The sequence below is a fragment of the Mycobacterium sp. genome, assembly GCF_025965855.1.
In the GTDB taxonomy this organism is placed as follows: Bacteria; Actinomycetota; Actinomycetes; order Mycobacteriales; family Mycobacteriaceae; genus Mycobacterium.
In genome coordinates, this window is sequence record NZ_JAOPWB010000318.1 from 1 (window position 1) to 55304 (window position 55304).

Consider the following 55304-nt stretch of genomic DNA (forward strand, 5'->3'; position numbering starts at 1 on the left):
GCCGATGCTGGCGCCGGAGCCGGCCACCACGTCGGCCATCGTGGCCGCGGTGAATCCCCTGGTCGCGAAGACCTCGGTCGCAGCGTCGAGGATCCGCTGCTGGGTGGCGCCGGTCTTCGCCCAGCGAGGGCCTGCGCTGAGGTCGCCATCCTCTCGACGCTATCAGTAGTCCACGGTCGGATCGAAAGACCTTGCCGCGGTGCAGATCTGGCGAATCTCGGTGGGGGTCGGTGCGTCTCGGGCGCGCAGGCGATAGGTTGGTCGTGCGGACGCGCCGAACGGGGAGTGAAGATGGCTGACGATGCTGAGCGAGCCCGCGATGGGTGAACCGGGCTGGATCGACGTGCCCGGCCCGGCCGGGGGCCTGAAGGCCCTTACCTGGGGGCCACCGGATGCGCCGATCGCGTTGTGCCTGCACGGCTTCCCCGACACCGCCTACGGGTGGCGCAAGCTCGCTCCGCGACTTGTCGAGTCGGGGTGGCGGGTCGTCGCGCCGTTCATGCGCGGGTACGCGCCGTCGTCGATCCCAACCGATGGCGATTTCCACATCGGCGCGCTGATGGACGACGCCCTACGGGTGCGATCGGCCGCGGGCGGCACCGAGCGTGATGTCGTGATCGGCCACGACTGGGGTGCGGCCGCGGCGACCGGTCTGGCCGCAATGCCGAATAGCCCGTTCGCCAAGGCGGTGATCATGTCGCTGCCGGTCTCGGCGGGGTTCCGTCGGCGAGGCGGCGTGGCCGACCGGGCGCGGCTACTCGGCCACCTGCCGGCCCAGCTGGTGCGCAGCTGGTACATCCTCTACTTCCAATTGCCTTGGCTGCCCGAGCGTTCCGCGTCCTGGGTGCTGCCGCTGCTGTGGCGGCGGTGGTCGCCGGGCTATCGCGCCGAGGAGGATCTGCGTCACGTCGACGCCGCGATCGGCACGCCCGAGAGCTGGCGCGCGGCACTGGGACCCTACCGGGCCACCATCCGCGCCCCGCGGCCGCCGGCGCGGTATGCCGAATTGAACCGGCTGTGGACCGAGGCGCCCCTGCTGCCATGTTTGTACTTGCATGGCCGCGACGACGGTTGCATGACAGCGGCTTTCACCAGCTGGACGGAAAAGGCGCTGCCCGCGGGCAGCGAGGCCGCCATCGTCGACCACGCGGGCCATTTCCTACAGCTCGAACAGCCGGACAAGGTCGCCAACCTGGTGCTCACGTTCATCGGCTCGCCCGGCTGAGGCCATGGCGGCGCGGCGGATGGCGGCCGTCGATGCGCAGTTCTACTGGATGTCGGCCAAAATGCCCAACGACGAGTTTCTGCTGTACGCATTCGACGGCGAACCGGAGGATCTCGGGCGTGCGGTCGAGCAGGTATGCCAACGGGCGCGCGAGTGCCCCGACTTGACGGTACGGGTCCGGGAGCGAAGCCGGCTGGTCTATCCGCAGTGGGTGCCCGCGGCCGTCGGGCCCGAATGGGTCGTCCGCCACGACCGGGCGGACCGCGGCTGGCGCGAGTGCCTGGCGGCCGTCGTCGACCTCGTCGAGGACCAGCTGGACGTGCGCCGGATGCCGTGGCGGCTGCACCTCTTTACCCCGGTGCTCGGCATTCCGGGTATAGCCGGCCCGGGCAGCGTCGCGGTTCTCCAGGTCGCGCACGCGCTGGCCGACGGTGCGCGCGGCTCGGCGATGGCGGCCTGGTTGTTCGGCCGGGGCGCGCCGGTGCCGGAGGTGGTGCGGCCGTCGGCGGGGTTCTTCCCCTGGCTGGCCATCGATGCGGCGCGCGCCCATCGCCGGCTGGTTCGCGACACCCGCGCCGGATTGCTGGTGCCGGGCGTCGGGTCACGGCCACTGCAGGCCACCAACGCTCGCCCGGGTGGCGCCCGCTCGGTGCGCACGCTGGTGCGGCGCCGCTCGCAACTGCGTGGCCCCACGGTCACCGTCGGGGCGCTGGCCGCGGTTTGCACGGCGCTGTCCACACTGCTCGGCGAGGGGGCCGACTCGCTGGGCGCAGAAGTGCCGATGGCCAAACCGGGTGTGCCGCAAGCGCACAACCACTTCGGAAACGTCGTCGTGGGGCTCTACCCGAAACTGGGCCTCGATGCCCGGGTGGAGCGGATCGCGACCGATCTGGCCAATGGCCGGCGCCGCTTCGAACATCCCGCCACGCGCTCGGCCGACCGGGCGTTCGCCGCGGTGCCCGCGGCGCTACTGCGTTGGGGCGTCGCGCAGTTCGACGCCGACATCCGTCCGACGCAGGTGGCCGGCAACACCGTGGTGTCCAGCGTCAACCGCGGGGCCGCCGATCTGAGCTTCGGGGGCGCCCGGGTGGCGCTGACGGCCGGATACCCGGCGTTGTCGCCGGTGATGGGGCTGACTCACGGGGTGCACGGCATCGGCGACACCGTCGCGATCAGCGTGCACGCCGCGGAGTCAGCCGTCTCGGACATCGACGAGTACGTCCGGCTACTGGACGCGGCCCTGTGAGCGCTACTGTGCGTCACCGGATCTCGCCGCTTCTTCGCGGGTCATCCCGATGGCACCGATCAGCTCCTCGTGCAGCTCGAACCACACGGTGTGGTAGGAGTCGGTGAGCGGTCTGGTCAGCCAGGCGGTATCGCCGGACTTGACCTTGCCCAGTGCCGCGAGCAATTTCGTCGAGTAGGCGTTCAATCGTGGCAACTGGGCCGCGGCCGCCTCGATGATCGGCAGCACCCGCGCGTGCACCTCGTCGAGGCGGGCCAACACCGCGGCGTCGTATTCGGCGTCATCGTGGGCGTTGGGCTCGCCTTCGGCGCCGCCTTTCAGCTGCCAGTCCGTCACCAGTGCCTTGAAATCGGTGTTCACCGCGCGAAAGTCGTTGTAGGCGGCGGCCATCGCGGCCGGGTCGACGCCGTCGCGCTCCTGACCGAGCAACGTCTCCAGCCGGGCGCGGCCACTGGGAGTGAGCCGCAACGCCAAGCCGTCGAGCAGTAGGCCCGACGCCGTCAGCCGCTCGACGATGGCGGCGATGTCGCCAGGATCCCGGCCCAGGGTCGCGGCCAGGTCGGCGGGACGCACCCGGCCCTTCAGCCGGACCGCTTGCAGCACCGCCAATTCGGTCACCCGGCAACCCCCGCTGTCAGGCGCAGCGCGGTCAGCATGGTGACCAGCGGGGTGGTCGAAACGACGTCGGTACGCCCTTCGTCGATGGCCGCGCGCACCGCGGCATCGGAGGCGTCATCGAGCCTCGGGTGGTCGCCGGCGGCGTGTGCGCGCAACGGGCTGACTCGCCGCGCGATGTCGGCCAGCTCGCGCAGTTCCGGCGTATCGTTCTCCGACCACGCCGACAGGCTCAGGTTGCCCTCGCGCACTTCACCTTCGGAGCCGTCGACGGTGATCTGCTTGCCGGCCAGCGCCGCCGCGGCGCCACGGCCGCAGCCCACCACGGCGACCCGGCCGAGTTCGCGGCTGACCACCGCGGCGTGGCTGGCGGCGCCGCCGACCTCGGTCACGATGCCTTGGGCGGCCAGCATGCCCAGGACGTCTTCGGGCCTGGTGTGATCGCGCACCAGGATGACCCGCTCGCCGCGGTCGGCCGCGTCAAGCGCCTCATCGACATCGGTGTACGCCTTGCCGGATGCCACGCCCGGGCAGGCCGGCAGGCCCTTGGCCAAAAGCGGGGCGGTCAAACGCGTTTCGGGCTGCAATGTGGGCAGCAACAGAGCCGCTACGTGCGCCGGGGCCACGCGGCGGAGCGCCTCGGCGTCGTCGATGATCCCCTCATGGCGTAGTTGGATGGCCAGTCGAACCGCCGCCTGTGCCGAGCGCTCGGCCGCCCGCGTCTGCAGCAGCCACAACTTGCCGTCGTCGACGGTGAACTCGATCTCCTGGACGTCGGACCCGAGCCGCTCCAGGCGGCGGGCTGCGTCCGTCAGCTCGTGGTAGACGGCCGGTTGCTCGTCGCGCAGGGCCGCGATCGATTCCACGTCGACCAGTCCCGAGACCACGTCGTCGCCCTGGCCGCCGGGAAGCCACTCGCCGAAGGGCTCGTTCGCGCCGGTTATCGGATTGCGCGAAAAGAACGCTCCGGCACCGGAATTGGGGCCGCGATTGCCGAACACCATCGCCTGCACGACGACGGCGGTGCCGCCCCGATCGTCGAGGCCGTAGTGGGCGCGGTAGGCGACCGCGCGGCGCGAATCCCAGGAGGCGAACACCGCCTCGATTCCGGCGCGCAACTGCTCGTACGGGTCGGCGGGCACGGATTCTTCTCCACTGGCGCCCACGATTCGCTGATACATCCCCGTGAAGCGCCGGCGGGTGTCGCGGGCGAACTCCGGGACGCCTTCCGCCGCGAGTGCTTGTTCGACGGCGTCGTTCATTCCCAGGTCCAGGATGGTGTCCATCATGCCGGGCATGGAGTGCGTGGCTCCCGAGCGCACGCTGACCAACAGCGGCCGCGGGCCCCGCCCGAAGGTGCGTGAGGTTTCCGCTTCCAGCCAGCGCATCCCGTCGAGGACGTCGCCCCAGATCGCGTCGATCGTCGCCGCGGGGTCCGCGAGGTAGCTGAGGCCCACCTCGGTGGTGATGCAGAACGCGGGCGGTACCGGCAGATTCTGCCGGCGCATCGCGTCGATGCCGTGGCCCTTGTTGCCGAGAAGCTGCCGCGGGTGACGCGCGTCGCCGTTCAGCAAGACCACGGCGGTGATGCGGGTCGTGATACACCCCCTCGTCGTGCGGCACGCCCTGCTGGGACCGTCCCGGCAGGCCTCGACGAGTATGTCAGGACCGTCCGCGCAGCAGCCCGAAGCCGAAGTTCGTGCCCAATCCGCGGCGTAGCGCCAGGTGGATCCACAGCAGCCCGTAGGGCTCGAGCAGCCGTGCCAGCGTGAGGTCGCCGATGTCGACGGTCTCGAAACCAAGTTCCGTGACCAGCCCGGCAGTCACCGCCTTGGCATCGTCGTCGTCGCCGCAGATGAACATGACCGGTTCGCCCGGCAGTTGCGGTCCGTCCATCATCGGGGCGCCGATCTGGTTCATCGCCTTACAGACGCGGGCGCCGGGCGCCCACTTCGCGATTTCTTCGGCGCCGGAGCTGGCATGCCCGACCTCGAGCGTGGCGAAGTCGGGTGTCAGCGGATTGGTGCAATCGATGAGGACTTTGCCTGACAGATCGCCACAGCCCTGCACCGCCGCCTGCGTGCCCTGCCACGGCGTGCACAGCACCACGACATCGGCTGCGGCCGTGGCGAATTCGTTGGTCTCGACCGAACCGAGCGACGAATATTTCGGATCGTCGGGGTTTCGGACACCGAACATGATCTGGTGGCCGCGGTTGGCCCACGCGCTGCCCAGTACCTTCCCGACGTTGCCGGCTCCGATGATCGCGATCTTGATGTCGCTCTCCTTTCCGGTTCTCATACGCTACCCGCTAGGTTTGCACCTATGAATGTGTATGACGTCGGGTTACTGATCCTGCGGCTCGGGCTGGGACTGACGCTCGCCGCGCACGGCCTCAACAAGTTCTTCGGCGGCGGGCGGATACCGGGAACGGCTCGGTGGTTCGAGAGCATCGGCATGAAGCCCGGTAAGTTCCACGCCGTCGTGGCCGCCACCACCGAGGTGTGCGCCGGGCTGGGCCTCGCGGCCGGGTTGCTCACGCCGATCCCGGCGGCGGGCTTCGTCTCGCTGATGCTGGTCGCTGCCTGGACCGTGCACCGCGCCAACGGCTTTTTCATCGTCAAGGAGGGCTGGGAGTACAACCTGGTGCTGGCGGTCAGCGCCGTCGCGGTGGCCACGCTGGGCGCCGGGCGGCTCAGCCTGGATTGGCTGATCTTCGGCAAGAACTGGTTCGACGGCTGGCCCGGTCTGGCGATCTCGGCAGGGCTCGGTCTCGCCGGTGCCATCGGGCAGTTGGTGATCTTCTACCGACCGCCGGTCAAGCAGGCGGGATAGCGCCTCCGCCTCGTCACAGGGCCGGCGAGCGTAACGCACTGCGAAAATCAGCCCAACTTTTCGCCGTGTCGTTACGCTCGCGCGGCACCTAAGCGTTTTTCACGGGCGCGAATGACACAATGGCGTGTCGGCCCGCGCCCGTGGCATGTCCAGTTGCCCTAACCGACTGCGGCCGCGGCGGTTTCGGCCGACATCACCTCGGCCGCGGCGCGCTCGCCTGAGCGAATCGCACCATCGACCCACCCGCACATGATCGTCGAGGTCTCCGTGCCGGCCCAATGGATGCGGTCACAGGGCTGACGCAACGTGTAACCGAATTCGGTCAGCACTCCCGTCGGCGCGTGGCTGATCATCCCACCACCGGAATAGCGTTCGGTGGTCCAGTTCTGTTCGTGGTATTCGAGGGGGACACGCGCCTTCTCGCCGAACCGATCGACGAGTTCGCCGATGATCGCCGCTTTGCGCTCGGCCGCGTTGAGCGTGCACATGCGGCGTGCGGCGGGTCCCTCGGTGATGGCACACATGATGCCCGGCGTCCCGGTGTCCGTGCACGCGTCGATGGTCAGGGTCGCGAGAGATCCCGGCGACGTCGACTGGCCGGACAAGCCGTCGGCGCGCCAGAACGGCTCGTCGTAGAACGCGGAGGTCTTGAAGATCGCGCCCCCGGGCATGCGCTGGTGCAGAAACGTCCGGTCCACCGGCAGCATCGGCTCATAGTCGATCGAGCTGGCGATCGCCAGCGGAATGCCCACGACCACCCGCCGCGCACGCACCGTCAGGCCGTCCGCGCGGACCGTCACACCGTCTCCATCCTGGGCGATCTGCCGGACCGGTTCGGACAGGTGCAAAGCATCGCCGAGTTCGGCCGCCATCGGTCCGTACACGGCGCCCATCCCGCCGACCGGGCGGGCATCCTGCGAGCCGCCCTTCCCGGAGATGACGAAGTTAGGGCCACCGGCCGACCCCATCTGCGTCAGCACCCACAGCATTGAAACCTCCGACGCCGCCGAGGTGTACGCCCCGGCGATCGCCATGTCGAGCATCTCGCGGGCCTGCTTGGACATGGTGTTCTTGTCGAGCCATTCCCCGAGGCTGATGCGGTCCCACTCGGCTGCCTCCTTGGCCTCCCAGGGGGTTTCGCGCGGAATCGATTTGCACATTTTCTCTATCGAGAGCAGACCGATACCGAGGTTGGTGACCGCCCACGGGCTCACCGTCCAGGGGATGGTGCCACCGTAACGGTGCTTCTTGCCGTCGACGATCATCATGGCGTCGCCGTCGTTGTGCTGCTTGTACTCCGGGACACCGAACTCGTCCATCAGCGCATAAATGCGGTCCTGACCCGGGCCGATCCACGCGCCGCCGCGATCGACCCATGTTCCGTCGGGGCGGTACTCGGTGAACGTGCGACCGCCGACCCGGTCGCGCGCCTCCAGCAAGGCCACCGAGCGGCCCGCTTGCTTTAACCGCAGGGCGGCGGTCAAACCCGCGAAGCCAGCCCCGACCACGCAGTAATCGACATCCGTCACGACTGGCTCCTCACCTGGCCCCGCCCCAGCAGCAAACTACACCGAACGTGGCACCGGTAGTAGCGTGTTCACGCGAATTTCTCGGGCGATTCAAATCCGTTGACGCGAAGGTAGACCACGCTTCTCGGCGACGGCTGTCCGGCCGAAGTCGAGGTCCGACCGGTCAAAGATGATGGGCCTGATTGCCACCGCGGCGTTTGGCGGTGTACATCGCGCTGTCCGCGACGTCGATAAGTTTTTCGATGAGTCCGGGGACCTCGGATGTGCCAATCGGGGGCAGTTCGGCGGTGGCAGTGCCGATGCTGGCTGTCAGTCCCTGAGGAAGTGCGGCAATGGCAGCGCCCAATCGCGCCGAGATTGTCTCGGCATTCGGCGATGGGCTAGTGGCGGCGATGAGGAATTCTTCGCCGCCCGCGCGGCAGAGCACGGCCGTCGATGCCATGTGCTTCCTCAGCACGTCGGCGACGGCGATCAGGGCGCGGTCACCCGCGGCGTGACCGAAGGTGTCGTTGATGCGTTTGAAGGCGTCGAGGTCGATCATGACCATGGTCAGGTGGGTATCGTCAGCGTGCGGATCGCCGAGTCTGCGGGTAAGAGCGGCGATGAACCCTCGGCGGTTGAACAGGCCCGTCAGCGAGTCCTCGTCGGCGCGCACCGCGTAGGTCCCCATGGCCCGCGCCATCCCTCGCATCGCCGCGGGGAACGACAGGTTGAGCATTGAGATCACCCAAAACGCGGCGAGCCCAGTTCCAATGTCGGCCTCACGAGCCAGGTGCACCGCGGTGGCGATGGAAACGGTGGCCGCCACGGCGCCGCTGAACACCAGAAACTTATTGCTATGGAAAAGGGCGACATACCCGCCGTTAGTAGCCATAGCGCAGCAGCCGACGGCCGCCAGAGCGGCGGTCGGCTGGGTCAGACCCGCCGCTACCACTCGACCCACCCGGCCGAGCAGGCGTTCGGGGCGCGCGCGGAGGTCACGCTCAAGAGCGGCGAGGTGATCTCCGACGAGCTCGCCGTCGCCGACGCCCATCAGTTGGGCGCCCGGCCGTTTCGGCGCCCGCAGCACGTGCGGAAGTTAACCGAGCTCACCGATGGTGTCGTGGAGGCAGCCGAGCAGCGCAGATTTCTGTCCGCCGTGGAGTCCCTGGCCGAGCTGGAGGCCGTGGATGCGCTGAACGTGGTGATCGATCCGCGGGTGCTGAACAGGGCGCCGGTCATCCCGCCGGGCATCTTTCGCTGAATTTGGTTGTGCAATTACGGCTTTGCGTGTGCATACAGGGCGGAAACTTCGCGGATTTACCGCCGCTGGCTCACACTCAAATCCCTGAGCGCACACTCGAGCGACGCGGCCGAGGAATGAATGGCCCGCCGACCTACATGCGATCGAGGTTTCGGAAGTCGTCGGTCCCGAACCAATGGTCGTCGAGATCTTTCTTGGCCTGATTAACGTCGCCCGGGCCGCCCCGGTCCGCGATCGCCCACAGCCCGTAATAAGCCCAGCCGTTTCCGGGGAAAGTCCCTGTTGGGATTTCGTTGGGGTTGCCGCGCGGGGCTTGGTTCAGGCTCTTCAACAGCAGCCGCTGGGCCCCTGCCAGATTCGCTCGGCCCTGAACCGTCGCGGGGTCGACAGCGATCGCCCTCTGGATCAGGATCGAGGCCAGCGTCTGGCGCGCAGGGTAGGGCCACAAGGGAGGCTCGGTGTATTTCAGGGCGTCCTGGATATCGACGGCGCGTGTCGCAGCCGAAACCGCATCGACCCAGTTACCTTTCAGGGCCTCCACCCGTGCATGTCCCAGGCTTTCAAGGACCGCTGTCAGACACAGTTCGGGTTTCGCGCGGCCGGGCGGCGTATCGCAGCTTAGGTTCTCTCTGCCCTTCTCGGGTTGGTACTTGCGATATCTGGCGACGTCGTCATCGAATATGCGGAGCCGCTCGTTAGACTTCTCTTTATCTTTATCCCAGATATCCGCCATAAGCTGCGTAAAGTCGTAGGCGATGTTTGCCACCGGCTGCCGCTCAAAAGCATCCGGTCGCGCGAATTTTCGAATATCTGCCGTGTTCGAAAAATTTACCTTTGCGAGGTAATAGACTGCCCTATATATGTCCGCGCGCATTCCGTTCGCTTTGTCCGGCAACGATTTGAGCAGCTTCTCTGCATAACGGTTGATGTCCTGTTCCTTGTTGTCGCCGCTCAACGCCGCGGCGGCGATCACGAAATGAATATTGTGAGGGTAATAACTGTATCTATAACGGTCCCCGTCCGGACGATATAAATCCGGTTCCGTCGCGAAATACCGTTCGTCCGCGTCGATCGCTGCTTTGTTGGCCCTAATCGCGTTCTGCATGTCTCCCATGCGGAAATAGATGTGCGACGGCATGTGGACCAGATGACCTGCATTCGGCGCCAACGGTGCAGGCGGCGCCAACCAGTCCGCGTATTGCTTAGCGTCGCCCGGGTTGGGCGACTGCTCCATCAGGTGGATATACCAGTGGATGGGTCCTTCGTTGGGGAGGGGTTCGGGGAATTTCAGAGCCCTCTCGAGTTGATTCAGTGCCTCCCTGATCGGCTCGCTCGCCTTGGGGTTCGGATCTCCATTTTCGTCCCAATAAGTCCATGGTGCTAGGTTCATGGCCGAGTCGGCAAAGAGCGCGATGACGTTGGGGTCATTGGCGCCGAACGTGTCCAGCACTCTCTTCATCCCGTAAAAATAGGCTTGGTTGCGAACCCACTGACATTCTTTCTTGGCCTTCCTGTCCTTCGCGTCCTTAATATTGCAATCTTGATAGCGTCCGAACAAAGCCCGGATCATCTCCCAATCTTGGGGACTTGGATTGGCTTCGATGGAGCGGTGGAGCAAAAATTTCGCCTCGAGCCGGTCGGGCTCCGATTGTTCCGACATATTGAGGTCTACTCCGAGCACGAGCGCTTGGGCCCAATAGCACGCCGAGCAAGGAATGCCGTTACCTTCGGCCTCATAAGCCGCTTGGCGAAATGCGCGATAGGATTCACGGTTGTTGAAAGCGAAGTAGAATCGCAGGCCCTGATCAAAATAGGCCTGCGCCCACGGCGGTACATCCAAATGCGCGCTTCCGATGCCGGAATACAACGGTGGCTTAGGATCATTCGCGGTCAGGTCAACCAAGGCACAGGCCTTGGTCGGCATTCCCATGTCGTCCATTTCCATGTCGGCACTTGGCTCTTCGGACGGACCCGGGCAGGTCTCGGTCGGCTCGCAACGCGGGCAGCAGCCGGCAACGGTTAAAACGAGAATCATTGACGCTGCCGACAATCCGCTCCGAAATAAGTTGAACATGATTTCCCTCATGTCATGTCGGCGAACTCATTGGGACGACGGCATTCTATTCTGCAACGAGTCACGGCGTGACGGTATGGCCGAACCACTTCGCGAAAATCCGCCCACCGCAGTTTCGAGCGAGTCGCGTTTCTGCTCTGGCGCGGTGAGCTACCTACCGCGCTCCCGCCGTTGAGCGCTCAGGCAAGCCGGCTAGGGCGTGGAGGGCCCGCCGTACTGCCACACCAGGCTGTGGTTGCCGGTCATCGTCGGGTTGCACCACATCGTCCGGCCGTTGGCGTCGCGGGTGGTCGCGTGCAGCACTGTGCAGGGGTCGCCGGGCGCGGGTGGGTCGGCCCGGGCGACGGCGGCGCCGGCGACAACGGCGATGGGCGCGACGGCGGCAAAAGTTGCCAACACGACGACTCGAAGTTTGCTCATGATGTCTCCCAGGCCGGCGCCCGACCGAACCCCACGCTATCCGGCGGCGAACCCGCGGGCAAAGAAACTTCGCCCACCCCGGCCCAGGGGCCTAGAACACGTTCTAATCTGTGAAACCATGGGATTTCTCAAGCCCGAGCTGCCCCAGCTCGACATGGCTGAATGGAACAAGGGCACCCGCAGCGAGAAGATCCGTCCGATGGCCCGGCATTGGGCGGAGGTGGGCTTCGGTACGCCGGTCGCGCTGCATCTGTTCTACGCGGTCAAGATCCTGCTCTACATCCTCGGCGGGTGGCTGTTCGCCTCGGCCACCAAAGGGCTCGGCGGGTTCACGCACGTCGCGTCGTGGTGGTCCGAGCCGATCGTCTTCGAGAAGGTCGTGCTCTACACGATGTTGTTCGAGGTGATCGGGCTGGGTTGCGGCTTCGGGCCGCTGAACAACCGGTTCTTCCCGCCGCTGGGCTCGATCCTGTACTGGATGCGGTTCGGCACCATCCGGCTGCCACCGTGGCCGGATCGCGTCCCACTGACCAGGGGCACCGCCCGCAAGCCGGTGGATGTCTTCATCTACGCGGCGCTGCTGCTGATGACGCTGTGGGCGTTGCTCTGCGACGGGACCGGCCCGGTGCCGGAACTGGGCACCACCGTCGGGCTGCTGCCGACGTGGCGCGTCGTGGTGATCCTGCTGCTCCTCGGCGCGGCGGGGCTGCGCGACAAGGTGATTTTCCTGGCCGCACGCGGCGAGGTCTACGCGACCCTGGCGGTGACCTTCCTCTTCGGCGGCGTCGACATGATCGTCGCGTCGAAGATCGTCTTCCTGGTGATCTGGATGGGCGCGGCGACATCCAAGCTCAACAAGCACTTCCCGTTCGTGATCTCCACGATGATGTCCAACAACCCGCTCATGCGGCCGAAGTGGCTGAAGCGGCGCTTCTTCGAGAAGTTCCCCGAGGATCTGCGGCCCGGGCGGCTGTCCCGATTCCTGGCACACGTGAGCACCGCCATCGAGATGTTGGTGCCGCTGGCGCTTTTCTTCTGTCACGGCGGGTGGCCGACGGCGGTGGCCGCGTTCGTCATGGTCTGCTTCCACCTGGGGATCCTTCTGTCCATCCCGATGGGGGTGCCGCTGGAGTGGAACGTTTTCATGATCTTCGGTGTGCTGTCGTTGTTCGTCGCGCACGCCCGCCTGGGGCTGACGGACCTGAAACATCCGGTGGTGGTCGCAATCCTGTTCGTCGTCATCGCGGGAATCGTGGTGCTGGGCAATATGTTTCCGCGCAAGATCTCGTTCCTGCCCGGCATGCGCTACTACGCCGGCAACTGGGACACCACGCTGTGGTGCATCAAGGCATCGGCCAACGAGAAGATCGGCCGGGGAATCGTGGCGATCGCGAGCATGCCGCAGGCCCAGCTGGAGCGGTTCTACGGCAGCCCGGAAGCGGCACAGATACCGATCTACATGGGCTATGCGTTCCGCGGGTTCAACACCCACGGCCGGGCCCTGTTCACACTGGCGCACCGCGCCATGGCGGGCCAGAACGAGGACGACTACGTCATCACCGACGGCGAGCGCATCTGCAGTACCGCCATCGGCTGGAACTTCGGCGACGGCCACATGCACAATGAGCAACTCATCACCGCCATGCAGCAGCGCTGCCACTTCGAGCCGGGGGAGGTGCGGGTCGTCTTGCTCGACGCGCAGCCCATCCACAAGCAGACCCAGGCCTACCGGCTGGTGGACGCGGCGACCGGTGAGTTCGAGCACGGCACCGTGCGAGTCGCCGACATGGTCACCCGACAGCCCTGGGCCGACGACGTTCCGGTCGAGGTGCTGTCCGACTAGTCCGGCGAGCAGACGCAAAAGCCCCCGCACGCCCGGCGTGTCGGGGGCTTTTGCGTCTGCTCGCGGCGGCCCAAGCCCGCGGCAGCTAGGCCACCGGCGGCTAAGCCCGCAGGCGGCTAAGCCCCCGGCGGCTACGCCCGAGCGAAAAGCTAAGCCCGCAGGCGGCTAAGCTCGCCAGGCGTAACGCCAGGGCGAAATTTCGGCCTGAAAGTCGCCGTGGCGTTACGCCCGCGCGAAAAGCTAAGCCCCCGACCGCACCTGCTGCGCCGCGGCGACCATGTTCCGCAGGGACGCAGTCACCTCGTCGACGTTGCGGGTCTTCAGCCCGCAGTCGGGGTTGACCCAAAGCCGTTGCGGCGGTACGGCCCTCAACGCGGCGCGCAGCGACTCGGCCATCTCTCCTGCGCTCGGCACCCGCGGCGAATGGATGTCATAGACGCCCGGGCCGACGCTGTTGGCGAAGCCGACCGAGTTCAGGTCGTCCAGCACCTCCATGTGTGAGCGCGCCGCCTCGAGCGAGGTGACGTCGGCATCCAGGTCGGCGATCGCCCCGATCACCTCACCGAACTCCGAGTAGCACAGATGCGTGTGGATCTGCGTCGAGTCCGCGACGCCGGAGGTGGCCAGGCGGAAAGCCGCCACGGCCCAACGCAAGTAGTCCTCCTGCTGGGCGCGACGCAGCGGAAGCAGCTCGCGCAGCGCGGGCTCGTCGACCTGGATGACCGCGATGCCCGCGGCCTGCAAATCCACGGTTTCGTCGCGAATGGCCAGCGCCACCTGATTCGCGGTGTCGGCCAGCGGCTGGTCGTCGCGGACGAACGACCACGCCAGGATCGTGACCGGCCCGGTCAACATGCCCTTCACCGGTTTGTCGGTCAGGGACTGGGCGTAGGTGATCCACTCGACGGTCATCGGGTGGGTCCGCGCGAGGTCGCCGTACAGGATCGGCGGGCGCACGCAGCGGCTGCCGTAGGACTGCACCCAGCCGTTCTGCGTCGCGAAGAAGCCCTCCAGCTGCTCCGCGAAGTACTGGACCATGTCGTTGCGCTCGGGCTCACCGTGCACCAGCACGTCAAGGCCGAGTTGCTCCTGCAGCGCGATGACGTCGGCGATCTCCTTTTGCATCTTGCCGACGTATTCGGCCTCGTCGATCTCGCCGGCCCGAAAAGCGGCGCGCGCCTTGCGGATCGTCGACGTCTGCGGGTAGGAACCGATCGTCGTGGTCGGCAGCGGGGGCAGCTGCAGCCGCGCCTCCTGGCTGGCGCGGCGTCCGGCCGCATCGCCGCGGTGCGCACCCGACGCGATGATGGAGTCGATGCGGGCGCGGACGGCCGAGTTGTGCAGCCGCGGGTCGCGGCGACGGGAGGCCAGGGCGGCGTTGGACGCCGCGATCTCGTCGGCGACCGCGTCGCGTCCGTCGCGAAGCGCGCGCGCAAGAACGACGACTTCGCCCACCTTTTCGGCCCCGAACGCCAACCAGCTGCGCAGGTTGTCGTCCAGCCCCGTCTCGGGCTCCAACGAATAAGGCACGTGCATCGTGGAACACGACGTCGAAACCGCCACTGTGCCAGCGGAACCCAGCAGAGTCGCCAGCTTGGCCAGCGCCGATTCCAGGTCGGTGCGCCAGACGTTGCGCCCGTCGACGACGCCGGCCACCAGGATCTTGGTGGACAGTTCCGGGATGCCCGCAACCGCGGTGTCGGCACCGGCCACCAGGTCGAGGCCGATCGCTTCGACGGGCGTGCGGGCCAGCCCCGCCAGCGCAGCGCCGGGGTCGCCGAAGTAGGTGGCGACGTGGATGGCGGGCCGGTTGCTCACCGAGCCCAGCGCGGTGTAGACGGCCTCGGCGAGCGCGGGCGCGTCGGGCGAGATGTCGGTGACTAGCGCCGGCTCGTCGAACTGCACCCACTGGGCGCCGTTGTCGGCAAGCAGGGAGAGCAGCTCGGAGTAGATCGGCACGAGCTCGCCGAGCCGCGCGATCGGTGCGCCGCCGCCGTTGATGCCCTTGCTCAGAAGCAGGAAGGTGATCGGACCGATGACGACCGGCCGCGCGGGAATCCCTTGCGCAAAAGCCTCTTTCAGCTCAGAGAGCACCTTGTCGGGGTTCAGCGCGAAACGGGTCGCGGGCTCGATCTCGGGGACCAGGTAGTGGTAGTTGGTGTCGAACCACTTCGTCATCTCCAGCGGGGAGATGTCGTCGCTGCCGCGGGCGAGGGCGAAGTACCGGTCCAGCTCGTCGGGAACTTCTGTGGCCCGCACCGGCAGCGCGCCGAGCATCACCGCCGTGTCGAGCATCTGGTCGTAGTACGAAAAGGTGTTCACCGGGACAGAGTCCAGTCCGGCGGCGGCCAGGCCCGTCCACATGTCGCGGCGCAGGGCGGCGGCGACGGATTCCAGCTCGGCCCGGTCGGTGCGTCCGGCCCAGTAGCCCTCGGTGGCGCGCTTGAGTTCACGCTTCGGGCCGATGCGGGGGGAGCCGGTAACCGTGGCGGTGAATGGTTGAGAGGTGGTCACGTTGTCGTCCTAACACTCGACGGGTGGATCACCGCCGGCGGACGCAACAGCCGAATCCGTCGCGGTGCGCACCTTCGGCACACAACCCGCAACGGCGACGACCAAACGCCCATTCCACGAGGCGATGAGCCGGCCGGACGCGGCGCGCCCGGCGCAGCCGGCAGGTCTTCGGACTCGCGGGCGCGCACCGGCGTGGTGCTCCTAATGGCCGTCGCTTCCCGATCTCGGTCTTTCCAAGACCAGTGCTTGTGACGGCGGTCGTTCCTGCTTACCGCTGCGGGACAGTCCCGGACTCTCACCGGGTTCCCTCTCGCGACGCGTGTCTAACATGCCTCGCTCGATGCCGCGCCACGGTTGCGGCGACGGCAGACCAGCTGCGTTGTGCAGCCTAACCGGTCAGCCGGCCAGCGCCTCGGCGATGGGGACGTCGCCGTTGTTGAAGTCGATGGTGCGCCCGATGGTGGAGTCGTCGGCCAGCGCGGCGGCCACGACCAGCGCGACGTCGGCGCGCGAGACTTCCCCTTTGCCGGCGCCCAGTGCGATGCGGCCGGTCGGCGGCTCCAGGGTCAGCCGGCCTGGCCCCAGCACCGTCCAGTCCAGGCCGCTGGCGCGCAGATGCGCGTCCGCGGCCGCCTTGGCCTCCGCGTAGGGGAAGAACGAATCGCCCTGCGGCACACCGTGGTCCGGACCCGCGCCGAAGTAGGACACCATCACGAACCGCTTGACGCCCGCCCGCGCCGCGGCATCGATCACCCGGATCGCCGCGTCGCGGTCGACGGCGTAGGTCCGCGCCGGGTTTCCGCCGCCCGCTCCGGCGGAGAAGACGATCGCGTCCTGCCCGGCCAGCAGCTCGGCCAGCGCGTCGGTGTCGAGCCGCTCGATGTCGGCGACGACGGGGTCCGCGCCGGTGGCGGCGACGTCGCCGGAGTGGTCGGGATTGCGGAAGACGGACGTCACCGCGTCGCCGCGGTCGGTCAGGATGCGGGCCAGCTGCTGTGCCACTTTGCCGTGGCCGCCGATGACGATGACTCGTGCCATGATCCCGACAGTAGCGCCCTTTAGAGCTTCACCCGGCCCATGATGATGTCGATGATGGGCTTGCCGGGCGGGTAGGCACCGGTCAGCGATGCCATTGTGTGCCCGTAGTCCACCAGCAGCGTGATCCCGCTGATGCCGAACGCGGCAGCGCTGTTGAGGAACGCCATCACGTCACCCATCTGTTCCGGGGTGTGCACCTTCGAACCGGTCTCGTCGCGGTAGTCCTGCGCGAACGTCAGCCAGAGGTCGGCGTTGGCCTGAGCCAGCGGGGTGTCGGTGGGACCCGGGCAGATCGCGTTGATCCGGATGCCCTTCTTCAGCAGGGAGTAACCCTGGGTCGCGACGTAGGCGTTGACGACCTTTTTGGAAAAGCCGTAGTGGATGATGCCTTCGGCTTCGTGCGCTTTGACCCAGTCCTGCGCCGCCGCGAAGTCCGGCGTGGCGAGGAACTCCGTCAGCAGCTCAAGATCGTTCTCCCAGCCCATGCCGGCGACCGAGGAGATGAAGCAGATCGCTGAGCCCGAGGGAAGCTGGTTCTTCTCGAGTAGGCGGTCGATGAGATACCGGTGGCCGATGAAGTTGATCGCCATCAGGTCGGTTGTCCCGTCGGCAATGCCGGCGGCCGAGAAGAGCGCGTGGATCGGACCGTCCACCTGCTCGAGGGCGGCGTCGATCGAGGCGGGGTCGCGCAGGTCGACCTGCACCGACTGGGCGACGTCGTAGTTGACGGGCGCGTAGTCCAGCACTATGACCTCGGCGCCGAGTTCGGCCGCCGACTTGGCCGCCGCGGCGCCCATGCCGGTCGCGCCGCCAACAACGAGTGCGCGCTTGCCGTCATAGCGCAACCGGTCGATAACAGACATTGGTAATCCCCTTCTCGTTCACCGCTAACCCGGTTCTAACCGCCCTACTGTATGTAGAACAGTTATTTGGTTCAACACCCGGCCCCCGCGTTCAAAGGTCGTTGACTGCGCGGGAGCACAACGGCCTGCGCGGCGGAGACCCGGATAGAGCGTTTTGTCAGCGGACATGCGGTGCCCGTAACGACTTGCGTTCGATCCGGGTTCATGGCCGAAGTCGTTGGTCCCGAAGGGATGTCGTCAGGCAAGTGCGGACAGCGCCGTCTCCGCGTTGTATCCGTTGAACCCGTCCAGCTCGCCGTCGCGCAGGCGATTCACCCATGCCGGGTCGGCGAGCAGTGCGCGCCCGATGGCCACGACGTCGAACTCACCGGCGTCGAACTGCTCGACCAGGTGGTCGACGGGTGCGGGCCGGATCACCTCGCCTTTCTTCTCGCTGCGGAACTGGGTTTCGAGCCCGACGGAACCGACCGCAATAACCGGCAGCGCGGTTACCTTTTTCGTCCACCCGGCCAGGCTCAGTTCGCGGTCGTAGCTGGGGAACGCGGGCGCGTAGTGCCTGCGCGTCGAGGGATGGAAGACGTCGACTCCGGCCTCGGCCAAAGGGTTGAGCAGTTCCTGCAGCTGTGTCGGGTCCGCGGCGATCGACGCCCCGTAGTCGACGCCCTTCCACTGGGAGAAGCGGAACAGTATCGGGTAATCCGGACCGACCGCGGCGCGCACCGCCGCGATCACTTCGGCCGGGAAGCGAGTCCGCGCGGCCAGCGATCCGCCGTAGCCGTCGGTACGCAGATTCGTTCGCTCCCAGAGGAATTGGTCCAGCAGATAGCCGTGGGCGCCGTGTAGTTCGACGGCGTCGAAGCCGACGTCTCGCGCGGTGGCGGCACTTTGTGCGAACAGCTCCGCGATCCGGTGGAGTTCATCGGTTTCCAGCGCTCGGCCCCTCGGCTTGCCGAGCCCGTCGACGCCCGACGGGCTGACCGGCACCACGCCGTCGGCGTCGTCGCGCTGCGCGCCCTGGTGCCACAGCTGTGCGGCGATCGTGGCGCCCTCCCCGTGGACCGCGTCGACGATGCGCGTCCACCCCGCGAGCACCTCCTCGCCGGCGAGCGTCGGGACGGCGAAGGGGTGGCCCGCGGCCGGGTCGGGGAGGCGGACTCCTTCGGTGATGATCAGCCCGACGCCGCCCGCGGCCCGTCGTCGGTAGTACTCGGCGACGTCGGCGCCCGGGATTCCGCCGGGTGACGCCTGACGGGTCATCGGCGCCATCGCGAACCGGTTCGGCACGGTCAGGGAGCGGACGGTCAGCGGTCGGAACAGGTCAGCGATTGCCATGAGCCCACCCAACGCGCGGCCCTTCGCGCCTATTCCATTCGGCTCACCGCAGCCCGCGGACGCCAGGAATACCGACGCGGCCCCGGGGCGTTCCGATGCTTCGGTATGGCTTGGCACGCACCTCAACCGAGGCGATGGACTGATGAAGGCTGTAGGTTTCACCGAATTCGGCGGACCAGAAGTATTGAAGATACTCGAGGTCGATGAGCCCCACGCGGGTGCGGGGCAGGCGCGGGTGAAGGTCGAAGCGTTCGACGTCACCCCCGCCAACACTTACCTTCGCTCGGGCGTGTGGGACGACTGGAACCAGGCGACAAAGGATTGGGGCGGGGCGACAAAGTTCGCCCCCGACCTTCCATTACATTCCCGGCTGGGATTTCAGCGGCACCCTTGACGAAGTCGGCGCGGGCGTCAACGCGCGAGTGGGCGATCGGGTTGTCGGCTTGCCGGTCGATCCGTACCTCAACGGGCCCTACGCGCAGTACGTCGTGACGTCCGCAGACTCTGTGGTGCGCGCACCGGCTAATACCGACAACGCCGCCGCCGCCACCTTCCTGATGAACGCGCTGACTGCGTACATCGCGTTCGAGGCGTTAGCGCTGACTCCGGGATCAACGGTGGCGGTGACCGGTGCCGCGGGAGCCCTGGGCAATATGTCATCGAACTGGGTAAGCATTACGGATTCGAGGTGATCGCCGACGCAAAACCCGCGGACGAAGCATTGCCAGAAGCTCGAGGCAGGCGGGGTCCGCGGACGGCCAGTACTCACCTGGTGAGTGGGATTCGGATAATCGATCCAACCTCGGCGGGCAGCATCAGTTGCCGCGAGCGGCGACGCCGCGCAACACCGTGTCACGCGCATGCACGAGCGCCGCGCGTTTCCCGACGGCGCGAAGGATGTTCTCCGGTATCCACTGCAGGCCGATGAGGCATCGTGCCAGCATCGCCGTGGACGGGGCGTCGACAGTGATTTCGCCCGACCGGATGCCTTCTGAGAGCAGCGATTTCATCTGCCGAAGCCGCGTGGCATATAACCAACCCGGGTTGGGCGTGTTCGGCGGCGATTGGCGCATCCACGCAAGCTGAATCCTGAACTCGTCGGAAAACCGATCGAGCGCGTTGACGTTGACCCAGCTGAGCGCGTCCAGCTTCTCGACTGCCGTGGCATTCGAGCCTAGGACGCTCACCCAACCGGCCTCCACCTTCCTGCCGAAGGACTCCATGATCGAGGCAAGGAGTTCGTCCTTGGACCCGATCACCCGATAGACGGTCCCGGTGCCGAGCCCCGCCGCGGATGCGATGTCCCTGATGGTGGTGACCTCATACCCTTTGCGGCCGAACTCCGTTCGCGCCACCGCAAGGACGTGGGCCGCCTTGTCGTCGGAATCCGCGTCGCCGTCGTCCGCCCATGTGTCGATGACGGCGTTTGCGGCCGCAAAGGCGGCGGACCGATTCAACGCCGCATCGGTGGGCCCCGATTTCGTCGGGGCCACCAACCCCTCCAAGATGATTCGGCACAGCAGCCCGGCGACCTGGTCGGCCGGAGCGTTGTGGCGCATGACGGCGAGCCCGACCTGCAGCATCGTCTGGCAGATGCGGTCGGCCAACGTAGGCAGGTCGATGTCGGGCTTGATGTAGCCGCTCCACCTGCCGGCGCGCAGCGTTTGCAGCATCGCCTCCTGAACCGCGGTGGGCGCCTGCTGCGTCAGCTTCATCAGCTCCGGATCATCGCTCGGCCCCTCGTAGAACGACATCTGCAGGGCGGCCCCGTGTCGCACGGCGCAGTCGGCGATCGCCGATCCCAGCTCGACGATCTTCTCCGAAGCCGGTCGCGAATCGGGCTGGTTCAGCCGGGCCTGGGCGGATTCCCCGATCCGGGTCAGGTCCTCCTGATAGCGGCGGATCAGCTCGATGAGGATCGCCTCTTTGGACTCGAAATGGTGATACAGGCTGCCGGGGAGAATGCCTGCCGCGTCCGCGATCTCCTGCAGCGACGTCCGCAATCCGGAGGACGCGATCAACGACGCCGCCGTCTGTAGGATCTCGGTTCGGCGGGTCCCGGAGTCGTCCGCGTGCTTCGCCCGGACGGCGGTCGGCGGCCGGGCCTTGGACAGCGAGGCTTTGGCCATGACTAGCTGTGCTCACGTCCGGACGATTGCGGATTCGCGACCCAGCGCATTCGTCCTCCCGACCGAACCAAATCTTTGTTAGAGGCTATCAGACCGCTCAAAATGAATGCGCTGCAGAAAGCGCTGACAATGCCCATTCTAGAGCGCGCGGCCATCGCACCCCGGGGTCGGTCACCACCAGCCACCGCCAGGATTGCTGATTCGAGCCATTGGCGGCCCGCAAACCCATGCGCGGGCGCTTCCGGATGTCTTCGATGCCGACGGGCGCATGGAGGTCGAGCGACTTGCGCGCCGAGCGGGTCGCGGTCAGCAGGTATTCGATGTCAATCAACGACCCCTGTTGGCCAGCCGCGCACCGAGTTCGGTGAGGTAGCGGTCCGGCCCGCCGAGAAGTTCGCTCCAGCTCAGCAGGCGCTTGAGGTAAAGGTGAGCGTCGTGTTCCCAGGTGTAGCCGATGCCGCCGAACACCTGGATGGCGGTGTCGCCGACGGTGGCCAGCCGCCCGGCGAACGCCTTCGCCCGCAGCGCGGCAAGATGGCGTTCGTCGGGACCGGCATTATCGGCCGCCCACAGCGCGTGGATCACGCCGCTGCGGGCCAGCTCGACGGTCTCGTACATGTCGACGCACAGATGCTGGACGGCCTGAAACGAGCCGATGACCTGACCGAATTGCTTTCTGACTTTTGCGTATTCGACGGCGAGGTGCATGACCGCCCGCGCGGCGCCCAGCGCGTCGGCAGCAGTGGCGATGAGGACGTCATCGATCACTGCGGCAACGTCGTCCGACGAAGCCGTAGCCAGCCGCTGCGCGGACGCACCGCCGAGCTCGACGCGAAAACGTTTGCGGGTCTGGTCGATACCGCGCTCGGGCGTCACGGAAATCCCGGCGGAGTCGGTTTTCAGCGCGAAAAGCCCGACGCCGGCCCGGTCCTCGGCGAGCACCAGCAAGGTGTCGGCGGCCGCGGCGTCGGGCACGCGGTCGATCTCGCCCCGCAGAACGATGTCGTCACCCTGTCCGGCCACTTCGACGGAGGCATTGTCGAAATCCAAGAAGCCGACGGTGGCGATGGTGGTCCCGTCGACGATGCCGGCCAAAAGCGTGGCGGCACTGCCGTTCCCGGCGAGACGGGTTAGCGCGCGCGCCGCGGCGACCGCGCTCGACAACCACGGCCCCGGGTGCAGGGCGGCGCCGAGCTCTTCGGCGACCACGCCGGCCTCGACCATCGTCATCCCGGCGCCGCCGCATTCCTCCGGCACCAGCAGCCCTGTTGCGCCGAGGTCGGCCAGGCCGCCCCAGACCGCTTCGTCGACGCCGGTCGGATCGTCGAGCAGCTCGCGCACGTGGCCCGAAATCGGTGCCTTCTCAGCAAGAAATCGCCGCGTCGTGTCGCGCAGCGCGACCTGCTCGTCGGTGAGTTCGAGATTCACTTGCGCGGCAATCCGAGTACGCGCTGCGCGGTGACGTTCTTGTTGATCTGGGTGGTTCCCCCCGCGATGGTCAGCGAGCGTGACGTGAGGCGGTAGTTTGCCCACGGGGCGTCGGTGCCGCCGGTACCGAGCACGTCGAATGCCAGGGCGGCCATGTCCTGTCCGATCTCACCCCACACGGTCTTGGCGAGGCTGGCCGACGCGAACGGGTCGCCGCCGTGCAGCGTGGCCGAGATCGACCGCTGGCAGAGCACCTCGAGATACTTGATGCGGACGGCGATTTCGCCGAGGCGTCGCAGTATCACCGGGTCTTCGAGCGCACCGCTCTGCGTGGCGATGTCGTCCACCAGTTCTTCCAGCCGGACCTGCATCTCGGCGTACAGCCGGGCCGCCCCGGCGCGCTCGTGGCTGAGCGTGGTGGTGGCTACCTGCCAGCCGGCGTTCAGCGGTCCGAGCAGCGCATCAGCCGGCACCCGGACGTCGCGAAAGAACACCTCGGCGAAATCGGCGTCGCCGTTGAGCGTGACGAGCGGGCGGACCTCGATGCCGGGCAACGCCATGTCGACGATGAGGCAGGAGATCCCCTTGTGCTTCGGCGCGTCGGGATCGGTGCGCACGTACAGCTGGCACCAGTCCGCACGATGCCCCAGCGACGTCCAGATCTTCTGGCCGTTGACGACGAAGTCGTCACCATCCCGCACCGCCCGGGTGCGCAGCGCGGCGAGATCGGATCCCGCTTCGGGCTCCGACATTCCCTGGCACCAGATGTCATCGGCGCGCATCATGCGGGGGAGCAGCGTTTTCTTCTGGTCTTCGGTGCCGTACTGCATGATCGCGGGAGCGATGTTGTTCATCCCAATGACGTTGAGCGGCATCGGGGCCCGAGCGCGTGTGGTTTCCTCGGTGTAGACCAGCTGCTCGAGCACGGTCGCCCCGCGGCCGCCGTATTCGCGGGGCCAGGAGACGGCGGCCCACCCCGCGTCGGCCATCGTCCGGCTCCACGCCCGCAGCAGCTCGATTCCCGCGTCGTTGCGCCCAGCGGGCCGACGCGCGGCCACCAGCTCATCGGTAAGGTTCGCGGACAGCCAGTCGCGCAGCTCGGTGCGGAACTGTTCCACTTCCGCCGGGTACGAGAAGTCCATTTTTGCGGACTTTACGTTGGAGCAGATATTAGGTCAACTACGCACCGGGTCAACCCCTATTGCGTTGGTGTTCGCCGGAATGCGGCCTTGGCTGTATCCACGGCCTCGTCGGGCATCGCGTTGACGCCGCGTCGCTCACAGACCTCCAGCACCTCGTCGACGATCGACGTGGGCACGAGGAACCGGTCCGTCGATGACATCTGCTCGAGATGTGCCTCGATGTCTTCCGCCGCCGGCTGGCTCGCGGCGTCCGCCAGCCAGCCTTCGCTGAGGCCGACGAACACCCGCGCGTAGCGTCCGGCGGCGGCCGAATAGTTGCGGTGGGTGAACGTGCAGGCGGTGCTGGCGAGGAAGGCCACCAGCGGCACGACGAGTTCTGGCCGGATGGCCCGCAGGAAGCCGGATTCGGCGAGGAACTTCTCGTCGCCGACGGTCTCGGTGACCATGCGCGAGAAGCCGGTGGGCATAACCGAATTGGCGAGGATTCCGTGCGCTTCGCCTTCGATCGCGATCACGTTGGTTAACCCGACCAGGCCGGCTTTGGCCGCGGCGTAGTGGGCCTCCATCGGCTGACCGAAGATTCCGGCGGAGGACGAGATGAACACGAATCTTCCGCCGCCGTTGTTCTTCATCACGCGATACGCGGGCTGAGATAGATAAAAGCCGCCGTCAAGATGCACGCGCAGCATTCGCGTCCACTCTTCGGGCGAGAGGTCTTCGAACGGCGCACTGCCGAAGATTCCCGCGTTGCTGACGACCGCGTCGAGCCGCCCGAACGCCGCCACGGCCGCGTCGATGATCGCTTGCCCGCCCGCCGGACTGTCGACCGAGTCATAGGAGGCGATTGCCGAGCCGCCCGCCTTCGTGATCTCGTCGACCACTTCGTCGGCGACGCGAGAGTCGGCGCCGTCACCACGCATCGAGCCGCCGAGGTCGTTGACCACCACCGCGGCGCCTCGGCGCGCCAGGTCCAGCGCGTACAGCCGGCCGAGTCCGCGGCCGGCGCCGGTGACCACCGCCACCCGGTCGGTGAAGTCAATCATGGTGTGCTCCTTAGCAAGTGCGGCTAACCCGCTGGGACGATTGACCGCAGGTGGAACCGGACCCTACGCTGGAACAGATATTTGGTCAACAAGCTCCTGTGGTTCGGAGGTCGATGGCAAACGACGCGCGTGGCGACCGGTTGCAGGCCCTCGGCATGTTCGCGTCCGCGCTCGCGGGCCGGCCTCTCGCGGTCGCCGACCTGCAACCGGGTGAACCGCCGTGGACAGACGGCCAGACGATCTACGTCGACGCCGCCGCCCGCGCGGACATCGAGGCGATCGCCGTGCAGGCCTCGATGATCGCGGCGGGCAGCCTGGACCCCGGCGTCGTGCGTGCGCTGGTCCGGCATCCTCGGCTGGCCAGGCGCTACCTGGCGGTCGAGGGTCACCGCGCGCTGGTCGCCAACGGCGACCTGCTGCCGGGCATCGTGGCGTCGGCGGGCAACCGCGGCATCGCGAGCCGCAGTGACTCGCCGGCCGCGTCGCTGACGATTGCCGAGGGGCGGTCCGCGATCGACGACCCCGCGCCGCAGTTCGGCGTGATCCGCGCGGCCAAGGTGCTGGCGGTGTGTTCCCGAACGGCCACACAAGAGCGGGCGAATTCGCGACATGTCCCGCGCGGCCAGGGACGGGAACTGGAGGAGCTGGACGACGGGGAGATCGACGATTCCGACGACCCGGATGTGTTCACCAGCCCCGTCGGCGGGGGCGGCTTCATCGGCAAGTGGTTGAAGAAGATGCTGTCTTCAACACGGAAGTCGCGTAGTAGTGGCGGCGGACCGCCCGGCGCGGATACCCCGACGCACCGGACGAACTCGGCGAACCGCGGCTTGCACGCCGTGTCGTCGCTCGCGTCGACCTCGAGCGAGGAAATCACCGACGACAAAGCCAAAGCCGTCGCGGACGGCGTGAGATATCCCGAATGGGACGTCACGCGCAAAAGCTACCGGCCCGCGTGGTGCACGGTGCGCGAGGTCGAGCCGACGATCAAGGTCTCGGCGACCCAGGCTATCGACGACGCCATCGGCGTGCGGCGCCCACTGTCACGGCTCGGGATGGGTCTGCACCGCCGCCACCGCCAGTCGCAGGGCGACGACATCGACATCGACGCGGCGGTAGAAGCCCGCGTGGCGGTGCTGGCCGGGTCGGTGCCCGACGAGGCGGTCTACCTCGACAGCCCGCGCCGGCGGCGCGACCTGTCGGTGCTCCTCCTCCTTGACGTGTCGGGGTCCGCGGCGGAGCCCGGAACGGTCGGGCGGACGGTGCACGAGCAACAGCGCGCGGCCGTCGCCAACCTCGCCGTTGCGCTGCACGACCTGGGCGACCGGGTTGCGCTGTACGCCTACTACTCGCAGGGCCGGCGAGCGGTGAGCATGGTGCCCGTCAAACGATTCGACGACCACCTCGACTCGCTCGTCATGAGGCGGCTGAACAGCCTGGAACCCGGCGCGTACTCGCGGCTTGGTGCGGCCATCCGCCACGGCTCGGCGGTCCTGGAGGCGCGCGGAGGTACGCCCCGGCGGCTTTTGGTGGTGCTGTCTGACGGGCTCGCGTACGACCACGGATACGAACGCCCCTACGGCGCCGCCGACGCGCGCCGCGCCTTGACCGAAGCCCGCCGCCGCGGCACCGGCTGCGTGTGCCTGACGATCGGCGCGGGAACCGACGTGCGATCGCTGCGCAGGGTCTTCGGCAGCACCGCGCACGCGACGATCGCGCGCCCGGATCAACTCGCCGGCGTCATCGGACCGCTGTTCCGGTCCGCGCTGCGCTCGGTCGAGGTCCGCCGTCGAACTGCCGCGAACGTGCGTGTCAGTACGACGACACGCCGCCAGCCGCGTACATCTGCGCACGCTCGCGGTCGTTGAAACAAACATCTGTTCCGGTTAGGCTCCAATCAGCGTGGGCGGCAGAAGGGAAGTTATGGCCAACGAGACCGGACTTGCTTACCGGGACGGCGCGATCCCCGAGGCGGAGATGGTACGGCCCTATTACCAGGCGATCGGCGGCGAAGAGGCCATCTTCAAGGCGGCGTATCGGCAGGGCCTGGCGCTCGTCCTGAAGGGTCCGACGGGTTGCGGCAAGACGCGATTCGTCGAGGCGATGGCCTACGATCTCGGCCGGTCGCTCATCACCGTCGCCTGCCATGACGACCTCACCACCGCGGACCTTGTCGGTCGGTATCTGTTGCAGGGTGACGAGACGGTATGGGTGGACGGACCGCTGACCCGGGCGGTGCGCGAGGGGGCGATCTGCTATCTCGACGAGGTGGTGGAAGCCCGGCAGGACACCACCGTGGTGCTGCATCCGCTCGCGGATCACCGGCGCCAACTGCCCATCGAGCGCCTCGGTATCACGCTGGACGCGGCGCCCGGATTCGGCCTGGTGGTGTCCTACAACCCGGGCTATCAAAGCGTGCTCAAGGACCTGAAGGATTCGACACGGCAGCGGATGGTCGCCATCGAATTCGGCTTTCCCGCAGCCGATGTCGAAGAGGCAATTGTTGCGCACGAGGCGGGCGTGGACGGCGCCATCGCGGCCGAGCTTGTGCGTTTCGGGCAGGCCATCCGCCGGCTGGAAACCGGTGGGCTGCGTGAGGTCGCGTCGACGCGCGTGCTGATCGCGGCGGGCAGGCTTGTTGCGGAGGGCCTGACGATGCGGGAGGCGGCTTCCGCCGCGATCGCGGGGCCGCTCACCGACGACGCGGCCGTGGGCAGGGGCCTGGGCGAGATGATCGACATCTATCTGGGCGGGCCCGATGGGTCCGATGATTGACGCTGCACACCCCCGCCGCTAGGGTCAGAACAAATATTAGGTTTAGGGTCGCGCCCGTGAGTTGGTCGCCCGGGAGGTCAGATGTCCTACGAAAGCAGCGCAGAACCGATCAAGGTCGGCTACCTCATGGACTTCACGCTGCCACCGGGATTTCCCGAAGAGATGCTGGCCGACTTCACGCGGTGCTTCGACCTCATATTCGAGGAGGCCGTCGAGCTCGGGTTGATGGACCGGCCTGTCCAGATGATCTACCGCGAAGTGGAGGGGTTGCCCAAGGGATCGGTCAAGGCCGTGATCGATGCATTTGGTGAGCTCGTCGACGAAGGCGCTCTGGTGGTGTTCGGACCACACATCACCGACAACTGCGTGCCCACCCGCGAAGCGATCGAAGAGCGGTTCAGGGTTCCCGCGATCAGCGTCACCGGCACCGACGACTGGTTGGGCGAATGGACGTTCTCCTTCCCCCAGGGTTCGATGACCGACGAGCCGATCTTCATCGCGGACCTCCTCGCCAAACGCGGGCTCTCCGAGGTCGGGGTCCTCGTCGAGCAGAATCTGATCGGCGAGAGCTACCTGAAAAATCTGCGAAGCGCGTGCCGGCGCAAGGGCATTCGCATCGTTGCGGAGGCGGCGATCGCCCAGACCGCTCAGGACATCAATGAAGCCGTGCGCACCCTTCACGACGCGAAGGCGGAAGCGATCGTGCATCTGGGCTTCGGCTTCGGGATCGTGTTCATCAACCCCGCCTTGCAGGCCGTCGATTGGGACCCGCCGCGGTTCACGACCACGGCGTTCCAGAACGCCTGGGTGAACCCGATCATGTGGAACGCGTTCATGGGCTGGATCGGGGTCGACCAGTACGACGAGGAGAACCGGCTCGGCCAGGACTTCCTCGACCGGTACGCCACGAAATACGATGGCAGACGCCCCGAGTATTGCGTGCCCGTGGTCAACCGCGACGTCGCCGCCACACTCGTGCGCGCCTTCACCGACGCGCATCCCCTCAGCCCGCGTGGGGTCAAAGAGGCGCTGGAGCGGGTGAAGATGATGCCCGCCGCCGCGGGCGCGCCCGGCACCCGGGTGTCGTTCGGCAAGTGGACGCGGCGGGCCTGGATGGGCGCCGGCTATCTGGTGGCGCGGACCCTCGACGCCGACGGCACCAACTCGCACTTGGTCGATCGCTTCGGAGAGGAAGGCTGACTCCATGACGGACTCGGTCTCCAAGGAACTGTCCACATCGCTTGCCGCGGACGAGAAGCCGGCAGCCCCGCGGCGACGCGAAAGGCGCGGCTGGGGGGGTTGGGTCGCCGGCGCCGCCCTGACGGCGTTCGCGCTCTTCTTCATCGCGAACTGCCGCGTCGCCCTCGACCCGCGCGTCGCCAACCCGAACGTGCAAGGCCGGCCACGGCCCGTCGGGTTCGCCTTCGGGCTGGACTACATCGGGTTCCTGGATGGTGCCACTGTGGTGGCGCTCATCGTGTTGTTGCTGGTCTTTATCAGAGGCTGGCGACGGAATCCGGGCAGCCCGGTGATGTTGATGTTCCTGTGCACCTCGTTGATCGTGTGGCAGGACCCGATCATGAACTGGTCGCCGTTCGCGGTCTACAACCCCGATCTCGTCCACTGGCCGGAGTCTTGGCCGTTGGTGTCGTTGTCACCGACCGTGGAACCGTTCGTGGTGTTCGGCTACGTGATGTTCTATTTCGGCCCCTACTTCCCGGCGGTTTGGATCCTGCGCAAACTGCAGGCCAAATATGGACCCGAGGCTTTCGTGTCGCGGCACCCGTTGGTCTGCCTGGGCCTGGTGACGATGGCGATCGGCTTCGTCATGGATGCGTTTCTGGAGAACACCCTCATCCACTGGGGCATGTACATCTACTCCCAGGTGATTCCGTGGGGCTCGGTATTCACCGGCACGCCATTCCAATTCCCGCTGATCTGGGAGTCGTTCTCGGTGACGTTCGTGATGGTGCCCGCGGCTATCCTCTGCTATCGCGACGACACCGGAAAGTCGGTGGCCGAGAAGCTGGCCGCGAAAGCGAAGATCTTCCCCACCCGCCCGGTGCTCGGCACCTTCCTCGTGATGTTTGTCATCATCAACGTGTCGTACTTTGCTTACGGAGCATGGTTCTGGGCCATCAAAGCCAGTCATGCGGCGACCTCCGTCGCCTGCCCATGGCCTTACCCTGAGGCCAAAGTCTATGATCCACAAGGGTTTTACGAGAAAGCGGGCGCCCAGGGCCCGTACTCGGTCGGCATCTGGTCGACATGGGCGAGCGGCGAGCCAAACGGGCGGCCCCATGTCGACCCGCCGCCGGGTCAAGGCGCATGCGCGACTTCATCTTCACCGAGCAAGAATGGTTGAGCCACGCACAGTCGTCATCACCGGTGCGTCTCGCGGGCTGGGGTTCGCATCGACCGTGCGCCTGTACCGCGAGGGGTGGCGCGTGGTCGCGGCCATGCGGACACCCGACCGAGGGATGGCCCTGCTGCGCAAGGCAACAGGAGCTCGGGAGGACGACGACCGGCTGATCGGTGTGCAGCTCGATCTAACGGATACCGCGTCGATCGCAGCGGCGGCCAAAGCCATCGAGGAAGCCGTCGGCGCACCCTACGCGCTGGTGCACAACGCCGGGATCTCCGCCGCCGGAATGGTGGAGGAGGGTGATATGACGCTGTGGCAGAGGATGTTCGCCACCAGCGTGCTGGGCCCCGTCGCGCTCACCCAGGCTCTGCTGCCGTCGATGCGGGCGGCCGGCGCGGGGCGCATCGTGCTGGTATCCAGCGCGGCCGGGGTCCGCGGTCAGCCGGGCACCGCACCCTACGCCGCGGCCAAGGGGGCGTTGGAGCGCTGGGGTGAGTCGATGGCTTGCGAGATCGCGCCCTTCGGTCTCGGGGTCACCGTCGTGGTGGCCGGCATGTACGACACCGAGATCATCACCGACGCGGGCACCACCGATGAGCGCAATTTCGACGGCCCCTACGCCCGGTTGCACAACACCATGAACACCCGCGGTCGGTTCGCGATCAGGTTCGCCAGGCCACCCGAGCGGTTCACCGACGGCCTACTCAAGGCACTCGGTGACCGGAGACCGTTCCGCCGCCGCGCGGTCGGCCCGGATGCCTCGATGCTGCTGGCTGCCAACAGGATCCTTCCGGCTTCCGCCATGCACCACGTGTCCCGGATCGTGCTGGGCATACCCAGACAGGGTTCGATGCGCGGCGGGGCGTGGCCATTGACGGCGGCCCAACGAGCGGTGCTTGCCGCGCGCATACTTCCGCAGCCGGTGCTACAGCGCTTAGCCGCAAGACGTCAAGGATCTTAAGGAGCATTGATGGAACAGCTTTTTGACGACCTGGAAGACTTCGGCGCCTTCGACGACGCGGTCTCCGGCGACGTTCGCGACCCCTACACGGAATTGGCGCGCCTGCGACGCGAGGAGCCCATTCAGCGCCTGGACACCTCCGGGATGCCCCATGAGGAATCCAAGCCGGTCTTCATCGTTTACCGCCACGAGGAAGCCCAGCAGATGCTGCGCGACAACGAGACGTTCTCGTCAGCGGCCGTCATCGCGGCGTTCGGCCCGGTGCTGGGGGAAGGTGTGATGCTCGGCATGGACGAACCGGTGCACGGCCGGCTGCGCTCACTGGTGTCAAAGGCGTTCTCGCAGAAGGCGTTGGCGCGTTGGGAAGACGAGCTGGTGGGGCGGGTGGCCAATGGTTTGATCGACAAGTTCGCGACCAACGGCAAGGCCGACCTGGTCAAGGAGTTCACCTTCGACTACCCCAGTCAGATCATCGCCGGCCTGCTGGGGCTGCCGGAGAGGGACTACCCACAGTTCCAGCGCTGGTCCATATCGTTGCTGAGCTGGATCCTGAACCCAGAACGCGGCCTCGCGGCGTCGGCCGCGTTGTGTGACTACTTCGCGCCGATCCTGCGGGCCCGCCGCGCCGAACCGAGGGACGACCTGATCAGCGCGCTGGCCCAGGCCGAAATCGACGGCGAGAAGCTCGAGGACGAGGAGATCTACTCGTTCTTGCGGCTGCTGCTGCCCGCCGGAGTGGAGACGACGTACCGGGCGCTGGGCAGCCTGCTCTTCGCGCTTGTGTCGGATCCCGAGCAGCTCGATGCCATCCGCGCGGACCGGTCGCTGCTGCCGCAGGCCATCGAGGAGAGTGTGCGGTGGGAACCACCCCTGCTGACCATCACCCGGATGGCCACCCGTGACACCGAACTCGGCGGGGTGCCGATACCGGCCGGCTCGACGGTGATGCCGATGCTGGGAGCCGCCAACCGGCAGGAAGACCGCTACCCCGATCCGGATACATTCGACATCTTCCGCTCACCCAGGGCACACCTCGGCTGGGGCCACGGCGTGCACGTCTGCCTCGGCATGCACCTGGCGCGGCTGGAGATGCGCACCGCCGTCAACCTTCTTCTCGACCGGCTGCCGAACCTTCGGCTGGACCCCGAGGGGGACGACCCGCACATCCGTGGGCAGGTATTCCGGTCACCGACCTCACTACCGGTGCTGTTCGATCCGCGATAGCCAGCCCTCCCAAAGGTTGGATATTGCCAATCGGCTACTTTCCAGTAAGGCTCTCTGTAGCCCCTCAACGACTCAGAAGAGAGTGACAAACATGACTGAGGCTGTAAAGGTCCGCTTCGAGCCCAAGATGATGATCGACGGCAAGCTCGTCGAGGGCCGGGCCGGCACCTTCACCAACATCAATCCCGCGACCGAGGAGCCGCTCGGTGAGGTCGCGGACGCGTCGAAGGAAGACATGCAGCGGGCCATCGACGCCGCGCGCCGTGCCTTCGACGAGACCGATTGGTCGACCAACCACAAGTTGCGCCAGCGCTGCCTGTTGCAGCTGCACGAGGCGATCGAATCGGAGAAGGAAGAGCTGCGCGAGGAGCTCATCCTCGAGGTCGGCTCACCACGGGCCATCACCTTCGGCCCCCAGTTGGACGCCCCACTCGAAGACGGGTTGAAGTATCCCGCCCGGTTGATCGACGAGTACGCCTGGGAAACCGACCTCGGTGACAAGGTGATCAGCCTGACCGGAACGCTGACCACCCGCAAGGTCTGGCGGGAACCGGTGGGCGTGGTCGGCGCGATCGTGCCGTGGAATTTCCCGTTCGAGGTCACCCTCAACAAGCTGGGCCAGGCGCTGGGCACCGGCAACACCGTGGTGCTGAAGCCGGCGCCCAACACGCCGTTCAATGCGACCCGACTCGGCAGGCTGATCGCCGAGAAGACGGACATTCCCGCGGGCGTCGTCAACGTCGTGACGGCGTCGGATCACTTCGTCGGCGAGGAACTCACGCTGTCGGCGAAGGTCGACCTCATCTCGTTCACCGGTTCGACCGTGGTCGGCCAGCGGATCATGGAAAAAGGTGCCGCGACCATGAAGCGGCTGTTCCTGGAGCTCGGCGGTAAGTCGGCCACCATCGTCTTGGAGGATGCCGACTTCGGGATGGCCTGCGCGATCGGCATCGCGCCGTGCATGCACGCCGGGCAGGGCTGCGCCAACCCCACCCGCATGCTGTTGCCGCGGTCCCGCTATGACGAGGGAGTGGCGATCCTCAAGAGCATCTACGAGAACGTCACGTGCGGTGACCCGCAGGATCCCGGAACCCTGTGCGGGCCGGTGATCTCGGAGCTGCAGCGCGACCGCGTGATGGGCTACATCAGGAAGGGCGTCGAGGAGGGCGCCACGGCGCTGGTCGGCGGCCCGGATGCGCCCACCGGATTCGACAAGGGATTCTTCGTTCGGCCAACGCTTTTCACCGATGTCGACAACTCCATGACGATCGCGCAGGAGGAGATCTTCGGCCCGGTGCTGTCCGTCATCCCGTTCGACGACGAAGAGGACGCGATCCGGATCGCCAACGACAGCAGGTACGGATTGGCGGGCAACGTCATGTCGGGCTCCCTGGAGCACTCGTTGGCGGTGGCCCGCCGGATCCGGGCCGGGTTCATGGGCGTCAACGGCGGCGCCCCCTACGGCGCCGACACACCGTTCGGCGGCTACAAGTACAGCGGGGTGGGCCGGCAGAACGGTGTGGCCGGGTTCGACCAGTACACCGAAATCAAATCCGTCGGGTATCCGGCTGGCTAACCGGCTCTGCTAAAAGCGCCGCGATTGCTGTGGGGCCTGTGGTTTGGGCGCGATCGCGACCATTGATGATGGCGGTCAGCGGCCGCACCGCGCCACTAAACCTGCTCGATGGGCCGGGGTTGACAACGCTGTGTCAGTGGTTGTCCAGCTGACGCGAAGATAGACTTGACCTAATATTTGTTCAGCCCTAGATTACGAATATAACTTTACGTCGCCCAGGTCGACGTGCATGGGGGCGGTTACCTGGATGCCTAGGAGCTCTGTTGAGTGATTTCGAATCGGTCGATTTTTTCACCGACCCTTCCCTGATCCCCGATCCATACCCCTATTTCGACCACCTGCGCGAGCGTTGCCCGGTGATGTCGCAATCCGACCAGGGCGTCATGACGATAACGGGGCACCAAGAAGCTCTCGCGGTGTATAAGGATCCGGCCTTCTCCTCATGTGTCTCGGTTGCCGGCCCCTTTTCGGGCCTGCCCTTCGAGCCCGTGGGCGACGATATCGGCGAGTTGATCGCGCAGCATCGCGCGCAGATCCCGATGAGCGAACACATCGTCACCCAAGATCCCCCGGACCACACTCGGACGCGCGGGCTGCTCAGCCGCCTACTGACTCCCAAGCGGCTCAAGGAAAATGAAGCTTTCATGTGGCGGCTCGCCGATGAGCAGCTTGACGAATTCGTCTCCCGAGGAACGTGTGAGTTCCTGGATGAGTACGCGAGACCCTTCTCCGGATTGGTGATCGCCGATCTGCTGGGAGTTCCCCCAGAAGACCACGAGGAGTTTCGGTCGGTTTTTTCCGGCAAGGTCGTTGGAGGGATCGAGGACGATTCGGTGACGCGTGCGCACAATCCGCTGGAGTACCTCGAGGAAAAGTTCACCACCCACATCACCGAACGCCGGCGTGAGCGACGTCAGGACGTGCTGACGGAGCTGGCGGCGGCGAAGTATCCCGACGGCTCGACTCCCGAGGTCATCGACGTCGTCCGGCTCGCCACCTTCCTGTTCGCGGCCGGCCAGGAAACTACCACCAAGTTGCTCAGCTTTGGCGTGCGGATGATCGCCGAACATCCAGAGCTTCAAACGTTGCTTCGCGAAGACCGAAGCAAGATACCGACTTTCGTCGAGGAGACGCTACGCCTGGAGAGCCCGGTCAAGTGTCATTTCCGCATGGCGCGGACATCGACGTCGATTGGTGACATCAAGGTCCCGGCCGGCAGCACGGTGATGCTGCTTCCAGGCGCAAGCAACCGGGACGCCCGTAAATTTGACGATCCCAACGAGTTTCATATTGACCGCCGCAATGTTCGCGAACATGTCGCGTTCGGGCGGGGCAACCACTCCTGCCCCGGCGCGCCGCTGGCTCGAGCCGAGGGACGAATCTCGCTTAACCGCGTTCTCGACCGGATGGCAGACATCACCATTGCCGATGGGCACCACGGTCCACCGGATGCCCGCCGCTATACCTACGAACCGACCTGGCAGATGCGTGGCCTCACCGAGCTGCACCTAGGATTCAGCCCGATCGCGTGAGCGCCGAAATCGGCGAGTGGGACCCCGTCTTGACCGAACGACTGGTCAATGCGGCGGCTCCGATTGCGAAGCGCTGGTTTCGCTTTGAGGTGCGCGGGCTGGAATCGTTGCCGACAAAAGGCGGTGCGCTGGTGGTGGCTAACCACTCGGGCGGCATGCTGACGCCTGATGTGCTGATCTTCGCCTCAGCGTTCTACGGCGAGTTCGGCTACGATCGGCCGCTGTACACGCTGGGTAACGACGGGATGTTCGCTGGCCCGATGGCCGGTTTGTTGACCCGCCTTGGCGTGATCCACGCCAGCACACGCAATGCCGCGAACGCGCTGCGGTCCGGCCGCGTTGTGCTGGTATTCCCCGGCGGAATCTACGACGCGTACCGGCCGACACTGGCCGAAAACGTCATCGACTTCAACGGGCGCACCGGGTATGTCGGGTCCGCGACCTACGTCAGCGCGCCGAGGGCCCGTGCAAGACGAGCGCGACAATTTACACGGACTAGCGTCTGCCGGAACAGGTCGAAACTCAACTCGCTTTCGGCAGAGTCGACGACTGCGACCTTCAGCGTGTGCGTGTGCAGGTTCGGGGTTTCGCTGTACAGCAGCATCGCATCCATGCCGTTGAGCCGCTTCACTCAACCATTATCGCCACGCCCGGCCACTGTGGAGAACAAAATTCTGGTTCGGCACCAGAAGTGGTGACGAGGCGGTAGAGCCGACAAACGGGCCCCAGGACACCCCGCTCCCGGACCGCCCAACGCGTTGGTTGACAATGCACTCAACAGCACTTCGTCCGAAATTCATCTGTCAAAGGAGACCCACTCATGGCTGAAGCCGTCATCGTCGAGGCAGTCCGCTCACCGGTCGGCAAGCGCAACGGCGGTCTGTCGGGCGTGCATCCGGCCGACCTCTCCGCGCAGGTCCTCAATGGGCTGGCCGACAAGGCGGGCATCGACCCGGGAATCGTCGACGACGTCATCTGGGGCTGCGTCATGCAGGCCGGTGAACAGGCCCTTGACATCGGCCGCACCGCCCTGCTGGCCGCCGGCTGGCCCGAGACGGTCCCCGGGGTCACCGTCGACCGCCAGTGCGGGTCGAGTCAGCAATCCATCCATTTCGCCGCCGCCGGCGTGGTGGCGGGGCACTACGACGTCGTCGTCGCCGGTGGCGTCGAGTCGATGTCGCGCACCCCGATGGGCGCATCGCTGGCCAACGGAGGCCGACCGTATCCGCAGACCTTCATCGACCGTTACGAGGGCCAGATACCCAACCAGGGCCTCGGTGCCGAGATGATCGCCGAGCAGTGGGGGTTGGACCGCCTCGCGCTCGACGAGTTCTCTCTAGGGTCACACGAAAAGGCCGCCGCCGCACAGGATTCCGGTGCCTTTGATGACCAGATCGTGGGCATCAAGGACGAGGAGGGCAACATCGTTCTGAAGGACGAAGGCATCCGTCGCGGTACTCCGATGGAAAAGATGGCGTCGCTGAAGCCGGCGTTCAAGGAGGACGGCGTGATCCACGCCGGCAACTCCTCGCAGATCTCCGACGGTTCGGCCGCCATCCTGTTCATGTCGGCCGAGAAGGCAAAGTCGCTGGGGCTCAAGCCGATCGCAAAGGTGCACACCGCGACACTGGCCGGGGCCAACCCGGTAATCATGCTGACCGCGCCCATTCCGGCGACCCAGAAAGCGCTCAAGAGATCCGGGCTGAGCATCGGCGACATCGGCGCATACGAGGTCAACGAGGCGTTCGCGCCGGTTCCGCTGGCGTGGCTGAAAGACATCGGGGCCGACGAGAAGAAGCTCAACCCCAACGGCGGGGCCATCGCGCTCGGCCACCCGCTCGGCGGCTCGGGGGCGCGGTTGATGACCACGCTGCTCTACCACATGCGGGACAAGGGGATTCGCTACGGCCTGCAGACGATGTGTGAGGGCGGTGGCCAGGCCAACGCCACGATCGTCGAGCTCCTGTGACCGACGGCGGCAACGGCCAGCCGGGGGCGCTGGTCGAGCACCGCGGCAACGTGATGGTCATTACCATCAACCGGCCCGAAGCCCGCAACGCGGTCAACGGGGCCGTCAGCACCGCCGTCGGCGACGCGTTGGAGCAAGCGCAAAACGACCCGGACGTGCGGGCGGTGGTGATCACCGGCGCTGGAGACAAGTCGTTTTGCGCCGGCGCAGACCTCAAGGCGATCTCGCGCCGGGAGAACCTGTACCACCCCGACCACGGGGAGTGGGGCTTCGCGGGTTACGTGCACCACTTCATCGACAAGCCCACGATCGCCGCGGTCAACGGCACCGCACTGGGCGGCGGCACGGAACTCGCGCTGGCCAGCGACCTGGTGGTCGCCGACGAGCGGGCCAAATTCGGGTTGCCCGAGGTCAAGCGCGGATTGATTGCGGCCGCCGGCGGCGTCTTCCGGATCATGGATCAGCTGCCCCGCAAGGTGGCGATGGAGCTGCTGTTGACCGGCGAGCCGATCACCGCGTCCGACGCCTTCGAATGGGGCCTGATCAACCGGGTCGTCAAGGGCGAGGTCCTCGACGCCGCGCTGGCCCTGGCCGCGCGGGTGACGGTCAACGCGCCGCTGTCGGTGCAGGCCAGCAAGCGCGTCGCCTACGGGGTTGACGATGGCGTCATCGTCGGCGACGAACCCGGTTGGGAGCGCACCATGCGTGAGATGCGTTCCCTGATCCGATCCGAGGACGCCAAGGAAGGACCTCTGGCGTTCGCCGACAAGCGGGAGCCGGTCTGGAAGGCGCGCTAGTAGGCGAGGGTGTTCACCGCGCGCTGGAAGACGCCCGGTAGCAGCGTGCACGCCGGCACGATGGCGCGACGGGCCACGCGCGGCGCGCTGCCCAGCACCAGTGCCCGGGTTAGCAGCCGGTAATTGCGGGTGACCCGGTGCCACGCGGCCTCGTAGGACGACGGTGTGTCGTTGACGATGGCGTCGACCGCCGCGGCCGCCTGTTTGACTGCGAGGCTGATGCCCTCGCCGGTCAGCGCGTCCTCGTATCCGGCCGCGTCGCCCACCAGCAGCACCCGTCCCGCGACGCGGCGGGAGACCACCTGACGCAGCGGGCCGCAGCCGCGGGCCTGCCCGCGGTCGGCGCCCTCCAGATGCCGGGCCAGCCACGGGAACCAGGCCAGGTCGGGTCGCCCGCCGGACAGGATCGCCACGCCGACCAGGTCCGGTTCCACGGGCGTCACGTAGGCCTCACCCCAGCGCGACCAGTGCACCTCGACGAACTCCGACCACACCGGCACCTTGAAGTGCCACCGCACCCCGTGGCGCCGCGGCGTTCCGGCCGTGGCTTCGATTCCGATGGCGCGCCGCACCGGCGAATGCAGTCCGTCGGCCGCCACCAGCCATTTCGCGCGCACACCCGCGGCCGTCACGCCGTGGGCGTCTTGCTGGACGCTTGTCACGCGCGCGCGAATCCATTCGGTGTCTTCTTCTTTGGCCCGCGCCGCCAGCGCCGCGTGCAGCGTGGTGCGTCGCACGCCCCTGCCGGGGCCGCCGCGAAACCGCGCCTCGGCCCGGCGATGTTCACTCACATAGGCGATCCCGTGGAAGGGCATGCCGGCCGGGTCGACGCCGAGTGACGTCAGCTCGGCCAAACCGCCGGGCATCAGCCCCTCGCCGCACGCCTTGTCGATCGGGCCCTCTCGCGGGTCGGCCACGATGACCGAAAGTCCCTGTCTGCGAGCGTGTAACGCCGTCGCGAGACCTCCGGGACCGCCGCCCACGATCAGCAGATCGGTGTCGAAGCCGGTCATGTATAACCCAAAGCCGAGTTCTCCACGTGCAGGCGCACTCCCAGCAGCATCGCGTTGGCCAGTGTGAAGATCGCGGCGGTGAGCCACGCCGTGTGCACCAGCGGCAGCGCGAACCCCTCAGCCACCACTGCAACATAGTTGGGATGGTGCAGCCACCGGTAGGGGCCCTGGCGCACCAGCGGCGCGTCCCGCAACACGATCACCCGGGTGTTCCACCGTCGACCCAGCGTCGTGATGCACCACCAGCGCAATACCTGGCTCAGCGCCGCCACGGCCAGCATCGGCCAGCCCAGCCACGGAATGAACGGCCGGTGCAGTGCCCACGGCTCGATGACGCAGCCCAGCAGCAGCGCGGTGTGCAGGAAGACCATCACAGGATAGTGAGATTGGCCGAATTCCTTGGCGCCGTGGGCAAAAGACCATTGCGCGTTGCGCCTGGAAACCACCAGCTCCGCCAACCGCTCGATGGCCACCGCCAGGATCAGCAAGTAGTACATAGCTTTATCGCGCCCTACCAGCTCAGCAGGACGAGTTCGGCGGAGAAGCCCGGTCCCATCGCGATCATCAGCCCGATGGAACCCGGCGACGGTGGGTCGGCCATGGTGGCGTGAAGTATATCAAGTACCGAAACCGACGAGAGGTTTCCGTTGTCGCGCAACGAATTTCTGGTGCGGTCTAACGCATCCGCCGGCAGGTCCAACGCGTTCTCGACCGCGTCGATCACCTTCGGTCCGGCCGCGTGCAACAGCCAGGTAGAGACGTCGGTTGTCTTCAGGCCGTGGTCGGCGAGGAAGTCTCGGATGTCGTCGCCCAGGTACTTCTCGACGATGGTCGAGATCTCGACGGACAGGACGATCTGAAATCCGCTGCTGCCGATGTTCCAGCCCAACACGTCTTCGGTGTCCGGGTAGGTCCGGCTGCGGGTGGCCAGCATCCTCGGCCCGACCGGTGCCCGGTCTGCTCCCGTTGCCACGACGACGCCGGCGGCATCACCAAACAGGCTGGAAGCGACCAGATTTGGGATCGAACTGTCTTCGCGCTGAACGGTCAGCGAGCACAGCTCAACCGCCAGCAGCACCGCCACCTGCTCGGGGTATGCCCGGAGGTAGTCATACACCCGCGCTAGGCCGGCCGCGCCGGCCACACAGCCCAGGCCGAACAGGGGGACGCGTTTGACGTCCTGGCGCAAGCCCACCCGCGAGGCCAGCCGAGCCTCGAGTGAGGGTACCGCGAGCCCGGTGACCGTCGTCGAAAACACGATGTCGACCTCCGAGGGCTTGACTTTCGCCTCGTCAAGCGCCGCGAGCAGCGCCTGCTCGGCCAGGTCCAGGGCGATTTCGACGAAGGCGTCGTTTGCCTCGGTGAAGCCGCTCAGCTCGCCGTATCGCGACACCGGCAGCGCGAAGTTTCGGAATTCGACCCCGCTGGTGAGGGCGAACTTCCGAAATTCCGGACCGGCGAACTCGGTCAGCGCCCCGGTGGTTTCGTCCTGGCTGTACCGGTTGGGCGGGAACTTTACTGAAACTGCTGCGACCGACGGGTTCGCGATCGGTGTTCTGACACCCACGCAAGCGGAACTGACCCCACTATTATCCTCCATACTCGGGGTCACGTTGCCGACGCCCGATCGGTTCAGTGGCTAGTGTCGGGAGTATGCGGATTCTGGTCGCTGGCGCCACCGGTTATGTCGGATCGCGGCTGGTCACTGCGCTGCTGACGAATGGGCATCAGGTCGTGACCGCCACCCGAAATCCGGAGCGTCTCAAGAGTTTAGGTTGGTTTCACGACGTGGTGCCCGTCATACTCGACGCGTCGGATCCGGTATCGGTGCGGGCAGCGATGGACGCCGCGGGCCCGGTCGACGTGCTCTATTACCTGGTGCACGCGATCGGTCAGCCCGGCTTCCGCGACGCCGATGAGGCCGCGGCCACCAACCTCGCGGTGGCGGCCAGGGACGCCGGAGTGCGGCGCATCGTCTACCTCGGCGGCTTCGTGCCGGCCGACGAGGCACTGTCGGAGCACCTGACCAGCCGGGCCGAGGTGGCCGAGGCCCTGACGGTCGAGGGCGGCCCGGAATTGGTGTGGCTGGGCGCGGCGATGATCATCGGCGCCGGCTCGACGTCGTTCGAGATGATGCGCTACGTGGGCGACCGGTTCCCACTCATTCCGATTCCGAGCTGGATGGACAACCCGGTCGACCCGATCTCGATCCGCGATGTCCTGCACTATCTCGTCGCCGCGGCGGACCCTGAGCGGGTGCCCCCGGGCGCCTATGACATTTCCGGCACCACGACCACCTCCTACCGGGAGCTGCTCAAGACGTACGCGCGGATCGGCGGCAGGTGGCACGCCGCGTTGCCCGTCGGGAGGGTCGACACGGGGCTGGCATCGCTGGTCACGGGGGTCGCGCTGCCGGTGCCCCCCGGCCTGGCCGCAGACCTGGTCGAGTCGCTGGACCATCCGATGGTCGCGTCCGTCAGCGGCCTGCGCGATCGAGTGCCCGACCCGCCGGGGGGACTGCTCGGCGTCGAGGACGCCATTGCCCTGGCGTTGGCCGACCGGTCCAACCACCGGCCCAAGCCCGTCAACGCGTTGACCGACCCCCATCAGCTGGCCGACAGCGATCCCGCATGGGCCGGCGGCGACGCCCTGCGCATCCGGCGGCTCGCCCGCGCGATCACCCCGCCCGTCGCGCGACCCACGCTGCGGCTGGTGAACAGCGTCCCCGGCCCGCTCGCCGGTGCGCTGCGCACCGGTCTCGACATCCTGTTCGCGTTGAACGCGAAGGTACGTCCCGCGTGAGCCAGTCGACCACGCCGTATCGCGCCGGCGTCGCCTCCGAATTGCGCCGTGCGATCACCAATGTGGCTGTGCCCCATAACGAACCGCCCGGCGTGGTGCGACGCCGGCGCGTCGTCGTGGCAATCACGCTGCTGATCGGCGCCGCGGTCCTCGGTTTGTCGCTACGCCGCCACCCGGGGGAGTCGAGCTTCTACTGGCTGACCCTGGTGCTGGCGGCGGTGTGGATCGCCGGCGGATTCCTCTCGGGTCCATTGCATCTAGGGGGCATCTGTTGGCGCGGCCGCAACCAACGACCCGTCATCACGGGGACGATTGTCGGCCTGCTGCTCGGCGGCGCCTTCGTGGGGGGCGGGCTGATCGCACGGGAGATCCCGGCTGTCGCCGCCTTGATCACCCGGGTGCTGCTGTTCGCCCATCACGGGTCGTTTCTGCTGATCGTGGCGATCACCGTGATCAACGGTGTAGCCGAGGAGATCTTCTTCCGGGGCGCCCTCTACACCGCGCTGGGCCGCTACCACCCGGTGGTCATTTCGACGCTCCTGTACACCTGCGCCACGATGGCCAGCGGCAACCCGATGCTGGGATTCGCCGCGGTCATCCTGGGGACGGTCTGCGCGCTGGAACGCCGGGCCAGCGGCGGGGTGCTGGCGCCGGTGCTGACCCACCTTGTGTGGGGCCTGATCATGGTGCTCGCACTGCCCCCGCTGTTCGGCGTCTGACTGGCCGCGCGATCCGGCGGCGGCCGGCCTCTCAGCGATCGGTGAAGTCGGGGGTGCGGCGCTCCTGGAAAGCCGTTGTGCCCTCCTTGAAGTCGTGCGACACCAGCAGGCGCGACTGCCCTTCGTATTCGCGCTGCAAGGCGGGATCCAACTCGGTGAGCGTGGCCGCGTTGATCGCCTGCTTGGTCTTGGCGAAGGCCACCGCCGGGCCTCCCAACAACCTTGCGATCACCTTGTCCACCTCGGCGTCGAAGTCGTCCGCCGGGTAGACCGCGGTGACCAGGCCCCAGGACAGCGCCGCGGCGGCCGGCAGCCGTTCGGGCAGCAGCGCCATCTGCATCGCCCGGATCCGGCCGATCGCGGACGCGATCAACGCCGACGCGCCACCGTCTGGCATCAGTCCGATCTTTGTGAAGGCGAGCATGAAAAACGCTTTGTCGGAAGCCAATACGACGTCACAGGCCAGGGCGAGGGAAACGCCCACGCCGGCCGCCGGCCCCTGAACGACGGCGACCACGGGGTGCGGCACGGCGGCGATGGCCCGCACAAGCCGGTTGATCTCCAGGACGATCTCGTCCGGCGGGATTCCGCCGCTGCCCGACATGTCGTCGGCGCTGATGCCCGCCCCGGAGCAGAAGCCGCGGCCGGCGCCGCCGAGCCGCACCACCCTCACCTCGGGGTCGGTGGCCGCGCGTTCCATCGCGTCGGCGATGCCGGTGATCACCGGAATGGTCAGGGAATTCAGGCTGTCGGGGCGGTCGATGGTCACCGACAGCACGCCGTCGGTCAGCGTGACGTCAAGACCCGCGACCGGCGCGAGCGTGTCGATTCCAGAATCCGGCATGGGCCCACCCTAGTAACCGCCCAAGCGACCGGGCTGCGCGGCCGCCGGGCGCGGCTGCGAAGATGCGAACTACCCCATCGTCAGGGGCGTCATAGCGGACGAAAGGTCGGTGCACCAATGGCGGGACCGCTGCAGGGATTGCGTGTTGTCGAGTTGGCCGGCATCGGGCCCGGCCCGCATGCCGCGATGATCCTGGGGGACCTCGGCGCGGACGTGGTCCGCATCGATCGGCCCTCTCGGAGTCCCGGCGGTGTGGTCAAGGACGCCATGAGCCGCAACCGGCGCATCGTGACCGCCGACCTCAAGTCCGACGAGGGACGCGAACTCGTGCTCAAGCTCATCGCCAAAGCCGACGTGTTGATCGAGGGCTACCGTCCCGGCGTCACGGAGCGCCTCGGCCTCGGCCCCGAGCAGTGCGCCGAGGTCAACGACCGGCTGATCTATGCTCGGATGACCGGCTGGGGCCAGAGGGGCCCGCGCAGCCAGCAGGCGGGCCACGACATCAACTACATCTCGCTGAACGGGATCCTGCACGCCATCGGCCGGGTGAACGAGCGGCCGGTGCCGCCGTTGAACCTGGTCGGCGACTTCGGCGGCGGCTCGATGTTCCTGCTGGTCGGCATCCTGTCGGCGCTGTGGGAGCGGCAGAACTCCGGCAAGGGTCAGGTGGTCGACGCCGCCATGGTCGACGGGTCCAGCGTGTTGATCCAGATGATGTGGCAGATGCGCGCCTCCGGCATGTGGACCGACGTACGCGGAACCAACATGCTCGACGGCGGCGCGCCCTACTACGACACCTACGAGTGCGCCGACGGCCGCTACGTCGCCGTCGGCGCCATCGAGCCCCAGTTCTACGCGGCGATGCTGGCCGGACTGGGCCTGGACGCCGCCAACCTGCCGCCGCAGAACGAGGCCGCCCGCTGGCCCGAGCTGCGGGCGGTGCTGACCGAGACGTTCGCAAGTCGCGACCGGGACCACTGGGCCAAGGTGTTCGCCGACTCCGATGCTTGCGTGACGCCGGTGCTGGCATTCGGGGAGGTGCAGAGCGAGCCGCACATCACCGAGCGCAACACCTTCTACGAGGTGAACGGGGCCTTGCAGCCGCTGCCGGCGCCGCGGTTCTCCCGCACCGCACCGGCCATACCCCGCCCGGCGGACCCGGAGACCGACGCCGAAGCGGTCCTCACGGACTGGGTATAGTCCCCAACCAACTGGTTGGCTGGACGAGAGGGAAGGACTCCCATGGAGATCAAAGACGCCGTAGCCGTCGTCACCGGGGGCGCGTCAGGGCTGGGCCTGGCCACCGCCAGGCGACTGCTCGACCGCGGTGCCCACGTGGTCGTGATCGACCTCCGCGGCGAAGAGGCGGTCCGCGAGCTCGGTGACCGCGCGCGCTTCGTCGAGGCCGACGTCACCGATGAGGCCGCCGTCGGCGCCGCGCTGGATGCGGCGGAGGGGATGGGCCCGCTGCGCATCGACGTCAACTGTGCGGGCATCGGCAACGCCATCAAGACGCTGTCTAAGGACGGCCCGTTCCCGCTGGACGGGTTCAAGAAGGTGATCGGGGTCAATCTGATCGGCACGTTCAACGTGCTGCGTCTGGCCGCCGAGCGGATCGCCAAGACGGAGGCCATCGGTCCGCCAGATAAACAGGAGCGTGGCGTCATCATCAACACCGCCTCGGTCGCCGCGTTCGAGGGCCAGATCGGCCAGGCCGCCTACTCGGCGTCCAAGGGCGGTGTGGTCGGCATGACGCTGCCGATCGCGCGCGACCTGTCGCGCGAGCTCATCCGGGTGGTGACCATCGCGCCGGGCCTGTTCAAGACCCCGCTGTTGGGTTCGCTGCCCGAGGAGGCACAGAAGTCGCTGGGCAAGCAGGTGCCGCATCCGGCCCGGCTGGGTGATCCCGACGAGTACGGCGCCCTTGCCGTCCACATCATCGAAAACCCGATGCTCAACGGGGAAGTCATTCGTCTGGACGGCGCCATCCGCATGGCTCCCCGCTAGGGCGGACAGTCGGGGGCGGACAAACGAAAACCCCCCGCGGTCAGCGGGGGGTTTTCGTTTTAGACAAGTTCGATGGGTTATCGACGGAACCATCGGGTGATGGCGGGTTCGGCCATAAGTAGCCGCGCTAACACACTCATGGGCGGTCAGCTTGCCGTCGGGAGCGGGTGCTGGTCTTCGAACTGCTCGGAGGTCTCGCCTTCCACCAGCACGTCGCCGTGGTAGAGGGCCTCGAAGTCAGCTTTGATGACGTCGGCACTCGAGTCGTCGATCCACATGACTATGAGCGTATGGGCAACATCTAAGGAATCTTTGAGTCACGATTCGGAAAATGGTGGCAATTTACCGGCGGGTAGGTTTCCGGCGGGTAGTTCTGGGTCGTGATGCGCCGGATTGGGGCATGAGCGGCTGACATGCCGGCCATTTTGCTTGCTCGACTCGTGCCGCCGCACCGGTTTGAGCCGCTCCCGAACTGGTTTGAACCATGTGGCCTCGGGCAGCCGTATTAATAGATAGTGTTGTTTGACACCTGTCAGTTACCGCTGATAACTTACCGCGGGTAAGTGGCGGACCAGCGTGACCGGCACGGCGGCGGGAGGACCGGAAATATGCTGCAAGCGATCGCCCGACTGGCCATAGCGGCGCCACGACGAATAATCGCGGTCGGGATTCTGATCTTCATCGCCGCTGCGGTCTTCGGGATTCCGGTCGCCAAGACTCTGTCTCCGGGCGGCTTCCAGGACCCGAATTCGGAATCGGCCCGCTCCATCCAAATCCTGACCGACAAGTTCGGGCAGAGCGGGCAGCAGATGCTGATCATGGTGACGTCGCCGGCGGGGGCCAACAGCGATCAGGCGCGCAAGGTGGGCACGGACCTGGCCGCCGATTTGGGTGGGTCGCCGTTGGTCTACAACGTGACCTCGGCGTGGACGGCACCGCCGCAGGCCGCCGCGGACCTGGTCAGCACCGACGGCAAGTCGGGGTTGATCGTGGTCAACCTCAAGGGCGGCGAAAACAACGCGCAGAAGAATGCGCAGACTCTGGCCGACGAATTCGTCCACGACCGCGACGGCCTCGCCGTCCGTGCGGGCGGCCCGGCGATGCAGTACGCGCAGATCAACAAGCAAAACCAGGAAGACCTGTTATTGATGGAGCTGATCGCGATCCCGCTGAGCTTCCTGGTGCTGATCTGGGTGTTCGGCGGGCTGCTGGCGGCGGCGCTGCCGATCGCCCTCGGCACGCTGGCCGTCGTCGGTTCGATGTCGGTGTTGCGGCTCGTGACGTTTACCACCGAGGTGTCGATCTTCGCGCTCAACCTGAGCACCGCGATGAGCCTGGCGTTGGCCATCGACTACACGCTGCTGATCGTCAGCCGCTATCGCGACGAGCTGGCCGAGGGCGGTGACCCGGAGCAGGCGCTGATCCGGACCATGGCCACCTCCGGTCGCACCGTGTTGTTCTCGGCGATCACCGTGGCGTTGTCGATGTCGGCGACGGCGCTGTTCCCGATGTACTTCCTGAAGTCGTTCGCCTACGCCGGCATGGCCTCGGTGGCCTTCGTCGCGATTGCGTCCATCGTGATCACCCCGGCCGCGATCGTGCTGCTGGGCAACCGGCTGGACTCGATGGACGTGCGCCGCCTGCTGCGTCACACTCTGCGCCGGCGCGATCCGCTGCACAGGCCGGTCGAGGAGTGGTTCTGGTACCGGTCGAGCAAGTTCGTGATGCGCCGCTGGGCGCCGGTGGGGCTGGCCGTGATGGCGCTGCTCTTGCTGCTCGGACTCCCGTTCTTCTCGGTGAAGTGGGGTTTCCCGGACGACCGGGTGCTGCCCCGCTCGGCGTCGTCGCATGAGGTTGGTGACCGATTGCGCAGCGGATTCGCCCACGATTCGGCAACCGCGGTGCCCATCGTGATCCCCGACGCCCAAAACCTGAGCCCGGCGGACATCGACCGGTATGCCGCCGACCTGTCGCGTGTGCCCGACGTGTCCGCGGTGTCGGCCCCGAGTGGGACGTTCGTGAATGGAAGCCCGGCGGGGCCACCGGCGGCCGCGACCGGGTTGGCCGGCGGCAGCGCATTCCTGACCGTCAACAGCGCGGCGCCGCTGTTTTCCAACGCCTCCGACACCCAGCTCAAGCGGTTGCATGAGGTGGCCGGGCCCGCCGGGAGATCCGTCGACATGGCCGGCGTCGCGCAGATCAACCGCGACAGCGTCGACGCCGTGACGGATCGCCTTCCGCTCGTGCTGGGGCTGATGGCCGCCGTCACGTTCGTGCTGCTGTTCTTGCTCACCGGAAGCGTGGTGCTGCCCGCCAAGGCCCTGGTGTGCAACATGCTGTCGCTGACCGCGGCGTTCGGGGCGCTGGTCTGGATTTTCCAGGACGGCCACCTCGGCGCCCTCGGCACCACCCCCAGCGGGACGCTGGTGGCGAACATGCCAGTGCTGTTGTTCTGCATCGCTTTTGGGTTGTCGATGGATTACGAGGTGTTCCTGATCTCCCGGATCCGGGAGTACTGGCTGCAGTACCGGCCGGCGAAGTCGACCGCAAAAGAGGCGCACGCCGCCAATGACGAAGCGGTGGCGCACGGCGTCGCCCGCACCGGACGGGTGATCACCGCGGCCGCGTTGGTGATGTCGATGTCGTTCGCGGCGCTGATCGCCGCACACGTGTCGTTCATGCGGATGTTCGGCCTCGGGCTGACGCTTGCCGTGTTCGTGGACGCCACCCTGGTGCGGATGGTCCTGGTCCCGGTGTTCATGCACGTGATGGGCCGCTGGAATTGGTGGGCTCCAAAGCCTTTGGTGTGGCTGCATGAGCGGTTCGGCATCAGCGAGGCGCCCTCCCAGATCGTCGCCGACGCCGAGCCGAACGAGGAGCCGGTGCAGCACAATGGGCACCCGATCAGGGAGTGGGTGACCAACATTGGTTGACGTGTCGGTCGAAGGCCTGCGTCGCGCCAGGGCCCCCCGCGGCTCCGGCGAGCGGCTCCGCGACGAGATTCTGGACGCGACCACCGAGCTGCTGCTGGAAACCGGGCACGCCCGATCGGTGTCGATTCGTTCGGTGGCACAACGGGTCGGCGTCACGCCGCCGTCGATCTATCTACATTTCGCCGACAAAGACGCCCTGATGGACGCGGTGTGCGCGCGCTACTTCGAAAAGCTCGACCCGGAAATGCGGCGGTTGGCCACCGAGCACAACTCCCCGGTGGAGGTGCTGCGCGCCCAAGGGCTCGCCTATGTGCGCTTCGCGGTCCAGACCCCGGAGCTGTACCGGATCGCCACGATGGGTGAGTGGCGGTCCGGAAGCAGCGTCGACACCACGCTGAACAACTCGGCGTTCAAGCACATCCGCGCGACCGTGCAGCGCCTGACGGACGACGGCACCTACCGCCCGGTCGACGCGACCACCGTCGCGTTGGAGCTGTGGAGCGCGGTGCACGGGGTCGCGGCGATGTTGATCGCCAAGCCGCACTTGCCGTTTGGCGATGCCGAGGCGTTCGCCGACCGGGTCCTGTCCTCGGTGTTCTGCGGGCAATTGGTGATGGGATACTGCGGCCGGGACGCCACACCCCAGATGTTGGCGGCATGGGTGGCTGCGCATCGGCCGCCGGGGGAGTCGCGGATATGACGCAGGCGGTGGAGCGCACGATCGACCACCCGTTCTTCGCGCGCGTTTGGCCCGTCGTCGCCGCCCACGAGACCGACGCGGTGCGGGCGCTTCGCCGGGAGAACCTGGCCGGCCTGTCGGGCCGGGTGCTGGAAATGGGGGCGGGCGTCGGGACGAACTTCGCCAACTATCCGCCGGCGGTCGAGCAGGTGGTCGCCGTCGAGCCCGAGCCGCGGCTGAGGGCGCATGCGCGCGCCGCGGCCACCGTGGCACCCGTGCCGGTCGTCGTCATAGGTGAGACCGCGGAGGCGTTCAGCGACGGAGAGCCGTTCGACGCGGTGGTGTGCTCGCTGGTGTTGTGCTCGGTGCGCGACGTCTCCGGCGTGCTGCGGCGGATGTATTCGCTACTGCGGCCGGGTGGGCAGCTGCGGTATCTCGAGCATGTGGCCAGCGCCGGCGCGCGGGGCCGGCTGCAGCGGGTTGCCGACGCGACGCTGTGGCCGAGGCTGTTCGGCAACTGCCACACCCATCGCGATACCGAGCGCGCCATCGTCGACGCCGGGTTCGAGGTGGACACGTCGCGACGGGAGTGGACGTTGCCGGTGTGGGCGCCGTTGCCGGTGTCGGAGCTGGCGCTGGGCCGGGCGCGCCGGCCTTAAGTCGTGCGCCGAGACTGCGCTCAGCGCGTGCGTCGACGGGCAAATCGCGATCTGTGCGCAGACTCGGCGGATTCGCGAAAGGTCAACGCATCCCGAACCCGCGCGATGATGTCGGCAGGACGATCCGATGCCGTCACCCGGATGACGATCCAGCCGAGCCGCTCCAACGCCTCACTGCGGCGAATGTCTTTTGTGTACTGCCAGCGGTCGAGGCGATGTTGCTCGCCGTCATACTCGACGGCGACCATGAGGTCCCCCCATCCCATGTCGAGGTAGTACACCTGCGCTCCGCCGGCGGCGAGTATGGGGATCTGGGTCGTGGGCCGCGGAAAGCCCGCGCGGATCAACAACAGCCGCAGCCACGTCTCTTTCGGCGACTGCGAACCGGGATCGACTAGCTCCAGCGCTGTTTGCAGCTGCCTGAGCCCCCGTGCGCCGCGATGCTGGTCCGCAATTTGGCGGACCTCGTCTACCTTGGTGCCGGTCGCTCGCATGAGGGCGTCCAAATATGCAATCGCCATACCCGTCGCCTTGCGCCGACCGATGTCGAATGCCGTGCGCTCCGACGTCGTCACCGGAACGCCCGCGACCACCCGGATTTCGTCGCGAAGAAGCTTGAAGTCGTAGGTTCGCAGGCCGCGCGGCGGGCGCGCGTTCGACCACACCAACTCGACGGGCAGCTCGTCGTCCACCCACTTCGAGCCGTGCCAGGCAGCCGCGGTCACCCCCGCGAGCACCCCCTGCCGGTACGACCACAGCCAGGCCGCCACCGCACGGTCGCGCAACGTCAGCTGGTGATCGCGTCGCACGTAGACGTCGGGAAACACCGCGCGGAATCGAGAGCGCAGCTGATGCTTCCGCAGCGCTCCGGATTTCACCGCCTCGCTGCCTCGAAAAGGGGGTGAAGGTTCGTCGCTCGTCATGAGCGCACGCTCGCCGATGACTCGGACGGATAGACATCGAGACTGCGCTCAGCGCGCAATTTTGTGTACGAACCGCGATCTGTGCGCAGGCTCGGCGCGGAAGAACTACCTCAGCAGGGCGGGCAGCCGCTGCAGCAGCTGCGGCAACGCCTGGCTCGCACTCGCACGGATGCTGATCGTGGCGCTGGGAGTCAGCGGCGTCGGCTCGGGGTTGACCTCTACGACGACCGTGCCGCGGGACAGCGCCAGATCCGGTAGGCCGGCCGCCGGATAGACGATCGCCGAGGTCCCCACCACGACCATCACGTCGGCGGCCTGGGTCGCCTCGACCGCACTCTGCCACGGCTCGTCGGGCAGCGGCTCACCGAACCACACGATGTCCGGCCGGATCAAGCCGCCGCAGCGGCACACCGGAGGTTCGACCTCCACCGCCGGCTCGGTCATTCGAGGTAGCGGCTCGGCGTAGTCCATATCGCAACGGTCACAACGGAATTCGAAAAGGCTGCCGTGCAGGTGGTGCACCGGGGCGCTACCGGCGCGCTCGTGCAAGTCGTCGACGTTCTGGGTGACTACGGTGACCTCGGCGTGGTCTTGCCAGGCGGCGATCGCGCGGTGCCCGGCGTTGGGTTCGACGTCGGCCACCAGGTAGTGGCGCCACAGATACCAGCCCCAGACACGTTCGGGGTTCTTGCGCCACCCTTGCGTGCTGGACAGCTCGTAGGGATCGAAGCGGGCCCACAATCCGTTCTTGTCGTCACGGAATGTGGGCACGCCGCTCTCAGCGGAGATCCCCGCGCCGCTCAGCACAGTTACTCGCATCCCCCAAACATAGTCGTGCTTGGGACATACTGAAGATGTGGAGCTGCGGGATTGGCTGAAGGTCGACGGGAAGGCGGGAAAACCGCTGTTCGACCAGCTCAGAACCCAGGTCATCGACGGGGTCCGGGCCGGTGCGTTGCCGCCCGGTTCCCGGCTCCCGACGGTGCGTGACCTGGCCGGCCAGCTCGGGGTCGCGGCAAACACCGTGGCCCGTGCCTACCGCGAGCTGGAGTCCGCGGCCATCGTCGAAACCCGCGGGCGCTTCGGCACTTTCATCTCCCGCTTCGATCCGACCGACGCCGCGATGGCCGCCGCCGCCCAGGAGTATGTCGACGTTGCCCGGGCGCTGGGGCTCACCAAGTCCGACGCGATGCGCTACCTGACCAACGTGCCGGACGACTGACGTTGGCGCGCAATGCAATCAGCGCAACACCTTTGCCAGTGTGCGCAGGTTGCGGGTCGTCGTCGAGGACTTGTAGCGCGGCTTGCCCATCGTCTTGCCGATCGTGCTGTCCAGGGTGCTGCCCTTGGGAACCTGCCAGTAGACGACGCCGTCGCCGGGGCTGATCTTCTCGTCCGCACGCTCGCCCAACCCGGCGAGCTCGTCGAGCACCGCTTTGTCGGCGACGAAGGTGACGTAGGACTGATAACCGTCGACCTCGGGCTCGAACGGGTAGGCCTCGACGACGGCACGCACGGTATCGATGTCGTACACCAGCACCCACGCGTCATAGCCGAACCTCTCGCGCAGCGTGGCTTCGGCCTTCTTGCGCACCGCGGCCGCCCCGGCCGACGACTCCAGCAGCACGTTGCCACTGGCCAAGATGGTGCGCACATTGGCGAATCCGGCGTCGGCCAACGCGCTCGCGACCTCGGCCATCTTGAGGTTGACGCCGCCGACGTTGACGCCGCGCAGGAGCGCCGCGTACTCGGTCATCTCCCGATTCCACCAGATCGGCGAGCGCCGGCGTGCGCGACGTAGGCTTTCGACATGGGACGCCAAGTCTTCGACGACAAGCTGTTGGCCGTGATCAGCGGGAATTCCCTCGGGGTGCTGGCCACCATCAAGCGCGACGGGCGGCCCCAACTGTCGAATGTGAGTTATCACTTCGACCCGCGCGAGATGGCGGTGCGGGTGTCGATCACCGAGCCGCGGGCCAAGACCCGCAACCTGCGCCGTGACCCGCGGGCCTCGATCCTGGTCGACGCCGACGACGGATGGTCGTATGCGGTCGCCGAGGGCACCGCCGAGCTGACGCCCCCGGCGGCGGCGCCGTCCGATAGCACCGTCGAGGCGCTGATTGCCTTGTATCGCAACATCGCCGGTGAGCATCCGGACTGGGACGAGTACCGGCAGGCGATGGTCACCGACCGGCGGGTGCTGATGACGCTGCGGATCTCGCACGTGTACGGCATGCCCCCGGGCAAGCGGTAAAACCACGAGCCGGGCCCGGCCGCGCAGGCTAGGCTGCCGGTATGGCCGAATCCGAGTCCCGGGAAGAGGACGAGACGAAGCGCAAGTTCCGCGAGGCCCTCGATCGCAAGAAGGCCAAGACGGCGGGGGGCTCGGATCCCAAAGGCGGCGGCGACAAGCAGGCGCGCGCACACGGTCCGGTGGAGAGCCGTCGCGAATTCCGCCGTAAGAGCGGGTAGTCGTCTCGAAATCCCTGCGGCCCGGGGTGATTGCGGATGCCCCGGGCTGCGCGCTGCCCCGCGGGTGTCCACGCTGTGCGCGGAGCGTGTACGCCTCCCCTCAAGCCTCCCGGCGTCATTTACTGATGGTGCGGCCGTCGGTGTGCTGCCTGACCGCCGCGCAGTCTTAGACTGTGCGGGTGCCCAGACTGCAGCTAGCCCAAGATCCGGCCGCCGATGCGCTGCTGGACGGCGACCCGTTCGCGTTGCTAGTCGGCATGCTCCTCGACCAACAGGTGCCGTTCGAGACCGCCTTCGCGGGACCGAAGAAGATCGCGGACCGGATGGGCGGCCTGGATGCCGGCGAGATCGCCGCCTACGACCCGGACAAGTTCGCCGCGCTGTGCGCGGAAAGGCCTGCGGTGCACCGCTTCCCGGGATCGATGGCCAAGCGGATCCAGGCCCTGGCGCAGATCCTCGTGGACCGCTACGAGGGCGACGCGGCCGGGCTCTGGACGGCCGGTGAGCCCGACGGGGAAGAGCTGCTGCGGCGGCTCAAGGCGCTACCCGGTTTCGGCGAGCAGAAGGCGAAGATCTTCCTGGCGCTGCTCGGCAAGCAGTACGGCGTGATGCCGACGGGCTGGCGGGAGGCGGCCGGAGACTTCGGCAAGCCCGGAACGCACCTGTCCGTCGCCGACATCGTCGACGCCCGTTCGCTCGGACAGGTGCGATCGCATAAGAAGCAGATGAAGGCAGCAGCGAAGGGAAAGGCGGCAACGTGAAGACGCACATAACGTGTCCGTGCGGCGAAGCCATCGTCGGCAAGGACGAGGACGAGCTGGTCGAGCTCACCCAGGGTCACCTCGCCAGCGCCCATCCGGGCCTCGAGTACGACCGCGACGCCATTCTCTTCATGGCGTACTAGCCGACATAGCCGGCGTCCGTGTCCGACAGCTGACGCAGGACGCGTAGGAACAGGCGACGATCGTCGGGCGATAGCTTCCCGAGCCAGCGCTCTTCGCCGCGCTGGATGTCGTGCTGCGCCCCATCTTTCGCGGCCCGACCCGCCTCGGTGAGCGCGAGCAGCCGCACGCGCCGGTCGTCCGGGTCGGGACGGCGCTCGATATAACCCCGATCCTGCAAGTCGTCGAGTGTGGGGATGATGCGTGTCTTGTCGGCGCCGATCGCGTCCGCGAGCGCGGCCTGGCTGCGTACCGGCGAGCGATCAAGCGCGCTGAGCACGATGTAGCCCCACATCGACAATCCATGCGCTTCCAGCACGGGGACTTCGGCGGCGATCATCTCGCGAACCAGCGGCCCCAGCATCGCCGCGAGATCAGGACGCGTCGGTGCCATGCGGGAAGCGTAGCCGTTGACATACGATATGCGGATACTTACGATATGCGAATGCATACTATTTCTGATGTCCGACCGTTCCACCGAGCCGCCGTGCTGGCGTCCGTCGACGTCGTCGCGGCGGTGAGACGCGACGATCTGCCCCGGCCGACGCCCTGCGCGGACTGGAACCTGCTCGACCTGCTCGCCCACATGACCGTGCAGCATCATGGGTTCGCCGCGGCCGCGCGCGGCGGAGGCGACAGCCCGGCGGTATGGGCGTCCGACCGGGTGGCCGACGCCGTGGCGGCCGATCCCGGCGGCACCTATGCCGCGGCAGCTGCCGACGTGCTCGATGCGTTCGCCGCCGACCGGGTGCTCGGCGCGACGTTTTCGTTGCCCGAGTTCGGCCCCGGGGCGACCTTCCCCGGCGCGATAGCGATCGGCTTTCACTTCGTGGATTATGTTGTGCACGGCTGGGATGTCGCCCGGAGCATCGGCGCCCCCTTTGCGCTCCCGCACCACGTTGTAGCTGCGGTGCTACCACTGGTGTTCGTCATTCCGGATGGTGATTACCGCGCCATGGACGGCGCGCCGTTTGGGCAGGCCGTCGCGGCGCCCGACGGCGCAACCGACCTCGATCGCATCCTCGGCCACCTCGGCCGCTCGCCCGACTGGAAACCCTGAGCGGACGACAGGCCGCCAGCCCCGTGCTAGGGCACCACCGACGAGCCGATCGTGGGCATGAACTGGCACTGCTTTTCCTTGGTGGTGACCTGCCCGAAGATCGTCGACATGATGCTGCCCGAGCCGGTGTCGACGATCGCCGTCAACGTCGTCGGCCCGTCCCCGTTGATGTCGGTGCGCGGCTTGAGCGCGACCGTTCCCGACTTGCCCGTGGTCAGGTTCACCCAGGTGACGTTCAACGGCAGCTTCTGCACCTCGGCGGGCCCAGGCGTGCCGACCGCGGTGAAAACATAGGCGGTCTGGCCGGGTCCGGGGCCGGGCGTCGGAATCTTGGCCGGTCCCGCCACCGATAGCGCGGTGGCGATCGAACTGCTGCCGTCCGCAAGGCAATTGGTGCCGATCGAGGGATACATGAAGTCCTGCGTGGGCGGCGCGTCAGGACCCAGACCCGGCGCGGGAGCCGGTGCGGCGGCGTCCGGCGCGGGAGCCGGTGCCGGTGTTGCCGCCGGTGCGGGAGCCGGTGCCGGCGCGGCG

At 67.0% G+C, this 55304-nt stretch carries 55 protein-coding genes, 3 pseudogenes and 1 riboswitch; of the genes and pseudogenes, 31 read left to right on the forward strand and 27 right to left on the reverse strand.

Annotated features, from left to right (window positions below):
* A partial coding sequence (locus tag JWP83_RS27100; RefSeq protein ID WP_297737806.1) for a TetR family transcriptional regulator occupies positions 1-93 on the reverse strand: 93 nt, incomplete at its 3' end.
* A 226-nt stretch (positions 94-319) separates the two neighbouring features.
* On the opposite strand from JWP83_RS27100, the gene JWP83_RS27105 reads away from it, so the two are divergent.
* Together JWP83_RS27105 and JWP83_RS27110 are read left to right on the forward strand one after the other, a co-directional pair.
* Entirely contained in the window at positions 320-1225 is a 906-nt protein-coding gene (locus JWP83_RS27105) for an alpha/beta fold hydrolase (RefSeq protein ID WP_297737809.1), read from the forward strand.
* A gap of 4 nt (positions 1226-1229) precedes the next feature.
* Positions 1230-2471 carry a WS/DGAT domain-containing protein gene (locus JWP83_RS27110; RefSeq protein ID WP_297737648.1) on the forward strand — a complete coding sequence of 414 codons (1242 nt, stop codon included), beginning with the start codon at positions 1230-1232 and terminating at the stop codon, positions 2469-2471.
* 3 nt (positions 2472-2474) lie between these two features.
* Here JWP83_RS27110 and JWP83_RS27115 read toward each other — a convergent pair whose 3' ends face one another.
* The 3 genes from JWP83_RS27115 to JWP83_RS27125 all read right to left on the reverse strand — a co-directional run bounded on the left by JWP83_RS27115 (position 2475) and on the right by JWP83_RS27125 (position 5387).
* Complete coding sequence (locus JWP83_RS27115; protein WP_297737651.1) at positions 2475-3089, reverse strand: MarR family transcriptional regulator; 615 nt, start codon at positions 3087-3089, stop codon at positions 2475-2477.
* Positions 3086-4687 carry a pyruvate, phosphate dikinase gene (locus JWP83_RS27120; RefSeq protein WP_297737811.1) on the reverse strand — a complete coding sequence of 534 codons (1602 nt, stop codon included), beginning with the start codon at positions 4685-4687 and terminating at the stop codon, positions 3086-3088. The genes JWP83_RS27115 and JWP83_RS27120 overlap by 4 nt, the downstream gene beginning before the upstream one ends.
* A 61-nt stretch (positions 4688-4748) precedes the next feature.
* Positions 4749-5387 carry an NADPH-dependent F420 reductase gene (locus tag JWP83_RS27125; protein WP_297737655.1) on the reverse strand — a complete coding sequence of 213 codons (639 nt, stop codon included), beginning with the start codon at positions 5385-5387 and terminating at the stop codon, positions 4749-4751.
* Between the two features lie 24 nt (positions 5388-5411).
* Between JWP83_RS27125 and JWP83_RS27130 the strand changes: the two genes are divergently transcribed.
* The gene (locus tag JWP83_RS27130; protein ID WP_297737658.1) at positions 5412-5921 is read left to right on the forward strand and encodes a DoxX family protein; all 510 of its coding nucleotides are present in this window, start codon (positions 5412-5414) and stop codon (positions 5919-5921) included.
* A gap of 158 nt (positions 5922-6079) precedes the next feature.
* Here JWP83_RS27130 and JWP83_RS27135 read toward each other — a convergent pair whose 3' ends face one another.
* Together JWP83_RS27135 and JWP83_RS27140 are read right to left on the reverse strand one after the other, a co-directional pair.
* On the reverse strand, positions 6080-7450 hold the full coding sequence (locus JWP83_RS27135) for an FAD-dependent oxidoreductase (RefSeq protein ID WP_297737660.1): 1371 nt from the start codon (positions 7448-7450) through the stop codon (positions 6080-6082).
* A 163-nt stretch (positions 7451-7613) separates the two neighbouring features.
* Positions 7614-8273, reverse strand: coding sequence for a GGDEF domain-containing protein (locus tag JWP83_RS27140; protein ID WP_297737663.1), 660 nt, complete (start codon positions 8271-8273; stop codon positions 7614-7616).
* 96 nt (positions 8274-8369) lie between these two features.
* Between JWP83_RS27140 and JWP83_RS27145 the strand changes: the two are divergent.
* Positions 8370-8693, forward strand: a pseudogene (locus tag JWP83_RS27145) (MmgE/PrpD family protein); the annotation flags it as partial.
* Positions 8694-8826: 133 nt separating this feature from the next.
* On the opposite strand, the gene JWP83_RS27150 reads toward JWP83_RS27145, so the two are convergent.
* Together JWP83_RS27150 and JWP83_RS27155 are read right to left on the reverse strand one after the other, a co-directional pair.
* The gene (locus JWP83_RS27150) at positions 8827-10779 is read right to left on the reverse strand and encodes a hypothetical protein (RefSeq protein ID WP_297737666.1); all 1953 of its coding nucleotides are present in this window, start codon (positions 10777-10779) and stop codon (positions 8827-8829) included.
* Positions 10780-10959: 180 nt separating this feature from the next.
* The gene (locus tag JWP83_RS27155; protein WP_297737669.1) at positions 10960-11187 is read right to left on the reverse strand and encodes a hypothetical protein; all 228 of its coding nucleotides are present in this window, start codon (positions 11185-11187) and stop codon (positions 10960-10962) included.
* 118 nt (positions 11188-11305) lie between these two features.
* Between JWP83_RS27155 and JWP83_RS27160 the strand changes: the two genes are divergently transcribed.
* Entirely contained in the window at positions 11306-13030 is a 1725-nt protein-coding gene (locus tag JWP83_RS27160; RefSeq protein WP_297737672.1) for a DUF3556 domain-containing protein, read from the forward strand.
* A 240-nt stretch (positions 13031-13270) separates the two neighbouring features.
* Here the strand turns inward: JWP83_RS27160 and metE are convergent, their stop codons facing one another.
* The 4 genes from metE to JWP83_RS27180 all read right to left on the reverse strand — a co-directional run bounded on the left by metE (position 13271) and on the right by JWP83_RS27180 (position 18777).
* A complete protein-coding gene (gene metE, locus JWP83_RS27165) occupies positions 13271-15544 on the reverse strand; it encodes a 5-methyltetrahydropteroyltriglutamate--homocysteine S-methyltransferase (protein ID WP_297737675.1) in 2274 nt (757 codons plus the stop codon).
* Between the two features lie 162 nt (positions 15545-15706).
* Positions 15707-15855, reverse strand: a riboswitch (cobalamin riboswitch).
* Between the two features lie 85 nt (positions 15856-15940).
* A complete protein-coding gene (locus JWP83_RS27170; RefSeq protein ID WP_297737678.1) occupies positions 15941-16582 on the reverse strand; it encodes an SDR family oxidoreductase in 642 nt (213 codons plus the stop codon).
* A gap of 20 nt (positions 16583-16602) precedes the next feature.
* Positions 16603-17445 carry an SDR family oxidoreductase gene (locus JWP83_RS27175; protein ID WP_297737681.1) on the reverse strand — a complete coding sequence of 281 codons (843 nt, stop codon included), beginning with the start codon at positions 17443-17445 and terminating at the stop codon, positions 16603-16605.
* A gap of 237 nt (positions 17446-17682) precedes the next feature.
* A complete protein-coding gene (locus tag JWP83_RS27180) occupies positions 17683-18777 on the reverse strand; it encodes an NADH:flavin oxidoreductase (RefSeq protein WP_297737683.1) in 1095 nt (364 codons plus the stop codon).
* 142 nt (positions 18778-18919) lie between these two features.
* On the opposite strand from JWP83_RS27180, the gene JWP83_RS27185 reads away from it, so the two are divergent.
* A complete protein-coding gene (locus JWP83_RS27185; RefSeq protein WP_297737686.1) occupies positions 18920-19171 on the forward strand; it encodes a hypothetical protein in 252 nt (83 codons plus the stop codon).
* Positions 19172-19220: 49 nt separating this feature from the next.
* Positions 19221-19469 (forward strand): hypothetical protein, encoded by a 249-nt coding sequence (locus JWP83_RS27190; protein WP_297737689.1) that lies wholly within the window; start codon positions 19221-19223, stop codon positions 19467-19469.
* A gap of 123 nt (positions 19470-19592) precedes the next feature.
* Here the strand turns inward: JWP83_RS27190 and JWP83_RS27195 are convergent, their stop codons facing one another.
* The 5 genes and pseudogenes from JWP83_RS27195 to JWP83_RS27215 all read right to left on the reverse strand — a co-directional run bounded on the left by JWP83_RS27195 (position 19593) and on the right by JWP83_RS27215 (position 24519).
* On the reverse strand, positions 19593-20906 hold the full coding sequence (locus JWP83_RS27195; protein WP_297737690.1) for a TetR/AcrR family transcriptional regulator: 1314 nt from the start codon (positions 20904-20906) through the stop codon (positions 19593-19595).
* 154 nt (positions 20907-21060) lie between these two features.
* Positions 21061-21234: pseudogene (locus JWP83_RS27200) on the reverse strand (nitroreductase); the annotation flags it as partial.
* Positions 21234-22334 carry an acyl-CoA dehydrogenase family protein gene (locus JWP83_RS27205; RefSeq protein WP_297737695.1) on the reverse strand — a complete coding sequence of 367 codons (1101 nt, stop codon included), beginning with the start codon at positions 22332-22334 and terminating at the stop codon, positions 21234-21236. The gene JWP83_RS27205 and the pseudogene JWP83_RS27200, both read right to left, overlap by 1 nt.
* Positions 22331-23476, reverse strand: coding sequence for an acyl-CoA dehydrogenase family protein (locus tag JWP83_RS27210; RefSeq protein ID WP_297737698.1), 1146 nt, complete (start codon positions 23474-23476; stop codon positions 22331-22333). The genes JWP83_RS27205 and JWP83_RS27210 overlap by 4 nt, the downstream gene beginning before the upstream one ends.
* A 56-nt stretch (positions 23477-23532) precedes the next feature.
* A complete protein-coding gene (locus JWP83_RS27215) occupies positions 23533-24519 on the reverse strand; it encodes an SDR family NAD(P)-dependent oxidoreductase (RefSeq protein ID WP_297737701.1) in 987 nt (328 codons plus the stop codon).
* A 113-nt stretch (positions 24520-24632) separates the two neighbouring features.
* On the opposite strand from JWP83_RS27215, the gene JWP83_RS27220 reads away from it, so the two are divergent.
* The 11 genes from JWP83_RS27220 to JWP83_RS27270 all read left to right on the forward strand — a co-directional run bounded on the left by JWP83_RS27220 (position 24633) and on the right by JWP83_RS27270 (position 37718).
* The gene (locus JWP83_RS27220) at positions 24633-26387 is read left to right on the forward strand and encodes a nitric oxide reductase activation protein NorD (RefSeq protein ID WP_297737704.1); all 1755 of its coding nucleotides are present in this window, start codon (positions 24633-24635) and stop codon (positions 26385-26387) included.
* Between the two features lie 55 nt (positions 26388-26442).
* A complete protein-coding gene (locus tag JWP83_RS27225) occupies positions 26443-27294 on the forward strand; it encodes a CbbQ/NirQ/NorQ/GpvN family protein (RefSeq protein ID WP_297737707.1) in 852 nt (283 codons plus the stop codon).
* Positions 27295-27375: 81 nt separating this feature from the next.
* Positions 27376-28494 (forward strand): ABC transporter substrate-binding protein, encoded by a 1119-nt coding sequence (locus JWP83_RS27230; RefSeq protein ID WP_297737710.1) that lies wholly within the window; start codon positions 27376-27378, stop codon positions 28492-28494.
* Between the two features lie 4 nt (positions 28495-28498).
* Positions 28499-29659, forward strand: coding sequence for a spirocyclase AveC family protein (locus tag JWP83_RS27235; protein ID WP_297737713.1), 1161 nt, complete (start codon positions 28499-28501; stop codon positions 29657-29659).
* Complete coding sequence (locus JWP83_RS27240; protein WP_297737716.1) at positions 29652-30620, forward strand: SDR family NAD(P)-dependent oxidoreductase; 969 nt, start codon at positions 29652-29654, stop codon at positions 30618-30620. Before JWP83_RS27235 ends, JWP83_RS27240 begins: the two co-directional genes overlap by 8 nt.
* 9 nt (positions 30621-30629) lie before the next feature.
* The gene (locus JWP83_RS27245) at positions 30630-31844 is read left to right on the forward strand and encodes a cytochrome P450 (protein ID WP_297737719.1); all 1215 of its coding nucleotides are present in this window, start codon (positions 30630-30632) and stop codon (positions 31842-31844) included.
* Positions 31845-31935: 91 nt separating this feature from the next.
* Positions 31936-33420, forward strand: coding sequence for an aldehyde dehydrogenase family protein (locus JWP83_RS27250; protein WP_297737723.1), 1485 nt, complete (start codon positions 31936-31938; stop codon positions 33418-33420).
* A 263-nt stretch (positions 33421-33683) separates the two neighbouring features.
* Positions 33684-34952, forward strand: coding sequence for a cytochrome P450 (locus tag JWP83_RS27255; protein ID WP_297737725.1), 1269 nt, complete (start codon positions 33684-33686; stop codon positions 34950-34952).
* A complete protein-coding gene (locus JWP83_RS27260; protein ID WP_297737728.1) occupies positions 34949-35650 on the forward strand; it encodes a 1-acyl-sn-glycerol-3-phosphate acyltransferase in 702 nt (233 codons plus the stop codon). Before JWP83_RS27255 ends, JWP83_RS27260 begins: the two co-directional genes overlap by 4 nt.
* Positions 35651-35772: 122 nt before the next feature.
* Positions 35773-36921: a thiolase family protein gene (locus JWP83_RS27265; protein ID WP_297737734.1), complete on the forward strand. Its 1149-nt coding sequence runs from the start codon at positions 35773-35775 to the stop codon at positions 36919-36921.
* The gene (locus JWP83_RS27270; RefSeq protein WP_297737736.1) at positions 36918-37718 is read left to right on the forward strand and encodes a crotonase/enoyl-CoA hydratase family protein; all 801 of its coding nucleotides are present in this window, start codon (positions 36918-36920) and stop codon (positions 37716-37718) included. Before JWP83_RS27265 ends, JWP83_RS27270 begins: the two co-directional genes overlap by 4 nt.
* On the opposite strand, the gene JWP83_RS27275 is transcribed toward JWP83_RS27270, so the two are convergent.
* The 3 genes from JWP83_RS27275 to JWP83_RS27285 are packed head-to-tail and all read right to left on the reverse strand — an operon-like array spanning position 37715 to position 40331.
* On the reverse strand, positions 37715-38731 hold the full coding sequence (locus JWP83_RS27275) for an NAD(P)/FAD-dependent oxidoreductase (protein ID WP_297737739.1): 1017 nt from the start codon (positions 38729-38731) through the stop codon (positions 37715-37717). The two genes, JWP83_RS27270 and JWP83_RS27275, sit on opposite strands and share 4 nt — an antisense overlap.
* Positions 38728-39228, reverse strand: coding sequence for an isoprenylcysteine carboxyl methyltransferase family protein (locus JWP83_RS27280; RefSeq protein WP_297737742.1), 501 nt, complete (start codon positions 39226-39228; stop codon positions 38728-38730). The genes JWP83_RS27275 and JWP83_RS27280 overlap by 4 nt, the downstream gene beginning before the upstream one ends.
* Positions 39229-39242: 14 nt before the next feature.
* Entirely contained in the window at positions 39243-40331 is a 1089-nt protein-coding gene (locus JWP83_RS27285; protein WP_297737745.1) for a 3-oxoacyl-[acyl-carrier-protein] synthase III C-terminal domain-containing protein, read from the reverse strand.
* Positions 40332-40384: 53 nt separating this feature from the next.
* Here JWP83_RS27285 and JWP83_RS27290 point away from each other — a divergent pair, with 53 nt between their 5' ends.
* Both JWP83_RS27290 and JWP83_RS27295 read left to right on the forward strand, forming a co-directional pair.
* Positions 40385-41533 carry an NAD(P)H-binding protein gene (locus JWP83_RS27290; RefSeq protein WP_297737748.1) on the forward strand — a complete coding sequence of 383 codons (1149 nt, stop codon included), beginning with the start codon at positions 40385-40387 and terminating at the stop codon, positions 41531-41533.
* A complete protein-coding gene (locus JWP83_RS27295) occupies positions 41530-42252 on the forward strand; it encodes a type II CAAX endopeptidase family protein (RefSeq protein WP_297737751.1) in 723 nt (240 codons plus the stop codon). Before JWP83_RS27290 ends, JWP83_RS27295 begins: the two co-directional genes overlap by 4 nt.
* Before the next feature lie 31 nt (positions 42253-42283).
* Here JWP83_RS27295 and JWP83_RS27300 read toward each other — a convergent pair whose 3' ends face one another.
* Complete coding sequence (locus tag JWP83_RS27300) at positions 42284-43096, reverse strand: enoyl-CoA hydratase (protein WP_297737754.1); 813 nt, start codon at positions 43094-43096, stop codon at positions 42284-42286.
* 117 nt (positions 43097-43213) lie between these two features.
* Between JWP83_RS27300 and JWP83_RS27305 the strand changes: the two genes are divergently transcribed.
* Both JWP83_RS27305 and JWP83_RS27310 read left to right on the forward strand, forming a co-directional pair.
* Entirely contained in the window at positions 43214-44296 is a 1083-nt protein-coding gene (locus JWP83_RS27305) for a CaiB/BaiF CoA-transferase family protein (protein WP_297737757.1), read from the forward strand.
* A gap of 42 nt (positions 44297-44338) precedes the next feature.
* Entirely contained in the window at positions 44339-45103 is a 765-nt protein-coding gene (locus JWP83_RS27310) for a 3-hydroxyacyl-CoA dehydrogenase (RefSeq protein WP_297737760.1), read from the forward strand.
* 146 nt (positions 45104-45249) lie between these two features.
* Here JWP83_RS27310 and JWP83_RS27315 read toward each other — a convergent pair whose 3' ends face one another.
* Positions 45250-45381, reverse strand: coding sequence for a hypothetical protein (locus JWP83_RS27315; protein WP_297737764.1), 132 nt, complete (start codon positions 45379-45381; stop codon positions 45250-45252).
* A gap of 330 nt (positions 45382-45711) precedes the next feature.
* Between JWP83_RS27315 and JWP83_RS27320 the strand changes: the two genes are divergently transcribed.
* The 3 genes from JWP83_RS27320 to JWP83_RS27330 are packed head-to-tail and all read left to right on the forward strand — an operon-like array spanning position 45712 to position 49374.
* Positions 45712-48036, forward strand: coding sequence for an MMPL family transporter (locus tag JWP83_RS27320; RefSeq protein ID WP_297737768.1), 2325 nt, complete (start codon positions 45712-45714; stop codon positions 48034-48036).
* A gap of 1 nt (position 48037) precedes the next feature.
* Positions 48038-48736: a TetR/AcrR family transcriptional regulator gene (locus tag JWP83_RS27325; protein WP_297737771.1), complete on the forward strand. Its 699-nt coding sequence runs from the start codon at positions 48038-48040 to the stop codon at positions 48734-48736.
* Positions 48733-49374, forward strand: coding sequence for a class I SAM-dependent methyltransferase (locus JWP83_RS27330; protein ID WP_297737774.1), 642 nt, complete (start codon positions 48733-48735; stop codon positions 49372-49374). Before JWP83_RS27325 ends, JWP83_RS27330 begins: the two co-directional genes overlap by 4 nt.
* A gap of 20 nt (positions 49375-49394) precedes the next feature.
* Here JWP83_RS27330 and JWP83_RS27335 read toward each other — a convergent pair whose 3' ends face one another.
* On the reverse strand, positions 49395-50297 hold the full coding sequence (locus tag JWP83_RS27335; protein ID WP_297737778.1) for a DUF559 domain-containing protein: 903 nt from the start codon (positions 50295-50297) through the stop codon (positions 49395-49397).
* A 105-nt stretch (positions 50298-50402) separates the two neighbouring features.
* Positions 50403-51116, reverse strand: coding sequence for an NAD-dependent deacylase (locus tag JWP83_RS27340; RefSeq protein ID WP_297737781.1), 714 nt, complete (start codon positions 51114-51116; stop codon positions 50403-50405).
* A gap of 37 nt (positions 51117-51153) precedes the next feature.
* Here JWP83_RS27340 and JWP83_RS27345 point away from each other — a divergent pair, with 37 nt between their 5' ends.
* Positions 51154-51519: a GntR family transcriptional regulator gene (locus JWP83_RS27345; protein WP_297737784.1), complete on the forward strand. Its 366-nt coding sequence runs from the start codon at positions 51154-51156 to the stop codon at positions 51517-51519.
* Positions 51520-51537: 18 nt separating this feature from the next.
* On the opposite strand, the gene JWP83_RS27350 is transcribed toward JWP83_RS27345, so the two are convergent.
* Positions 51538-52053 (reverse strand): DUF1697 domain-containing protein, encoded by a 516-nt coding sequence (locus JWP83_RS27350; RefSeq protein WP_297737788.1) that lies wholly within the window; start codon positions 52051-52053, stop codon positions 51538-51540.
* A gap of 54 nt (positions 52054-52107) precedes the next feature.
* On the opposite strand from JWP83_RS27350, the gene JWP83_RS27355 reads away from it, so the two are divergent.
* From JWP83_RS27355 to JWP83_RS27370, 4 genes are all read left to right on the forward strand, one after another.
* Positions 52108-52551, forward strand: coding sequence for a PPOX class F420-dependent oxidoreductase (locus JWP83_RS27355; RefSeq protein ID WP_297737791.1), 444 nt, complete (start codon positions 52108-52110; stop codon positions 52549-52551).
* Positions 52552-52592: 41 nt separating this feature from the next.
* Positions 52593-52769: a DUF5302 domain-containing protein gene (locus JWP83_RS27360; protein ID WP_297737793.1), complete on the forward strand. Its 177-nt coding sequence runs from the start codon at positions 52593-52595 to the stop codon at positions 52767-52769.
* A gap of 179 nt (positions 52770-52948) precedes the next feature.
* Positions 52949-53530: an HhH-GPD-type base excision DNA repair protein gene (locus tag JWP83_RS27365; protein ID WP_297737795.1), complete on the forward strand. Its 582-nt coding sequence runs from the start codon at positions 52949-52951 to the stop codon at positions 53528-53530.
* Positions 53527-53673 (forward strand): DUF1059 domain-containing protein, encoded by a 147-nt coding sequence (locus tag JWP83_RS27370; RefSeq protein WP_297737798.1) that lies wholly within the window; start codon positions 53527-53529, stop codon positions 53671-53673. The genes JWP83_RS27365 and JWP83_RS27370 overlap by 4 nt, the downstream gene beginning before the upstream one ends.
* Here JWP83_RS27370 and JWP83_RS27375 read toward each other — a convergent pair.
* A complete protein-coding gene (locus JWP83_RS27375) occupies positions 53670-54104 on the reverse strand; it encodes a MarR family winged helix-turn-helix transcriptional regulator (protein ID WP_297737801.1) in 435 nt (144 codons plus the stop codon). The two genes, JWP83_RS27370 and JWP83_RS27375, sit on opposite strands and share 4 nt — an antisense overlap.
* A gap of 51 nt (positions 54105-54155) precedes the next feature.
* Here JWP83_RS27375 and JWP83_RS27380 point away from each other — a divergent pair, with 51 nt between their 5' ends.
* Complete coding sequence (locus JWP83_RS27380) at positions 54156-54770, forward strand: TIGR03086 family metal-binding protein (RefSeq protein ID WP_297737803.1); 615 nt, start codon at positions 54156-54158, stop codon at positions 54768-54770.
* Positions 54771-54796: 26 nt separating this feature from the next.
* Here the strand turns inward: JWP83_RS27380 and JWP83_RS27385 are convergent.
* Positions 54797-55304: pseudogene (locus tag JWP83_RS27385) on the reverse strand (hypothetical protein); the annotation flags it as partial.

What these genes read in the sequence shown, in the direction of transcription:
- JWP83_RS27105 (WP_297737809.1), top strand. Translation starts at nt 320, where the DNA reads ATGGGTGAACCGGGCTGGATCGACGTGCCCGGCCCGGCCGGGGGCCTG.
- JWP83_RS27110 (WP_297737648.1), top strand. Translation starts at nt 1,230, where the DNA reads ATGGCGGCGCGGCGGATGGCGGCCGTCGATGCGCAGTTCTACTGGATG.
- JWP83_RS27125 (WP_297737655.1), bottom strand. Translation starts at nt 5,387, where the DNA reads ATGAGAACCGGAAAGGAGAGCGACATCAAGATCGCGATCATCGGAGCC.
- JWP83_RS27130 (WP_297737658.1), top strand. Translation starts at nt 5,412, where the DNA reads ATGAATGTGTATGACGTCGGGTTACTGATCCTGCGGCTCGGGCTGGGA.
- JWP83_RS27150 (WP_297737666.1), bottom strand. Translation starts at nt 10,779, where the DNA reads ATGAGGGAAATCATGTTCAACTTATTTCGGAGCGGATTGTCGGCAGCG.
- JWP83_RS27155 (WP_297737669.1), bottom strand. Translation starts at nt 11,187, where the DNA reads ATGAGCAAACTTCGAGTCGTCGTGTTGGCAACTTTTGCCGCCGTCGCG.
- JWP83_RS27160 (WP_297737672.1), top strand. Translation starts at nt 11,306, where the DNA reads ATGGGATTTCTCAAGCCCGAGCTGCCCCAGCTCGACATGGCTGAATGG.
- JWP83_RS27170 (WP_297737678.1), bottom strand. Translation starts at nt 16,582, where the DNA reads ATGGCACGAGTCATCGTCATCGGCGGCCACGGCAAAGTGGCACAGCAG.
- JWP83_RS27175 (WP_297737681.1), bottom strand. Translation starts at nt 17,445, where the DNA reads ATGTCTGTTATCGACCGGTTGCGCTATGACGGCAAGCGCGCACTCGTT.
- JWP83_RS27180 (WP_297737683.1), bottom strand. Translation starts at nt 18,777, where the DNA reads ATGGCAATCGCTGACCTGTTCCGACCGCTGACCGTCCGCTCCCTGACC.
- JWP83_RS27185 (WP_297737686.1), top strand. Translation starts at nt 18,920, where the DNA reads ATGAAGGCTGTAGGTTTCACCGAATTCGGCGGACCAGAAGTATTGAAG.
- JWP83_RS27195 (WP_297737690.1), bottom strand. Translation starts at nt 20,906, where the DNA reads ATGGCCAAAGCCTCGCTGTCCAAGGCCCGGCCGCCGACCGCCGTCCGG.
- JWP83_RS27210 (WP_297737698.1), bottom strand. Translation starts at nt 23,476, where the DNA reads ATGGACTTCTCGTACCCGGCGGAAGTGGAACAGTTCCGCACCGAGCTG.
- JWP83_RS27215 (WP_297737701.1), bottom strand. Translation starts at nt 24,519, where the DNA reads ATGATTGACTTCACCGACCGGGTGGCGGTGGTCACCGGCGCCGGCCGC.
- JWP83_RS27220 (WP_297737704.1), top strand. Translation starts at nt 24,633, where the DNA reads ATGGCAAACGACGCGCGTGGCGACCGGTTGCAGGCCCTCGGCATGTTC.
- JWP83_RS27225 (WP_297737707.1), top strand. Translation starts at nt 26,443, where the DNA reads ATGGCCAACGAGACCGGACTTGCTTACCGGGACGGCGCGATCCCCGAG.
- JWP83_RS27230 (WP_297737710.1), top strand. Translation starts at nt 27,376, where the DNA reads ATGTCCTACGAAAGCAGCGCAGAACCGATCAAGGTCGGCTACCTCATG.
- JWP83_RS27235 (WP_297737713.1), top strand. Translation starts at nt 28,499, where the DNA reads ATGACGGACTCGGTCTCCAAGGAACTGTCCACATCGCTTGCCGCGGAC.
- JWP83_RS27240 (WP_297737716.1), top strand. Translation starts at nt 29,652, where the DNA reads ATGGTTGAGCCACGCACAGTCGTCATCACCGGTGCGTCTCGCGGGCTG.
- JWP83_RS27245 (WP_297737719.1), top strand. Translation starts at nt 30,630, where the DNA reads ATGGAACAGCTTTTTGACGACCTGGAAGACTTCGGCGCCTTCGACGAC.
- JWP83_RS27250 (WP_297737723.1), top strand. Translation starts at nt 31,936, where the DNA reads ATGACTGAGGCTGTAAAGGTCCGCTTCGAGCCCAAGATGATGATCGAC.
- JWP83_RS27265 (WP_297737734.1), top strand. Translation starts at nt 35,773, where the DNA reads ATGGCTGAAGCCGTCATCGTCGAGGCAGTCCGCTCACCGGTCGGCAAG.
- JWP83_RS27275 (WP_297737739.1), bottom strand. Translation starts at nt 38,731, where the DNA reads ATGACCGGCTTCGACACCGATCTGCTGATCGTGGGCGGCGGTCCCGGA.
- JWP83_RS27280 (WP_297737742.1), bottom strand. Translation starts at nt 39,228, where the DNA reads ATGTACTACTTGCTGATCCTGGCGGTGGCCATCGAGCGGTTGGCGGAG.
- JWP83_RS27285 (WP_297737745.1), bottom strand. Translation starts at nt 40,331, where the DNA reads ATGGAGGATAATAGTGGGGTCAGTTCCGCTTGCGTGGGTGTCAGAACA.
- JWP83_RS27290 (WP_297737748.1), top strand. Translation starts at nt 40,385, where the DNA reads ATGCGGATTCTGGTCGCTGGCGCCACCGGTTATGTCGGATCGCGGCTG.
- JWP83_RS27300 (WP_297737754.1), bottom strand. Translation starts at nt 43,096, where the DNA reads ATGCCGGATTCTGGAATCGACACGCTCGCGCCGGTCGCGGGTCTTGAC.
- JWP83_RS27305 (WP_297737757.1), top strand. Translation starts at nt 43,214, where the DNA reads ATGGCGGGACCGCTGCAGGGATTGCGTGTTGTCGAGTTGGCCGGCATC.
- JWP83_RS27310 (WP_297737760.1), top strand. Translation starts at nt 44,339, where the DNA reads ATGGAGATCAAAGACGCCGTAGCCGTCGTCACCGGGGGCGCGTCAGGG.
- JWP83_RS27315 (WP_297737764.1), bottom strand. Translation starts at nt 45,381, where the DNA reads ATGTGGATCGACGACTCGAGTGCCGACGTCATCAAAGCTGACTTCGAG.
- JWP83_RS27320 (WP_297737768.1), top strand. Translation starts at nt 45,712, where the DNA reads ATGCTGCAAGCGATCGCCCGACTGGCCATAGCGGCGCCACGACGAATA.
- JWP83_RS27330 (WP_297737774.1), top strand. Translation starts at nt 48,733, where the DNA reads ATGACGCAGGCGGTGGAGCGCACGATCGACCACCCGTTCTTCGCGCGC.
- JWP83_RS27335 (WP_297737778.1), bottom strand. Translation starts at nt 50,297, where the DNA reads ATGACGAGCGACGAACCTTCACCCCCTTTTCGAGGCAGCGAGGCGGTG.
- JWP83_RS27340 (WP_297737781.1), bottom strand. Translation starts at nt 51,116, where the DNA reads ATGCGAGTAACTGTGCTGAGCGGCGCGGGGATCTCCGCTGAGAGCGGC.
- JWP83_RS27350 (WP_297737788.1), bottom strand. Translation starts at nt 52,053, where the DNA reads ATGACCGAGTACGCGGCGCTCCTGCGCGGCGTCAACGTCGGCGGCGTC.
- JWP83_RS27355 (WP_297737791.1), top strand. Translation starts at nt 52,108, where the DNA reads ATGGGACGCCAAGTCTTCGACGACAAGCTGTTGGCCGTGATCAGCGGG.
- JWP83_RS27360 (WP_297737793.1), top strand. Translation starts at nt 52,593, where the DNA reads ATGGCCGAATCCGAGTCCCGGGAAGAGGACGAGACGAAGCGCAAGTTC.
- JWP83_RS27375 (WP_297737801.1), bottom strand. Translation starts at nt 54,104, where the DNA reads ATGGCACCGACGCGTCCTGATCTCGCGGCGATGCTGGGGCCGCTGGTT.
- JWP83_RS27380 (WP_297737803.1), top strand. Translation starts at nt 54,156, where the DNA reads ATGCATACTATTTCTGATGTCCGACCGTTCCACCGAGCCGCCGTGCTG.